Source organism: Sphingomonas sp. Leaf67, from assembly GCF_001421965.1.
Classification (GTDB): Bacteria; Pseudomonadota; Alphaproteobacteria; order Sphingomonadales; family Sphingomonadaceae; genus Sphingomonas.
In genome coordinates this window covers 173,015-228,982 of the sequence record NZ_LMLP01000023.1, presented here as the reverse complement: position 1 = coordinate 228,982, position 55,968 = coordinate 173,015, and the positions used below count along the sequence as shown (strand labels likewise).

Here is a 55,968-nt window from a genome sequence, read left to right as displayed (position 1 = left end):
GCCGTCGGTCGTTTTTTGATCGGCCTTGCGCGTGACTTCCATGGTGGATCTCCTGTCCTGGGCCTGAGCAGAGTGCGAAATGGTCATGGTCATGATTGCCAGCATTACGCCGCGGATGGTCGTCGAATCGATGGTCTTCATTGCGTCATCGCCCTTGCGAAAATTGTTGCTGTGGAAGGGTGCTCGGTCGGTGTGCATCAGAACGTTGCCGTGGATGACCGGTCGGTGGTCCTGCTTCCGGCGTGGCCGAGCAAAGCCGAGCCAAGCAGAACCAGCGCCGCGGCAAGGAAGGTGGCGCTTGGTCCGAAAGCATCGAACAGCAAGCCACCCCCGGCGGCCCCCAGCGTGATCGCGAGCTGCACCACGGCCACCATCAGCCCGCCCGCCGCTTCCGCATCCTCGGGCAGCGTGCGGCTCAGCCATGTCCACCAGGCCACCGGCAGCGCGGTGCCGACGAAGCCCCACGCGCCCAGCAGCAGAGCGACGGCGACGGGGATAGAACCAAGCGCGATCAGGGCGAATGCGATCCCCGCCATGATGACCGGAGCCGCGACCAACGTAACCGACAGGTTCCAGGCGACGAAGCGGCCGATCAGCCAGGTGCCCGCAAGGCCTGCCGCGCCCATGCCGAGCAGCATGGCCGAGAGGAGCGAGACGCTGACGCCCGTGACCTGCTCGACGAACGGACGAAGATAAGTGAACAGCGCGAACTGCCCCATGAACAGCAGGCCGACCGCCCCCATGCCGATCCGCGCTTCGGGCCGACGCAGCACACCGAGCGAACCGGTCGCACCGGATGCGCGATTGGGCGCCATCGACGGCAGCGTCGCCCATTGCCACGCGAACGTCGCGACGGCGAGCGGAACGACGATGAAGAATGCGCCGCGCCAGCCGATATACTGGCCCAGGAAGCTGCCGAGCGGGGCGGCGATCGTCGTAGCCAGCGCATTGCCGCCGTTCAGCAAGGCCAGTCCCTTGGGAACTTGTTCGGTCGGCACTAGGCGCATGACCGTCGCCGTCGACATCGACCAGAACCCGCCGATGGCGATGCCCAGCAGCGCGCGACCCGCGACCAGTACGAGGTAGGTCGGCGCGAATGCCACCGTCAGTCCGGAGACCAGCATCAACAGGGTCAGACCGAGCAGCAGATGGCGCCGGTCGATACCCGCTGCCAGTGACGCGATCGTCAGGCTGGTCACGACCGCGAAGATCCCGGACACTGAAATCGCCTGTCCGGCCGCCCCTTCGGTGACGCGCAGGTCGGCCGCGATCGGCGTCAGGATGCTTACCGGCATGAACTCGGACGCGATCAGCGTCGACACGCATAAGGTGAGCGCCAGGACCGCACCCCAGCGCGCCGTTGATGCCGCCGGCGGGAGATGCCGGGCGTCGGTGTTTGCCATACTGGTCATGCCTGTGTCCCTCTGGTCCTGTCGGGCCTTCGAGACACGATTATGGGGGCGGGAGCGGCACAGGGTTAGCGGGTGTCTGATCCATGCCACGATGAGCAAGGCTCATCATTGCGACCGGTCATGACCCGAGCGGATGGATTTCCCTGATGAGCTCGATGAGCAGGCGAAGCCCCGTCGGCACCTGTCGCCGGCCCGAATAATAGATATGAAAACCCTGACCGGTCGACACCCAGTCCTCAAGGACGGCGTGCAACTCGCCGCTGTTCACGAGTGATGCGACCGTGGGTTCGGGAAGATACGCTAACCCGACGCCGCGCCGGACGAGGCTTAGCCCGAACTGGGTTTCATCGAAAGTGATCGGCCCCGGAACATCCAGCTCGAACGTCTCGCCTTCCTTGTCGAACTCCCAATGATAGATGCTGCCGTCGCCCAGGCGGATCCGTAGGCAGCGATGGTCCTTCAGGTGAAGCGGATGCGTGGGGACACCGTGCCTCGCCAGATAGGCTGGCGAGCCGACGACGACCCAATGGATATCAGGCGACAGTCTTTGAGCGATCATGTCCTCGGGGACGGTGCCGCCATAACGAATGCCGGCATCAGCCCCTTCCGAGATGACATCGACCAGATGGTTGGTGACGGCCACGTCGATCTGGATCTCGGGATACCGCTCCACGAAGATCGGCAGGACCGGACCCAGCAGCAGCGTGGCGGCATGTTCGAGGATGTTCAGGCGGATGCGACCGGAGGGCTCGTCACGGTAGCGGTTGAGGGCCTCCGCGGCGGATCCGATTGCCTCGAACGGCTCGACGATCTTGCCCAGAAGCTCCTCTCCCGCGGCCGTCAGCGTGACGCTTCGGTTGGTCCGGTTCAGCAGCCTGACGCCCAGCCGGGTTTCGAGGCCCTTGAGCGAATGGCTTAGCGCCGACGCGCTGACACCAAGATCAAGCCCGGCACGCCGAAAGCTGCGATGGTTGGCGATCGCGAGGAAATAGCTGAAATCGGCGAGGTCGGTGCGGCTGATCTTCATGGCCGCATTCTGCTCGCTATGCCCATTGGTGGCAATTTCGTCCGGCGATCGGCGGGAATCGTCCTGCGAAAACCGCCGTCGCGTCAGCATATCCTAGCCGCAGCCCCTACATTCGCCCGGCCCGGCGATCCACGAGGCCTTCATCTTCGGCCGTCCCTCGGGACGCAAATTCTCCAATGATCTGAGTGCCCAGTTTTGTCTCCTGTGGGGCACCACCCTCTCGATAACAATTTCCGACACTCGCTGCAGAGCGTGCGTTCTAATGGCACATTTTTGGGGTCCCGCCTGGGGCGGCTTCGCATAGAAAGTGGGTGGCGACTCTTCGCCTAATTCGTATCGCTGCGATCGTTGTGGCCCTGAACTAACGCAAGTTCGGCTCGTGCGTGATCGGCGAGCCCCAGCCTGTAGTTGCCATCGACACAGGGAAATTACCTGCTCCCCAATCAGACACGGCCCGGCTTTCACCGGGGCGCTTCCTGTCCAACAAACCGGCAGGGTCCTGCCCCGCCGACCCGCAATCAGTACATGTGCTGGCCGCCGTTGATGCTGAGCGTCGAGCCGGTGACGAACCCGCCCTCTTCCGAACACAGAAAAGCGACGCCGCGCGCGATTTCGCTCGCCTGACCCAGCCGGCCGACCGGGATCTTGGCCACGATCTTTTCCAGAACATCAGCCGGCACTGCCGCGACCATGTCGGTGTCGATATAGCCCGGAGCGATCGCGTTGACGGTCACGCCGAACCGTGCGCCTTCCTGCGCCAGCGCCTTGGTGAAGCCGTGAATACCCGACTTGGCGGCGGCATAGTTGACCTGACCATATTGGCCGGCCTGCCCGTTGATCGAACCGATGTTGACGATACGGCCCCATTTGCGGTCGCGCATGCCGGGGAAGGTCGCCTTGGCTAGGTTGAAGCAACCGCCAAGGTTCGTGCGGATCACGTCGTCCCACATGTCGTAGGTCATCTTGAGCAAGGTACCGTCGCGAGTGATGCCCGCATTGTTGACGACAATGTCGACCGGACCGACCGCTTCCTCGATCGCCTTCACGCCCGCCTGCGTCGCATCGAAATCGCCCACGTCGAACTTGAACGCAGCGATGCCGGTACGGTCGCTGAATGCCTTCGCCTTTTCGTCGTTGCCGGCATAGTTTGCCGCGACGGTGACTCCCATGTCCTTCAGCGCGAGGCTGATCGCCTCGCCGATGCCGCGCGTGCCGCCGGTGACGATCGCTACCCGTGCCATGCATTCTCTCCTACGACTGTTTCGTCCCTGCTAGGCGGGGTCGATCCAGCCCGCAAGTTCGCGCGCGATAATGTTGCGCAACATTTTATTGCCTGTGGGCTCGGCGTTCAGACAAGGAAGATAGGCAAAATCGGTGCCGCCCGCTGCTTCGAAGCTTTCGCGACCACGGATCGCCAGTTCCTCCAACGTCTCCAGACAGTCCGCCGAAAAGCCGGGCGCAAAGATCGCAACGCGGCGCTTGCCGGCCTTCGCCAGTTCGACCAACGTTTCGTCGGTGGCCGGGCCAAGCCATTTCGCCGGGCCGAAGCGCGACTGAAACGCGATGGTCAGCGGCCGGCCGAGTGCTTCGGACACCAACCGCGCCGTCTTCTGGCAGTGACAGTGATATGGGTCGCCGAGTGCCAGCGTGCGCTTGGGCATGCCATGGAAGCTGGCGACGATCGCATCGGGTTCGAAGGCGAGCTTGGCCAGATCCTCGCGCAGGGTCGTCACCAGTGCGTCGATATACAACGGATCGTCGTAATAGGGCGGCAGGGTGCGGATCGCCGGTTGCCAGCGCAAGGTCGCGAGATGGGCAAACGCCTTGTCGTTGGCGGTGGCGGTCGTTGCTGCGCAATATTGCGGGTAGAGCGGTGCCAGCAGGATACGGTCGCAACCCTGTTGCCGCATCGTTTCGATCCGGGTGGCGATGGAGGGGTTGCCGTAGCGCATGGCCCAGTCAATGATGACTTCTTCACCGAACGCGCCTTGCATCGCATCCGATTGTGCGCGGGTGATAGCGGCGAGCGGCGACCCCCGTTCGCTCCACACCTGTTGATAGGCATGGGCCGACTTCTTCGGCCGGGTGTTGAGGATGATGCCGCGCAGGATCGGCTGCCACGCGATCGCCGGCAGTTCGACCACGCGCCGGTCGGACAGGAATTCGGCGAGATAGCGCTTCACCGATCGCGGCGAGGGATCGTCGGGCGTGCCGAGGTTCATCAGCAATACGCCGACACGGCGCTTCGGAATGGCGGGATGATTGAGCGGCAGGTCCATGGGGCCACGTAACGCGCGACCGGCCCCAAGGTGGCAAGCCCTTTCGTCAGAGCAACGGCAGCGTCCGATACCGCCGCCCCGTCGCGGCGTGCAGCGCGTTGGCGATGGCGGGCGCGACGACCGGCACGGCCAGTTCGCTGACGCCGCCGGGATCGCCGTCCGATTCGATCAGTTCGACCATGATGTCCGGCACATCGGCCAGCCGGGGCAGGTGCAACCCGCCAAAGCCGCGCACATCAGGCAGGTTCGCGTCGAACCCGGTTGAGGCACCGGTCGCCTGCGCCATCCCGAAGATCAGACCACCCTCGATCTGCTGGCGCACGAGATCGGGGTTCACGACCCGGCCGCAATCGACCGCGACGACCAGCCGGTCGACCTTCACCCGCTGATCATCGCCGATATGCGCCTCCGCCATGCAGGCGATCGCCGATCCGCGCATCCGGTGACAGGCGATGCCCTGCGCGCTGCCCGGCACCCCGCCCTGCCAGCCGCCCATGGTCGCGACCGTCGACAGGCAGCGGGCCAGCGCCACGTCGCCGCCGAGCATCGCGATGCGGAACGAATGCGCCTCCATCCCGGCGAACCCGGCCAGTTCGTCGAGGAAGCATTCGGTGAAGAAGGCGGTGTAGCTATGCGCGCCCGAACGCCACCAGCCGGCGGGCAGGCCGAGATCGGCGGGATGATGATCGACCGCGACGTTGGCGACGCCGTAGGCCGGCACCGCGCCCTCGGTCGCCAGCGCATCGCCGCGGTCGCCGGGCAATGCCATGCCGAGCGAGGCGGCGACATCGCCGCCCAGCAGCAATCGCGCCAGATCGCGGCCGGTGCGCGGCGCGGCGATCTGCGCGCGCCAGCCGAGGATGCGACCGCCCCGCCCCAGTCGCGCGGTCATCCGCGCGGCGGCAGGCGTGCGATAGCGATCGGCCAGACAATCCTCGCCCCGCGACCACGTCAGTTGCACCGGCCGTTCCAGCCGACGCGCCAGCACCGCCACCTGTTCGGCGGCGCGGTGGTCGAGATTGGCCCCGAACGACCCACCGGCGATGGTCGGGTGCAGGACGACGCGGTCCTCGCCGATACCGATCGCGCGCGCGGCGGCGGCGCGGGCCAGCGTCGGCGCTTGCGTAGGCATCCACAGCGTCAGCGTGCCGTCATTCCATTCGGCGGTCGCGCAGATCGGTTCGATCGCGGCATGGAGCGCGGCGCGCACGCGATAAGTCGCGGTCTGGGTCCGCCCGCCGGTGAACGCCGCGTCGATATCGCCCGCCTCCTGCACCCGCGCCCCCTCGCCCGCGAGCGCGGCGTCGAGCGCGGCAGCGATCGAGCGGTCGTCGATCAGCCCATGGGTTTCGAAGCGCGGCGCCATCGCATCGACCGCGCGATTGGCCGCCCACCATGTCGTCGCGGCGGCGGCGACCCAACGATCGGTTTCGATCACGCTGACCACGCCCGGCACCGCCTCCGCCGCCGGTTTGTCGGCGCCCAGCAGCTTCGCGTCGCCGATCGGTCCCTGCCGGATCGAGGCGAAGACCATGCCGGGCCTGCGCACGTCGCCGGCGAACGTCGCGCTGCCGTCGACCTTGGCGGGGGCGTCGAGCCGGGGGGCGGGTGTGCCGGTCAGCCGTTTGTCGTCGCCAGTCCGCAAGGGAAGTTCGCCCCCCGGCAGGCTCTCGCGCGCCGCGCGTTCGGCCAGCACGCCGAAGCGTTCGCGGCGGTCGCCCATCACGACGAAGCCATCGGCGGTGCCGCAGCTGCGCCAGTCGCCGTCCCAGCCCCGCGCCGCCGCCTTGCACAGCAACACCCGCGCCGCCGCCCCCGCCGCGCGCAGCGGCGCTTCGAACCGGCGGACCGAGGTCGAGCCGGCGGTCAGCATCAGGGCGGTCCGCTCGGCATGGGTCGCGCGCGTCGCTTCGGGAAGCAGCGCCAGCGCGTCGCCGAACAGGATGCCGGCAGCCAGCGGATTGGCGTAGAGTGGGTTGATCGGTGCCGCCTCGACCGCGACCGTTCGCCAGTCGGCCCCTAGTTCGTCGGCCACGATCTGCGGCAATGCGGTGTAGACGCCCTGCCCATGCTCGGTCTGCGGCACCGCGACGGTCACCTGTCCGTCGCTGCCGATCTTCAGATAGGCGCCGAACACCGTCTCGCCCGCCGCCGCGGCAAGGTTGACGCCGTAGCGACGCGGCCACAGCCCCCATGCGACGATCAGTCCGACCCCGGTACCACCGCCGATCAGCAGGTTGCGGCGGGTGATGCGGGGCGTGGAGGGTCCGACCATGCGGGTGCCGTAGCAAATCCTCCCCGGCACGGGGAGGGGGACGTAGCGGCGATCAGCAACTTGCCGGGGGCAAGTCGCAGCCGCGAAGTCGGCTCGCAAGGCGAGCCGTGGGCGCAGCGGATAGTGGAGGGGGATCGCCGCATATGGAACCGTAGCGTCTGGGGAAGCCCCCTCCACCATGCTGCGCATGGTCCCCCTCCCCATGCCGGGGAGGATCGGGTGTTCCCCTGCACGCGCTTCCCCGATATTACCCGCCGCCACACAGCCGGAGCGTTCCCTTGATCCTTTCCACCCTCGCCGCTGCGACCGGCGATATCGGTATGGCCGCCGGCCATATCCGCTACAGCGATCTGGGGCTGGACCCGGTCGCGCTGAACCTCGGCTTCTTTCAGCTCAAATGGTATTCGCTGGCCTATATCACCGGCATCCTCGCCGGCTGGTGGTATATGCTCAGGCTCCTCGACCAGCCCGGCGCGCCGATGGCGCGGCGGCACGCCGACGACCTCGTCTTTTATGCGACGCTTGGCATCATCCTCGGCGGGCGGATCGGCTACGTCCTGTTCTATGCGCCGGAAATGATTACCGACCCGATCAAGATCCTGCGCCTGTGGGATGGCGGTATGTCGTTCCATGGCGGGATGGTCGGCCTGATTCTCGGCATCTGGTGGCTGTCGCGCAAACACGGCCTGCGCGCGCTCCGGGTCACCGACTATGTCACCTGCGTCGCGCCGATCGGCCAGTTTCTCGGCCGGCTCGCGAATTTCGTGAATGGCGAACTGTGGGGCAAGCCCAGCGACGCACCATGGGCGATCGTGTTCCCGCGCACCGTGGCCGGCGGTCTCGATCCGGCGCGTCACCCGAGCCAGCTTTATGAGGCGATGGGCGAAGGGCTGATCCTGTTCCTGATCCTCGCCTTCCTCTTCTGGCGGACCGATGCGCGGTACAAGCCGGGCTTCCTGCTCGGCACCGGCATGGCCGGGTTCGGCGTGGCGCGGTTCGTCATCGAATTCTGGCGCGAACCCGATGCCCAGCTGGTCGAATTCGCACAGGCGACCGGGCTGCATATGGGCCAGTGGCTGACCCTGCCGATGATCGCGGTCGGCGCGTATCTGATGGCGACCGCCAAGAAGCGCCGCGTCCGCGTGGAGCCGATTGCGGGCACGGAGAGCGTGGCATGAAGCTCCTCCCCGGCACGGGGAGGGGGACCATGCGCAGCATGGTGGAGGGGGTTCGCCTGCTCCACCACGGCTGCGTCTGCGGATACCCCCCTCCACCGTCTTGCGGACGGTCCCCCTCCCCGCGCAGCGGGGAGGATTTCGGATGACCGACGCCGCCCTGCCCGAACGCCTCGCCCGCGCGATCACGCTGGCCGGGCCGATCAGCCTCGCCCAGTTCATGGGGGCGGCCAACGCGCACTATTACGCCACGCGCGACCCGCTCGGCGCGAAGGGCGACTTCACCACCGCGCCGGAGATCAGCCAGATGTTCGGCGAGCTGATCGGCCTGTCGCTGGCCGACGGGTGGGATCGCGCCGGGCGACCTGCGGCGCGCTATGTCGAATTCGGTCCGGGTCGCGGCACCCTCGCCGCCGATGCGCTCCGCGCCATGGAATCGGCGGGCTGCACCCCCGGTGTCCATTTCGTCGAAACGTCGCCGACGCTGCGGGCCGAACAGGCGAAGCACGTGCCGCAGGCCGAATGGGCGATGGACGGTGTCGGCCTGCCCGACGACGGCCCGCTGCTGGTCGTGGCCAACGAATTTTTCGACGCGCTGCCGATCCGGCAACTCGTGAAGACGGCGGAGGGCTGGCGCGAACGGCTGGTCGCGTGTCAGGATACGCTGTTCCTGCCGATCGTCGGCACGCGTGGTTTCGACCCGATCATCCCCCCGCATCTGCAGGGGGCGCCGCTCGGCTCGGTCCTCGAAACCGCCCCGGCCGCCGTCGCCATCCTGCGCCAGCTGGCCAAGCGGATCGTCGCGCAGGGCGGCTGCGCGCTCATCATCGACTATGGCTATAGCGGCCCGGCGATCGGCGACACGTTGCAGGCGGTGCGCGGGCACGGCTTCGTCAACCCGTATGAAAACCCGGGCGAGCAGGACCTGACCGCGCATGTCGACTTCGCGACGCTCGCCGAAGCCGCGCGGGCCGAGGACGCTATGGCCTATGGCCCGGTCGAACAGGGCGCGCTGCTGAAGGCGCTTGGCATCGATGCGCGGGTACAGGCATTGTCGGCGCGGTCGCCCGACCGCGGTGCCGGGTTGCGCGCCGATCGCGACCGGTTGGTGGAGGACGAGCAGATGGGCAGCCTGTTCAAGGCGATCGCGATCACCAGCCCCGGCTGGCCGGTTCCGGCGGGGTTCGCATGACCCCGGTGCTGCGCGCGGCGACGGCCGCCGATGCCGCGCTGCTGGCACGGATCGGGGCGGAAACCTTTACCGAAACGTTCGGCACGCTCTACGACCCGGCCGATCTCGCCGCATTCCTGACCAACCACACGCCCGACAAGTGGACCGGGGAACTGACCGATCCGCGCTTCCATGTCGTACTGGCGATGGCTGGCGACGACGAGGCCGGGTACGCCAAGCTCGGGCCGCCGTCGCTGCCGTTCGAACCGCGCGGACGGCCGATCGAACTGCGCCAATTCTATGTGCGAACCGCATGGCAGGGCAGCGGGCTCGCCGCGCGGATGATGGAGCATATGCTGGCGACGGCGCGCGCGACCGGTGCCGACGAACTCTATCTGTCGGTGTTCGTCGACAATCACCGCGCCCGGCGGTTTTACGAACGTTGTGGCTTCGAACGGGTCGGCCGCTACGACTTCATGGTCGGCAATCATCGGGATGTGGATGACGTGATGCGGGTGGCCCTGTGACGGACGTCCATGATGTCGAGGTGATCCGCGCCGCTGCGCTGGACGGCGTGGCGCACGGCTTTCTCGGGCGGCGCGGCGGCGTGTCGAGCGGGGTCGTCGCGGGCCTGAATGTCGGCCTCGGATCGGCCGACGATCCGGCGGCGGTGGCGGAAAATCGCGCGCGTGCCGTGGCGGCGGTGCTGCCCGGCGCGGCGTTGTGCGGGCTGTACCAGACGCATTCGGCCTCGGTCGTGCGGGTGCTGACCGCCTTTCCCGATGCCGACCGGCCGCAGGGCGACGCGATGGTCACCGAACGGCCCGACATCCTGCTCGGCATCGTCACCGCCGATTGCGCGCCGGTGCTGCTCGCCGATCCGGAGGCCGGCGTGGTCGGTGCGGCCCATGCCGGGTGGAAAGGCGCGCTGGCGGGCATTACCGACGCGACGATCGCGCAGATGGAAAAGCTCGGGGCGCGCAGCGGCCGGATCGCCGCCGCGATCGGCCCGTGCATCGCGCGGGCAAGCTATGAGGTCGATATGGGCTTCGTCGAACGCTTCTGTTCGACCGATCCGGCCAATGAGCGGTTCTTCGCCGAAAACCGACCCGGCCATGCCCGGTTCGATCTCGAAGCCTATGTGGTGCACCGGCTGGCGGCGGCGGGCGTGCGGCGGATCGAGGCACTCGGCCTCGACACCTATGCGCAGGAAGACCGCTTCTTCAGCTTCCGCCGCGCGACGCATCGCGGCGAGGCGGATTATGGCCGGCAGCTGTCGCTGATCGGTCTGGCGGGATAGTCCTTTCCGTACCCCCGCGCAGGCGGGGGTCCAGAGTCCCAGACGCGACCGTTATGCTGTGCGACCTTGGGCCCCCGCCTGCGCGGGGGTACGACATGCGTCGTAATTTGGTTTCTCCCGTAACTATCGCTACGCTCTCCCGAAAAAGCAGGAGAGACTCACGATGTCCGACGAAACCGAAGCCGACCTGACCGGCGTTCCGCCGCGCCGTCGCCCCAAGCCTTCGGTCGACACCGTCGGCGGTCGCCGGCTGAAGCCCGCGACGCTGATGATGGGCCATGGCTATGATCCGGTCCTGTCCGAAGGATCGCTGAAACCGCCGATCTTCGCGACCTCGACCTACGTCTTTCCCAACGCAGCGGCAGGCAAGCGCCATTTCGAGGGCGTGACCGGCAAGCGGCCGGGCGGTGCGGAGGGGCTGGTCTATTCGCGCTTCAACGGCCCCAATCAGGAAATCCTCGAAGACCGGCTGGGCGTCTGGGAAGCAGCGGAGGATGCGCTGGTCTTTTCCAGCGGGATGTCGGCGATCGCGACGCTGTTTCTGGCGATGGTCCAGCCCGGCGACACGGTCATCCATTCGGGACCGCTCTATGCGGCGACCGAAACGCTGATCGGTCGCGTGCTCGGCCGCTTCGGGGTGAAGTATCTCGACTTCCCGGCCGGCGCGACCCGCGACGAGATCGAGGGCGTGCTGCGACAGGCCGACGGTCCGGTACCGCTGATCTATCTCGAAAGTCCCGCCAACCCGACCAACGCGCTGGTCGATATCGAAGCGGTCGCGGCCGCCCGCGACGCGGTGTTCGGCGACGGGGCGGAAAAACCGCCGATTGCGATCGACAACACGTTTCTGGGGCCGCTTTGGCAGCAACCGCTGCAACACGGTGCCGATCTGGTCGTCTACTCGCTGACCAAATATGCGGGCGGGCACAGTGACCTGGTGGCCGGCGGCGTGCTGGGATCGAAGGCACACATCAACACAATCCGCTCCATGCGCAACACCATCGGCACGATCTGCGACCCGAACACCGCATGGATGCTGCTCCGCAGTCTCGAAACGCTCGAACTACGTATGAGCCGGGCGGGCGAGAATGCCGAGAAGGTCTGCGCGTTCCTGCGCGATCATCCGAAGGTCGAGCGCGTCGGCTATCTCGGTTTCCTGAAAGATGCCGAAGGCATGGCGCGGCAGGCCGACATCTATGCGCGCCATTGCACCGGCGGGGGATCGACCTTTTCGCTGTACCTGAAAGGTGGCGAGCGCGAGGCGTTCGCGTTCCTCGACGCACTGGTCATCGCAAAACTGGCGGTCAGCCTTGGCGGAACCGAGACGCTGGCCAGCCATCCCGCGGGCATGACGCATCTGTCTGTGCCCGATGCGCGCAAGGCGGCGCTGGGGATTACCGACAATCTGGTGCGGATTTCGATCGGGGTTGAGGATGCGGACGACCTGATCGCCGATTTCGAGCAGGCACTGGCGGCGATCTGACCCAAAGTCCTCCCCGGCACGGGGAGGGGGACGTAGCGGCGATCAGAGACTTGCCGGGAGCAAGTCGCAGCAGCAAAGCCGGCTCGCAAGGCGAGCCGTGGGCGCAGCATGGTGGAGGGGGCTGGCCGCGAACCCCAGCGTTGCGAGTGTGAACACCCCCCTTCACTAGTCTGGGGCCGATCCCCCTCCCCGTGCCGGGGAGGATTTACGCCCCGCCGATGCCTTCGATCACCTTGCCGGTGCCGCCGCAATTGGTGCATTCGTCACCGTCGATCGTGCCCTTGCCGCCGCAGCGCGGGCAGAGATCTTCACCCGTACCGGGGGTACCGGGTGCGGCATCGTCGCCGGGGTTGAGCGGTTCGGGCATGTCGTCTCTCCGATGTGAAGCCGCGACAACGGTCGACAGCGCGGGTAAGGTCCGGCATGACGCGACCCCTTATGCCGCCCCGTTTCGCCTTCACCGTCACCGCCACCTCCGGCCGCGCCCGCGCCGGCACGATCGCCATGCAGCGTGGCGAGATCCGCACCCCCGCCTTCATGCCGGTCGGCACCGCCGCCACGGTCAAGGCGGTCAAGCCGCAGGACGTGCGCGCCGCCGGTGCCGACATCCTGCTCGGCAATACCTATCACCTGATGCTGCGGCCGAGCGCCGAACGTGTCGCGCGACTGGGTGGGTTGCACGCCTTCATGGGCTGGGACCGGCCGATCCTGACCGACAGCGGCGGCTATCAGGTGATGAGCCTGTCCGAACTGACCAAGCGGTCGGAGGATGGCGTCGAATTCAAGAGCCATCTGGACGGCACCCGTCACCTGATGAGTCCCGAGCGATCGATGGAGATCCAGCGGTTGCTGGGCAGCGATATCGTCATGGCGTTCGACGAACTGGTGCCGACGACGTCGACCCCCGACGTGCAGGCCCGCGCGATGGAGCGGTCGATGCGCTGGGCGCGCCGCAGCCGGGCCGGGTTCGATTCGGGCGAGGAACATGCCTCGCGCGCCGCCTTGTTCGGTATCCAGCAGGGTGCGCTCGACGAAAAACTGCGCGAGTCGTCCGCCGACGCGCTGATCGATATCGGCTTCGATGGCTATGCGGTCGGCGGCCTCGCGGTTGGCGAGGGGCAGGAGGCGATGTTCGGCGTGCTCGACTATGCGCCGGGGCAACTGCCGATCGACAAACCCCGCTATTTGATGGGGGTCGGCAAGCCCGACGACATCGTCGGGGCGGTCGAACGCGGCATCGACATGTTCGACTGCGTGCTGCCGACCCGATCGGGTCGCACCGGACAGGCGTTTACCCGCGGCGGCCCGATCAACATCCGCAATGCCAAATTCGCCGAGGATCTGGGCCCCGCCGACCCGGAATGCGCCTGTCCGACCTGCCGCAATTTCAGCCGCGCCTATCTCCACCATCTGGTCCGTGCCGGGGAGATTCTCGGCGCGATGCTGATGACCGAACATAATCTCTATTTCTATCAGGCGTTGATGGCCGATCTGCGGGCCGCCATCGCCAGCGACACGCTGCACATTTTCGCCGACGATTTCCGGGCACGCTACACGGCCGGCAAGCGTTGAGCATAAAAGAGGGAGAGGATCATGACCGAAAAAACCGCACTGAACGAGGTCGCCGCCGCGGCAAAGGAAGCCAAGCGCCTCGCCGACGCCGCGGCCGATACCCGGCAGCCGTCGAAGGGACAGGCATGGCCGCTGGTGCCGATCGGCGTCGGTATCGGCATCGGATCGGCCGCGCTTGCCGCTGCGCTGCTCTACGCCAATGCCGGCCGTAAAAAGGGCTGATCGGCCGGCGGGAGCGTCACGGGGGCTGATCCGGCGTGACGCCCGTAGCCGATGATACATTGACACTCGCCGCCCGCGCGGCCCACATCTCCGGCATTCTTCCTGCCGGAGTTTCCCAATGCGTCTCGGCCTTGCGTTGCTGATTTCGACCGCCCTGTTCGCCCCCGCCTATGCGCAGCCGCGTGCCGTGCCCGCGGCGGCGCAGGCGACGGTCCCGCCGATCGCCTATACCGAACGCACCCTGCCCAACGGCCTGCGTGTCTATGCCATTCGCGACACGTCGAGCGCGAACGTGTCGGTGCAGGTGTGGTACGATGTCGGGTCAAAGGACGATCCCGCCGGGCGGTCCGGCTTTGCGCACATGTTCGAACATTTAATGTTCAAGGCGACGCGCAATCTGGTGCCCGAACAGCTCGACCGGCTGACCGAGGATGTCGGCGGGTACAACAACGCGTCGACTGCCGACGACTACACCAATTATTTCGAGGTGGTGCCGGCCAACCATCTGCAACGGCTGTTGTTCGCCGAGGCCGACCGGATGGCGACGCTGGTCGTCGATCCCAAGACCTTCGCGTCGGAACGCGAGGTCGTGAAGGAGGAATTGCGCAGCCGCATCCTCGCGCAACCATACGGCAAGCTGTTCGGCCTGTATGCGCCGATGGTGTCGTATAGCCGCCATCCCTATGCCCGGCCCGGCATCGGATCGATCGCCGATCTCGACGCGGCGACGATCGACGATATCCGCGCCTTCCACGCGACCTATTACCGGCCCGACAATGCCGTGCTGGTGGTCGCCGGCAATTTCGATCCCGCGCAACTGAACCGCTGGGTCGACCAGTATTTCGGCCCAATCGCCAAGCCCGCCCGCCCGATCCCGCGCGTGACGATCGACGAACCCGTTCGCCAGCAACCGGTGACGAAGACGGTGTACGAGGCGAACACGCCATTGCCCGCCGTCCTGATCAGCTATCCCCTGCCGCCCGCCAATCATCCCGATCAGGCGGCGCTGAAGGTGCTCGACGCGATCCTGTCGGGCGGCGACAATTCGCGGCTGCACCAGTCACTCGTCTATCGCGACCAGATCGCGCAGGACGTCGGCGTCCAGCTCGACGCCAAACAGGGGCCAGGCACGCTGTCGCTCTACGCGATTCTTGCCGGCGGCAAATCGGCGGCGGATGGCGAAGCGGCGCTCAAGCGCGAGGTCGCCCGCCTGATCGCGGCCCCGCCGACCGCCGCCGAACTGGCCGAGGCGAAGAACGAGATCACCACCGCCGAACTGCTGTCGCGCGAAACGGCGGAAGGGAAAGCGTCGGCGCTGGCGCAGGGCGTCATTGTCGAGCGTGACCCGCAGGCGGCGGACAAGGGCCTTGCCGCGATCGGCCGCGTCACCGCCGCCGATGTGCAGCGCGTCGCCAGGACCTGGCTGGCCGCCAACCGCGCGGCGACCGTCCGCTATCTGCCCGACACCGCCAAGCCGGCGAACGCGACCAGCGACACGATCGCCGTCGCCAGCAGCGTCGTCACGACGCCGCTGGCGGTGCCGCCCGGCATCGCGGTGTTCACCCCCGCCCCCGAAAGCCAGCGCATCCTGCCCCCCGCCCCGGCCGCACCGGTGCAGGTCGCGATCCCCATCCCCGTCGAACGTCGCCTGCCGAACGGCATGCGCGTCGTTGTGGTCGAGAAGCGCGGCCTGCCGGTCGTCACCGCCGCGTTGGTCGGTGGCGGCGGGGCGGTCGCCGATCCCGAGGGCCGTGCCGGCGTCGGCGAACTGACCGCCGGGCTGCTGACGCAGGGCACGAAGACCCGTTCGGCGACCGAGATCGCCCGCGCGGTTGAATCGCTGGGCGGCAGCATCGGCAGCGGCGCGGGCTGGGATTCGCAGAGCGTGACGCTGACCGTCGGATCGGCACAGGCCGCGCCCGCGCTCGCCATCCTTGCCGATGTCGCGCGCAACCCGGCCTTTGCTCAGGACGAGATTGAGCGGCTGCGGACACGGACCATCGACGGCGTGTCGGTGGCGCTGACCGATCCGGGGCAGCTGGCGGGCCTAGTCGCCGATCGTGTCGTGTTCGGCGCATCGCCCTATGGCCATCCGGCAACGGGCACGCCGACATCGCTGAAGGCGATCACGCGCGACGATGTCGTCACCGCCTATCGTCGGGCGTGGCAGCCGGCGGAGGCGACGCTGGTGCTGGTCGGCGATCTGACGGCGGACGCCGGGATGGCGCTGGCCACGCGATTGTTCGGCGACTGGACGGCGCAACCCGGGTCTGCCGCCGCGCCCGCGCCGGTATATGCGGCGCCGGAACCCCGCGTGATCGTGGTCGACATGCCCGGTGCCGGACAGGCGGGTGTGGTCGTCGCCCGCCCCGGCATCGCGCGGGACGACAAGGATTATTTCCCCGCCGCCGTTGCCAACGCGACGCTCGGTGTCGGTTTCTCCTCGCGGCTCAACCAGGAAATCCGTATCAAGCGCGGCCTCGCCTATGGTGCGCGATCCGAACTGGACGCCCGGCGCTGGGGCGGTGCCATCGGCGCGTCGACCCAGACCAAGAACCCGTCGGCACCCGAGGTGGTCAAGATCATTACCGACGAGTTGCGCCGACTGGGCATCGAACCGGCACCCGAGGCCGAGCTGGCGACGCGCAAGGCGGTGCTGACCGGCAATTTCGGGCGAACGATCGAACGGACCAGCGGTATTGCCGGCACCATCGCCACCTATGTCGCCGACGGCGTGCCGCTGGCGCGCATCGCGACCTTCCTCCCCTCGGTCGAGGCGGTCGGGCCGGCGGCGGTCCAGTCGGTTGCGGCGCGGGTCATGGACCCGAAGGCGGCGAGCATCGTCGTGGTCGGCGACGCCAAGCAGTTCCTCGAACCGCTGCGGGCGGCCTATCCGCGGCTGGTGGTGATACCGGCGGCGTCGGTCGATCTGGGAAGCGCGAACTTGCGTTGAAAAGCTCCTCCCTGCTCGCGGGCAGGGGGACCGCCGTGTAGCGGTGGTGGGGCATTCGCAGGCGGACCGCTTGTGGACACCTCCCTCCACCAGCTGCGCTGATCCCCCTCCCCGTGCCGGGGAGGATTTCGTTTACGGCGCGGGCAGCGTTTTCGGGTAGAGCGCGACGGAATGGCTGCGTTCGTGACCCTTTCCAGGAACCGGTGGATCGTCATCGGCGGCTCGGCTTTCCTGTCCGCCGGGATCGCGCTCGCCGTCTTCGCATCGCGCGAACCACAACCCGCACCCCCGCCGGTCCGGTTCGGGTACGAAGCCGACGACCATTTCCCCGGTGCGGCGCTGTTGCTGCTCGACGCACCGGTCCGGCAGGGGGCGACGGGCACGACCGCCCTGCCCGCACTGCCGGTCCCCGCCGACATCGCCGATACCTCGATCCGTGCGGCACGGCCGTTCATCCTACGCGGCAGCCAGATCGACCGTGCCCGCGCGTTGCAGTGTTTGACGAGCGCGATCTATTACGAGGCCGGCAACGAACCCGATGCCGGGCAGCGTGCGGTGGCGCAGGTCGTCCTGAACCGCGTGCGGCATCCCGCTTTCCCGGCAACGGTCTGTGGCGTGGTGTTTCAGGGTTCGGATCACCCGCGCTGCCAGTTCAGCTTTGCCTGCGACGGGGCGATGGCACGGACGCCGGCTCCGGCAGTCTGGCTGCGCGCGCGGCGGGTCGCGGCGCGGGCGCTGGCAGGCGAGGTGTTCGCGCCGGTCGGGCTGGCGACGCATTACCATACCTATGCCGTCACCCCGTCGTGGAACCGGACGCTGGTGATGACCGGCGTGTTCGGCGCGCATTTCTTCCATCGGTGGAAGGGCGGATGGGGCACGCCCGCCGCCTTTCGCGACCGCTATATCGGTGGCGAGCCGCTGCCGGGGCCGCTACAGGCCGTGCCGCTGCCCGTAACGACGGTACCGACGGTGACGATACCACCCCCACCCAAGATCGCGGCGCTGCCGCTGCCCGTGCCGGTTGCAACGGCGACACCTGCGCCGGTCACGCTACCGGCGGATTCGCAGATCCTCGACCGGTGGAAGGATTCGGGTCGGCCGCTGCGCTGACGTGACATTCGCGTGTCCCGCGCCTACCTGCACCGCGAACCATCGGAGAGTTTTCCATGTCGCTGACCGTCGCCGTCCAGATGGACCCCATATCGGGCATCAACATCGCGGGCGATTCCACCTTCGCGCTGATGCTGTCGGCGCAGGCGCGCGGGCATCGGTTGTTCCATTATGCCGCCGAAGACCTGAACCAATCGGGCGATCGGGTATGGGCGCGGGCACAGCCGGTGACGGTGCAGCGGGTGGTCGGCGATCACTTCACGCTCGGCGATCCGGTTTCGCTCGATCTTGGCGAGCAGGCCGATGTCGTGCTGATGCGGCAGGACCCGCCGTTCGATCTCGGCTACATCACCGCGACGCACCTGCTGGAACGGATCAGCGACCGGACACTGGTGGTCAATGATCCGGCATCGGTCCGCAATGCGCCGGAAAAGCTGTTCGTCCTCGACTATCAGCGGTTCATGCCGCCGACGCTGATCACCCGGTCGGTCGACGAAGCGCGCGCGTTCCTCGCCGACCATGGTTCGGTCGTGGTGAAGCCGCTGCACGGCAATGGCGGCAAGGCGATCTTCAAGATCGACAGCGATGCGCAGAACCTGTCGTCGCTGATCGAGGTGTTCAACACCGCGTACCGCGAACCGCATATGGTGCAGGCGTTCCTGCCGGCGGTGGCGCAGGGCGACAAACGGATCGTGCTGGTCAATGGCGAGGTCGCGGGCGCGGTCAATCGCCTGCCGGGCGCAGGTGAGATCCGGTCGAACCTCGCGGTCGGCGGCACCGCTGCCAAGACCGAACTGACGCAGCGCGAACGTGAAATCTGCGCGGCTCTGGGGCCGGAATTGAAGCGGCGCGGGCTGATCTTCGTCGGGATCGATGTGATCGGCGGCGAATGGCTGACCGAAATCAACGTCACCTCCCCCACCGGCATCGTCGCGATCGAGAAATTCGACGGCACCGACGTCGCGGGCATGATCTGGGACGCGATCGAGGCACGGGTGGCGGCGCGGTAACGGCACGAAACCCGGTTCCGCACGTTCCCAGACCTCATGACGACCTTCATTCTCGATGCCATCGCGCGCGGCGGCTATATCGGCATCTTCCTGTTGATGGCGCTGGAAAATGTCGTGCCGCCGATCCCGTCGGAGGTCATCATGGGCCTTGGCGGGATGGCGGTCGCGCGCGGCGACATGACGATGGTGCCGTTGCTGCTATGGGGCACCGCCGGGACCACGGCCGGCAATTACTTCTGGTACGCGATCGGACGGCGGTTCGGCTATCACGGGCTCAAGCCGTTCGTCGATCGCTGGGGCCGGTGGTTGACCGTCGAATGGGAAGATGTCGAGAAGCTGCACCGCTTTTTCCGCAAACACGGTGGTAAAACCGTGTTCGTGTTCCGGTTCATGCCGACCTTCCGCACGTTGATTTCGCTGCCCGCCGGTATGGCGTGCATGCCGCGCTGGCGCTTTTTCCTCGCGACATTCACCGGCAGCATCGTGTGGAATGCGGTGCTTGCCTATGCCGGACTGTGGCTAGGATCGAATTTCGAACAGCTCGACCATTATGTCGGCCCGGTCGCGATCGGCATGTCGGTCGCGATCGTGATCTTCTACGTGTACCGCGTCGTCACGTGGAAGCCACGGGCGCAACGCTGACGTCGATCGCGTACGGTACCGCGTAGCAGCGATGCCGGGTCCTTCGACTGCCATCCTGCGACGTAGCCTATGCGAACCGGTACCGCCGACATGAAAAAAGCCCCGGTGTGACCCGGGGCGATTTCGTTCTCGTGCCGTACGTGCCCGATCAGGCGACGGGTGGGGCGGCCTCTTCTTCCGTGCGCACGCGGCGGCGGCGGCGCGGACGGTCGGCAGCATCGTCGCTCGTCGACAGCGCCGGCGGCAGACGATCGGCTTCGATCGACGGTGCCGCTTCCTCAACTGGGGCGGGCGCGGCTTCGGCGCGGGCGCGCGGCGTGCGGCGACGGACCGGCTTCGCTTCGGTCGCTTCGGCAGCAACCGGAACGGGTGCCGGTTCGGCTACCGGAGCCACGTCGATCTGCTGCTCGGCCTGCTGCGTGCCGACTTCGCCCTCGACACCGCGCGGTTCGCCCGGATCGGCGGCAGGCTGCTGCATCCGGCCACCGTCGCGACGCAGACGCTCGCGCGGCTGACGTTCTTCCCGCAGGGCGCGGTCGTCACGCGACTGACGCTCTTCGCGTGGCTGACGGTCCTCGCGGGGGGCGCGGTCGTCGCGAGCCTGACGTTCTTCACGCGGCTGGCGATCCTCGCGGGGAGCGCGGTCGTCACGCACCTGACGCTCTTCGCGCTGGCCACGATCGTCGCGCTGGCCGCGGTCGTCGCGCGGCTGGCGATCGTCCCGGGCGTAGCGATCGTCGCGCTGGGCGCGGGGCTGGCGGTCGTCGCGATTGCCACGATCTTCGCGCGGGCGGTCGTCGCGCTGGTTGCCACGATCGTTGCCGGCCTCGTTCTCGTCGAGGTCGAAATCCTCATCATCGGCACCGTCGAAATCGTCGCGGGCGCGACGCTGTTCCTCGACGCGCGAGCGACCGGCTTCGAGCACGCGGAAATAATGGTCGGCGAACTGGAGGTAGTACTCAGTGTTCACCCGATCGCCGGCGCGTTGGGCGTCGGCAGCGAGGTTCTTATACTTTTCCAGCAACTGCGCCGCATTGCCACGCGCGCGATTGTCGATGCGATTGCCGTTGTCGCGCGAATTGCCGCCGCCGGTTCCCGGCTGACGCTGAGTACCGCGACCGCGACGGCGGCCGGCCTGACGATTGTTCATCAAGGGTTGGTTGTCCTGTCCTTACCTGTCCGTCGATCTACCGATCGCGGATGCGAGCAAATCCGCAAGGCGATGCACGGGCACCGTCCGCCTGCCATGACCACCGGACGACAGTGGCGCACATGACGATGGAAGGAGCCACGCCCCGCAATCAACGACCTGGTCGATGGTGCCTGCCCCAAGCCGGTCTTAGCGGCTGCGCACGGCTTCTCCAAGAAAAATATGGCTTCGAAGTGCTGGATTTCAACCGGCAACGATACAGCGCGGCCGGTCGCCGAGGTCGCGTACCAGTCGCGCGGGCAAGCCAGCGGCACGGACCATCGCGAGGACGGCATCGCCCTGTTCATGCCCGATCTCGATCGCGGCGATCCCACCGGGCGCGAGCAGGCGCGGCAGGTCGGGGACAATACGGCGATACTCGTCGAGGCCATCCGCCCCGGCGAACAATGCCGCCGCGGGTTCGTGACCGGCCACTTCGTGCGGCAACGTTTCCGCCGTCCCGATATAGGGCGGATTGGCGAGGATCAGGTCGAAGCGTTCGTCGATCCCGGCGGTCCAGTCGCCCGGCCGCAGGACGGCACGATCCGCCATTCCCAGCACCGCGGCGTTGCGGCGGGCATAATCGAGGGCCGTTTCCGACGCGTCGATGCCCAGCCCGCTCGCCTGCGGCCATTCGGCCAGCGCCGCCAGCAGCAGCGTGCCGGGTCCGGTGCCGAGGTCGAGGATGCGAACGGGAGGGCGTGCCGCGAAATGATCGACCGCCGCCTCGATCAGCGTCTCGCTATCGGCGCGGGGCACCAGCACGCCGGGACCGACCGCGAGATCGATCGTCCAGAAGGCACGGCTGCCGGTGATATAGGCGACCGGTTCGTGCGCGAACCTTCGGTCGACCAGTTCGGCGAAGGTCGCGGGAACCGGGTCGTCAAGCCTCGCCAGCAGCATCGCTTCGCGGGTGCAGCCAAGGGCATGGGCGGCGAGGAGTTCTGCGTCGAGGCGGGGGGATGGCGAGACGTTGGCAATGCGGGCCGTTGCTTCGGTCAGCGCCCGGCGCAGCGTGGTCATGGGTTCACGCGAAGGCGCGAAGGCGCAAAGAAGGTTCGATTTCGCGCAGAGGCGCGGAGGCGCGGAGGGGTTGCGTTCCGGGTGAAGTTCCGCGCGTTCAGGTGCCTTCCAACTTCGTTGTAATGGCGGTCGAGAAAGATCGCTGCGCGATCGGCGTTCGCTCCTTCTCCGCGCCGCTGCGCCTTTGCGCGAAAACTGCCTGCTTCCCTTCGCGTCTTCGCGCCTTCGCGTGTATCACCCATCCAGCGTCGCCAGCCGCTCCGCTTCGTCCTGCGCGATCAATGCGCCGATCAATTCTTCCATCTCACCTTCGAGGATCTCCGGCAGACGATGCAGCGTCAGGTTGATGCGGTGATCGGTCACCCGCCCCTGCGGAAAGTTGTAGGTGCGGATGCGTTCGGACCGGTCGCCCGATCCGACCATCGACCGGCGCGTGCCGGCACGCTCATCGGCAAGGCGCGCGCGTTCGGCCTCGTACAGCCGTGTGCGCAGGACCTTCAGCGCCTTGGCCTTGTTCTTGTGCTGCGACTTTTCGTCCTGCTGGATCACGACCAGCCCGGTCGGCAAGTGGGTGATGCGCACCGCCGAATCGGTGGTGTTGACCGACTGCCCTCCCGGCCCCGACGAGCGATAGACGTCGATGCGCAGATCCTTGTCGTCGATCTGGACGTCGACTTCCTCGGCCTCGGGCAAGACGGCGACGGTCGCGGCGCTGGTGTGGATGCGTCCGCCGCTCTCGGTCGCGGGCACCCGCTGCACGCGGTGGACGCCGCTTTCGAATTTCAGCCGGGCGAACACGCCTGCGCCGGTCACGCTGGCGACGACTTCCTTGTAGCCGCCCGCGTCCGATACCGATGCCGAGATCAGTTCGACCCGCCAGCCGCGATTGTCGGCGTAGCGTTGGTACATGCGGAACAGGTCGCCCGCGAACAGCGCCGCTTCGTCGCCGCCGGTGCCGGCACGGATTTCGAGCATCGCTGCGCGTTCGTCGGCGGCGTCGCGCGGCAGCAGCGCCAGCGCCAGCGCGCGTTCGGCCGCGTCGAGTTGCTGGCGGTTGGCGTGCAGTTCCTCGAGCGCCATCGCGCGCAGGTCGTCATCGGCGTCCTGCGTCATATAGGCGAGACTCTCGCTTTCCGCGCGGAGCCGCCGCACCTCGCCCGCCGCCGCCGCAACGGGTTCGAGTTCGGCATATTCCTTCGACACCGCGACAAAACGGTCGCCGGGCAGGTCGCCGGTCGCCATCTGCGCTGCCAGTTCGTCGCGCCGCGCCTCGATCTGGGCGATGCGTTCGGGCGCGATGGTCATGCGAACTCGATCGGCGCAAGAGCTTCACGCATCTGCTCATCTTCCGTCGGGGATAGACTGAAGTTTCGGAAGCCCGTGGCGACCATGCCGTCACGACGACTGAACGAAAGGATCGCTGAAGGCCCGGTTTTTGCTGCTCGATCATAGCGCTTCTTGGGACTGCCGCTAACAATGGCTTCCGCTGCCCAACCTGCCCGACGCAAACGGGATACATAATCGAGTGCCTGCGAAATAAATTCGTCTGACTCGGCCACGACTGCTACTTTCCGAGGCACAACGGGCACGTCCTCCAACAACATCGCCAGCCGCTCGATCCCCGCCGCCCAGCCGACGCCCGGCGTCGCGGGACCACCGAGGCTTTCGACCAGCCCGTCATAGCGCCCGCCGGCCAGCACGGTGCCTTGCGCGCCCAGTCGGTCGGTGACGAATTCGAATGCGGTGTGGCGGTAATAGTCCAGCCCGCGCACCAGCCGGTCGTTGCGGGTCCACTTGACCCCCGCCGCATCCAGCCCGCCGGTCACCGCCGCGAAGAAATCGGCCGCCTCCGCCGTCAGATACCCGTCGATACCCGGTGCCGAATCGGCGATCGGGCGGTCGCGCGGGTCCTTCGAATCGAGAATGCGCATCGGATTCTTGTCGAGCCGCTTGAGGCTGTCCTCCGACAGGTCGCCGCGATGGCCCATGAAATGATCGACCAGCGCGGCGCGCCATGCGTCGCGCGTCGCGGCATCGCCCAGCGTATTGAGCTGCAACGTCACGCCATCGGCGATGCCGAGTTCGTGGAGCAGCTGATCGGCCATCGCCAGCAATTCGACATCGGCCATTGGCTCGGCCGCGCCGATCACCTCGGCGTCGATTTGATGGAACTGGCGATAGCGACCCTTTTGCGGGCGTTCGTAGCGGAACACGGGCCCATGCGTCGCGAGCTTGAGCGGCGCGTACTGCTGCCAGCCTTCGGTCAGGTACGCGCGGGCGATGCCGGCGGTGAATTCGGGACGCAGCGTCAGCGAATCACCGCCGCGATCCTCGAACGAATACATTTCCTTCGACACGACGTCGGTCGTCTCGCCCAGCGAGCGGGCGAACACCGCGGTCGATTCGAACACCGGCACCTCGACCCGCGCGAAGCAGTACAGGCGGCGGACGCGTTCGAACGTTTCGGCGACATGGGTAAAGCGCCGTTCGAAATCGCCGAATATGTCCTGGGTGCCCCGGACGGGGCGGGGGGTGGTGATCTTGGCCATTGGGCGGCGGTATTTATGATCTTCGCCGTCCGAACGCCAGCGATTAGCGCGGGGGTACGGCGTTCGCCCTCGCCCGGTCAGGCGGCAACGTCGCGAATGCTCACCATTGACCATGTCGGTCCGACTGTGGCAGTGGCATCGCCTCCACGCCGCAGCGTGCGGGCGGGTATAGTACAATGGTAGTACAGCAGCCTTCCAAGCTGAATACACGGGTTCGATTCCCGTTACCCGCTCCAATCCCTTCCTATCGCGGACCGAACAGGATCACCGCGCAGCCGGCGACACACAGCGCGGCCCCGGTCAGGTCGAACCGGTCGGGCACCAGCCCTTCGACCGCCCAGCCCCACAGCACCGCGCTCAGGATATAGACGCCGCCATAGGCCGCATAGGCGCGCCCTGCCCCGGCGGTATCGCTTTGTGCCAGCACCCATGCGAATGCCGCGAGCGCGGCGACACCCGGCAGCAGCCACCATGGCGAACGGTCGAGCCGCCACCATGCCCAGAAGGCGAAACATCCGCCGATTTCGAGCAGTGCGGCGATAGCGAAGAGGATCGGGGTCGGGATGGGCTTTTCCCGGAAAACACCGCCGCGCCGAAGCGCGGGCGGTGGTGGACAGGGCTGGATTCGAACCAGCGTACGGGAAACCCGGGCAGATTTACAGTCTGCTGCCTTTAACCACTCGGCCACCTGTCCAGCCGCCACCTGAACGGGCGGGCCGTTCAAGCGAGCGCGCCCATTGCCGGTCCGCAGCGGCGCTGTCAACGCCTTGCGCCACTTTGTCGGGCAACTTAGCGTCGTCGACACGTATTTTTGACGCGAGGAACCCGAATTGCGCGCAATCCTGCTGGCCACCTCCCTGATCGCCGCACCGCTGGCGGCACAAAGCGTCGATCGCGACGCCGTGAACCGGATCATCGACGAAGGCACCAGCCATACGCAGGTGATGCCGATCGCCCAGCATCTGACCGACCGGATCGGCCCGCGCCTGCCCAATTCGCCGGCGATGCGCGAGGCGGAACGCTGGACCGAGGCCAAGTTCCGCGAATGGGGATTGAGCGTAGCCAAGGAAGGATTCGAGTTCGGGCGCGGCTGGACGATCGAACGCTCCAGCGTCCGCATGGTCACGCCGCGGCCGGTACAGCTGACCGCGATTCCGATCGCATGGACGCCCGGCACCAACGGTCGCATCACCGCGCCGGTGATCGTCGCGCCGATCGCGGAGGAAAAGGACTTTGCCGACTGGCGCGGCAAGCTGTCGGGTAAGGTCGTGATGGTGACGCGGCCGGGCGAAGGGTCGGAACCGGGCGAGGCGCCGTTCCGCCGCCTGACCGGCGAGGACCTGGCCAAGGCCGATAGCTGGCGCGAGCCGGTGTTCGACCCCGCCGATACCGATCGCCGTGCCAGGCGGCTCGACTTCGCGCGCAAGCTCGATGCGTTCCTGAAGAGCGAAGGCGCGGTGGCGATGGCGACGATGTCGTCGCGCGACGGCAAGCTGCTGCACGGGTCGGGCTATCTGTTCACCCGCGACGTCGCGCCCGCCGTTCCGGCGATCGAGATCGCGGCGGAGGATTATCGCCGGCTCGCGCGCCTGTCGGTCGGCGACGCGGCACCGACGATCGAGATCGACAGCCAGGTCCGCTTCGACGATAGCGACGCCACCGCCTACAACATCATCGCCGACCTGCCCGGCACCGATCCCAAGGCGGGCTATGTCATGGCCGGCGCGCATTTCGACAGCTGGGTCGCAGGCGACGGGGCTGCCGACAATGCCGCGGGCACCGCAGTGGTGATGGAGGCGGCGCGCATCCTGTCGACGCTGAAGGTCCGGCCGAAGCGGACCATCCGTTTCGCGCTGTGGAATGCCGAGGAACAGGGGCTGCTCGGCAGCCTCGCCTATGTCGAACAGCATATCGCGGCGCGGCCCGAACCGGCGGGCGGCAGGGACGGTGGCCTTGCGCGCTTCTATGGCTGGACCAACCGGTTTCCGATCACGAAGAAGCCCGGCTATGACGCGATGACCGCGTATTTCAACATCGACAACGGGTCGGGCAGGATTCGCGGGATCAATGCCGAGAACAATGTCGCCGCGGTGCCGACCCTGCGCGAATGGCTCAGCCCCTTCGCATCGATGGGCGCGACCACCGTCGCCAATAGGCGGACCGGATCGACCGATCACTATTTCTTCCAGTCGGTGGGGCTGCAGGGCTATCAGTTCATTCAGGACCCGCTCGACTATGGCAGCCGCTTGCACCATACGAGCGTCGATACCTACGATCACCTCAAAGGCCCCGATATGCGGCAGAACGCGATCATCCTCGCGTCGATCCTGCTGAGCGCGGCCAATGCCGAACGGCCGCTGCCGCGTCCGCCCCTGCCCACCCAGCCGGTCGCCACCGACCCCTACGCTATCCCCGAGAAAGACTGACATGGCCCGCAAAGGACACCGCCCCAGCAAGGCTTCACCGCAGCGTCCGCGCTTCTGGGGCCGGCATGCTGCCTTCGCCGCGCTCGACAATCCCGAGCGGGTGATCCGCAAGATCTGGTGCACCCACGAAATGGGCGCGCAGCTGGTGCTGCCCGAGGGCGTGCCGGTGGTCTATGCCGAGGTCGCCGATCTGGCGCGGCTGGTCCCGGCCGATGCGCCGCACCAGGGCATCGTGATCGAGGCCGATCCGCTGGAGGATATCTGGCTGGCCGACCTGATCGAACAGGGGCGCGACGACGACCGGCCGATCCTGCTGCTCGATCAGGTGACCGACCCGCATAATGTCGGCGCGATCCTGCGGTCGGCGGCGGCGTTCGACGCGCTGGGCATCGTCACGCAGGACCGCCACGCCCCGCCCGAATCGGGCACGGTCGCGCGGTCGGCATCGGGCGCGCTGGAAAGCGTGCCGTGGGTGCGGGTGGTGAACCTGTCGCGGGCGCTGGTCGAACTGGGCGAGGCCGGATACTGGCGCGTCGGGCTGACCGGCAAGACCGACACGACGCTGGCGCAGGCGCTGGGGCCGAAGCGGGTCGCGCTGGTGCTGGGTGCCGAGGGCGAGGGCATGCGGCAGAATACCGAGGCGCATTGCGACATCCTCGCCAAGCTGCCGATTTCGGACCGGGTCGAGAGTCTGAACGTGTCGAACGCCGCGGCGATTGCGTTGTATGCAGTCGCGATGGCGAAGGGAGACTGACGAAGCAGCGAAGCTGGTTCGCAGCCCTCCCAAGCCCGGCCGGCGGGGCGCAGCCCCGACCGACGACATGGGCTTTGCCCATGGCGGGTTGTGGTTGGGGCGACGGGTTCTCGACGGACGCTTCTCGACTTCGCTCGAAGCTGCTCGAACCGAACGGTTGGAATGTTGCTCCCCTACCCCCAACCCACCCCGTTTGGTTCGAGTAGGGATCGAGCGTAGTCGAGAGCCCGTATCGAGAACGGGTTCCGCATACGCAGCCCGACATGGGCGAAGCCCATGTCGTCGGTCGGGGCACTGCCCCGCCGGCCGCGCTTGGATCGCTGCGAACCAGCTTCGCTGCTTCGTCTGCGATCCGGCGCGTTAGTCTTCGTCTGCAATCTCCACCCGCATGCCATCCAGCCCCGCCTCGAACCGTACCTGACACGACAGCCGCGACGTATCCCGCCGATCGTCGACCGCATCGAGCAGATCGTCCTCGTCCTCGCCCATCGGCGGCAGGCGGTCGATAAACGCCGGGTCGACATAGACATGGCAGGTCGCGCACGAACAGCCGCCGCCGCACAGCGCCAGCAGTTCGTCGAAGCCGTTCATCTTCAACACTTCCATGACCGACAGCCCGGCTTCGCCGTCCACGGTTCGTTCTTCCCCGGCGCGGGTGACGACGGTAAGCTTGGGCATCGTTCGTTCTCCTGTCGCCGCCCCATGCCGGGACGGCCCATGCTTTTCAAGGACCGGTCATGGGGCTTTCCGCCGAACAATTGCGCAGCTCGCTCGACGCGCTGGCACGGATCGAGCCGGCGTTCGCGGCGGCGCTGGCCCATGCCGGCTATCCCGAGCCGCGCATCCGCGACCGGGGCTATGCAACGCTGCTGCGGACCATCGTCGGGCAGCAGGTCAGCTACAAGGCTGCCGATGCGGTGTGGGCGAAGCTGGAGGCGGCGCTGATCGAGGCGACCGATCCGGCGCGGATCGCCGCGACCAGCGACGAAGACCTGCGCGCCGCCGGGCTGTCGCGGCAGAAGACCGGCTATGCCCGCAGCTTGGCCGAAGAGGTGCTGAGCGGGCGGCTCGACCTCGCCAACCTGCCCGCCGACGATGAGGAAGCGATCGCGCAACTGGTGCGGATCAAGGGGATCGGGCGGTGGTCGGCCGAAATCTACCTGCTGTTCGCCGAGGGGCGGACCGATGTCTGGCCGGCGGGCGATCTGGCGGTGCAGGTCGAGATCGGGCGGATCTTGGGCCTGCCCGAACGACCGAGTGAAAAGACGATCCGCGAACTGGCGGAGAAATGGCGACCGCACCGCAGCGCCGCGACGGTGTTCGCGTGGCACCATTATATGTTCGATCCGGCCACGCAGTCGGCGAAGAACAGCGCGATTTAGGGCGCGCCGGGCAAGGTGCAGCAAGCTGCACCGCGCCGCACGAAGCGCGCCCGGCCGGCGGCGCGAGCAGCGCCGTCCGACGACACGGGCTTTGCCCGTGGCGGGGCCTGGAAAACCCCGGAAATCCGCCAAAGGTCACAAAAGTCACACTCGCCACGCTTTGCAAATCGATCGTGACGGTCCGCGATGGAACGACGGATGCGGTTGTCGAAGCGCCGACCGGGCATGACAGGTCGGGCAGCTGTAGGACAGCGCCCCGCGCCGGTCACGGCATCGCGACGACCATCACGGTCAGCGCCGGCGGTTCGCTGCCGGCGATCTGCAGCAGGTGGCGTCCGGGTTGCAGGTCGAAATCGACCATCTTGCGGATCGTCGAACAGGCCGGGCCATGGCCGTGCGCCGCCGATGTCAGCGCCGTCGTCCCGCGCAGCACATCGACCCATGCCGCCGCGCCGAGGGCGACGCGATAGCGCCCCGCCTTGGCCACGGTGAAGGCGAGGACGCCGCCATGGCTGTCGGGTTTTGCGGCCTTGGTCGGCGGTACCGCGTAGGAGAGCCGCGACACCGGGAGCAGCGTCGCGGTAACCGCCGTCCCGATCGTCAGCGCCGTCGGCCGGGTCGCATCGGCACCGGCCGTGACGGGTACCGGACGCCGCCAGCCTTCCATACCGGCCGGCAGCGCCGCTGGCATTGCCGGGCAGTCCGGTGCAGATGCTGCCTGTGGAGCGGCGAGCAGGAGAAGGGTGGCAAGCAGCATGGTCGTCCCCCGAACGAACGCGTTTTCCGCCGGATAGTGACTTTGGCCCGATCACCGTTCCGCTCCGACCAGCCTATATCGGTCGTGCTGCCCGGTCCACCATTGGCCTGCGACCGCTGATCCGGCACCTGTTGGCGATCAAATGCGGCCGGAAACGTCGATGGGCAGGACGCTGTTTTGTGACTAGTCTTGTCCGTCTGTCAGGGGAATGATCGTGCGCCGGATGCTTCTGCTTGCCATCGTCCTGACCGCGCCGCTGGCGGCGGTCGAGCCGGCCAACCCGTTGGCCGGGCGCTGGGTGGTCGATCTGACGACCGATCCGGCCAAACCCTATCTGAAGTCGATGGAGTTGCGGCTGGCGGCCGATGGATCGGTCGCGGGCAGCTTCTATGACAGCACGATCGAAGGCGGGCAGTGGAAGACCGACCGAGGGCGGACCTGTGTCAGCTTTCGCACCAGCGACGGGGTCGGGCCCTATCATAGCAGCGCCTGCCTGCGTGGCGGTGTGATCGAAGGGCAGACCTGGGCCGAGCATCGCACGTTCCTGTTCAACTGGAATGCGACGCGCGGGTAGGTCGGGTGACCTGCTGTGGCGCTTCGATCATCCGCTACGGTCCGCCAATGCCATTGCCACCCCAACTCGACCTTGGCCTCTACTAAGGTCGCGCGCTCAACGACAGCTTTACCGTACTTTCGCGCAGGCGGGGGTACGGCAGACGGCAGGGAACCGGCGCTTTCACAGACGTCTCGACTTGATCCGGGGTGACGCGCGGGTTGATATTGGCTTGCCAACGTCGCCGGCCGATAGGGGTTGAACCTTTCGCGGCGTTTGTCGAACGCTGCAGCAGGAAATTCCGGTCAGACGACAAATCTACCGCCCCGCCAACCACCCGGCATAGGGCGTGTTCTCCACCTTCCGCCGGTTATAGTCGGGTGCGCCGTCGTCCCACCACACCGGGCCACGCTCGCCCAACGCCACCTTGGCCGCATCGACCGCCTTGCGCGCCTTTGCCACCGCTGCATCGTCGCCGGCGCGCTTGCCCGCCGCGCGTCCATCAGGTCGTGGACCAGTCGGTCGCGTTCGACCTCCGACAGGTCCAGGCGGGTCGCGCGCCACACCACGCCGTCGACCACGATATAGCGGCCATCGGGCGTGCGGGGCGGGTCGGTCATGCCGGTTCGATCAGTCGCCGGGCCTGTGCGCGGGCTTCGTCGGTGATTTCCGCGCCCGAGAGCATCCGCGCGATTTCCTCGCGGCGTTCGTCGCTCGACAGCGGGCGGACGCCGGTGCGGGTGACGATGCCGTCATGCGCCTTGGCGATCAGCAGATGGCGGTCGCCGCGCGCCGCGACCTGCGGGCTATGGGTCACGACCAGCAACTGGGTGGCGCGCGACAGGCGGGCAAGCCGGTCGCCGATCGCCGAAGCGACCGCGCCGCCGACGCCGCGATCGATTTCGTCGAAGATCATCGTCGCCGCCCCGCCCTCTTCCGCCAGCGCGACCTTCAGCGCGAGGATGAAGCGCGACAATTCGCCGCCGCTCGCGATCTTGGCGAGCGGGGCGAAGGGCGCGCCGGGGTTGGTCGAGATTTCGAATTCCACCCGGTCGCGACCCGCGGACGACCATTGTCCTTCGTCGAGATCGGCGACGACGGTGCGGAAGCGCGCGGCGTCGAGTTTCAGCGGGGCGAGTTCGCCCGCCACCGCCGCGTCGAGTCGCGTCGCCGCTTCGGCGCGGGCGGCATGGACCCGATCGGCCTGTGCCAGATACGCCGTGCGCGCAGCCGCGACCTTCGCCTCCAGCGCGCCGATCCCGGCCTCCCCCGATTCAAGCAGCGCCAGCCGCGCGGCGAGGTCGTCGGTCAGCGTGGCAAGATCGTCGGGCTGGACCCGGTGCTTGCGCGCCATTGCCCGCAGCGCGAACAGCCGCGCCTCGTCGTCCTCCAGCGCGCCGGCATCGAAGGCCAGCGCGTCGGCGGCATCGCGCAGTGCGGTTTCGGCGGCTTCGGCCTCGACCAGCGCGCGGTCGACGGCGGCGAGCGATTCGGTCAGTGCCGGATGCGCTTCGGATATGCGTTCGAGCGCGCGTCCCGCCTGTCGCAGTGCCGACAGCGCGCCATTGGGGCCGTCGAGCCGTTCCTCGACCTGGGCCAGATCGCCGGCGACCTTTTCGGCGCGCTGCATCGAGCGGCGGCGTTCGGCGAGCGCCTCCTCCTCACCCGCTTCGGGGGCGAGCGCGGTCAGTTCGCCGACGGCATGTTCGAGCCAGTCGCGGTCGCGCTGCGCCACCTCGATCTCGGCCAGCGCCACGCCGCGCGCCGCCTCCGCATCGCGCCAGTCGCGATAGGTGCGGGTCAGCGGCGCGGTATCGATCCGGCCGAACCCGTCGAGCAGCGCGCGGTGGCCGCGCGGATTGAGCAGGCCGCGATCGTCGTGCTGGCCGTGGATCTCGACCAGATGCGGGGCGAGGTCGCGCAGCAAGCCAGCGGATGCCGGCTGATCGTTGACGAAGCCGCGACTACCGCCATCAGCCTTGACGATACGGCGGATGATGAGCGGTTCGCCGGGTTCGAGGTCGAGCCCATTATCGTCGAAGAGCCGCGCGACCGGGCCGTCCTGTGCCGGCGCGGCGAAGATCGCGGTCACCGCCGCCTGCTTGGCACCGTGCCGGACCAGCGCAGTATCGCCGCGCGCGCCGAGCGCGAGGCCGAGCGCGTCGAGCAGGATCGATTTGCCCGCGCCGGTTTCCCCGGTCAGCACGCCGAGGCCGGCGACGAAGTCGAGGTCGAGTGCCTCGATCAACACCACGTCACGAATGGAAAGCGCCGTCAGCATCGCGCCCTCCTTACCCGCGGAACAGCCGGAGAACAAACCCCTTCGTGCGGGTCGGTGCGGGTTTTGGGGTCCGCGACGTGGGGCCGCCGAGGCTATCTCGTCATCCCGGACGTGATCGAGACCCTCGCGAACGTCTCGAACCCCTCCCCCTACCGTACCCCCGCGCAGGCGGGGTTCCAGGGTTCCAAGCGCGAGCCGTCGTTCTGCTTGGCTCTGGACCCCCGCTTGCGCGGGGGTCCGGCAGGGGCCGATCGACATTCAGCAATAACCACGGAGGTTCGTCATTCCCGCGCAGGCGGGAATCCATAGACGCCGACGTTCTGGCTGGATTCACGACGCTGGCGTATATGGACTCCCGCCTGCGCGGGAGTGACGAACGGGTGTCGAACGCTATTCCTGCGCCCAGCGAACCGAATGTCGATCCCGCCTAGTTTGCAGCTATGATTACGACGTTCGCAGAGGTCTCGACTTGATCCGGCGTCCTGCTTTTCCAGCAGTCGAAGAAGCAGCGGGACCCCGGGTCAAGCCCGGGGGTGACGATAGCGTGCGGCTTCCCGAATGCGGCGAACCGCCCGGTCAGTTGCGCGGCGTGCCGCCCGGTCCGCCGGGGCTGCCGCCCGATGCGCCGGTGGTCGGGCCGGTCAGCGACCCGGTGACCGGCGGCGGGGTGGTCGCGGGCGGGGCCGGCCGGGTCGACGGGTTGATCTTCGCGTCGGGCGTATCCTCGGCCGGCTCGACCGTCACGGTGCCGACCGGCGGCGGGGCCGGGTCGGCATATTTGACCGGGATCGGCTTGGGCGGTGGCGGCGTCTTGTCGTTGATCAGGTCGTAGGCGCGCTTGTACCAGTCGGTGCCCGGATAGTTGGCACCGAGCACGGCGGCCGACTTCTTGGCTTCGCCGGGAACGCCCAGCGCCAGATAGGTTTCGGTCAGGCGCATCAGCGCCTCGGGCGCGTGGGTCGTCGTCTGATACTGATCGATGACCGAGCGGAAGCGCATCGACGCGCCGAGCCACTGGCCGCGCTGCTGATAGAAGCGACCAATCTCCATCTCCTTGCCCGCGAGGTGATCGCGGACGAGATCGAGTTTCAGCCGGGCATCGGCGGCATAGGCGGTGTTGGGGTAGCGGCGCGACAATTCGCCCAGCGCGTCCATCGCCTGCATCGTGATCTTCTGATCGCGGGTCACGTCACTGATCTGTTCGTAATAGGACAGCGCGATCAGATAATAGGCATAGGGCGCATCGCGGTTGCCGGGGTGGACCGACAGGAAGCGCTGCGCGCCAGCGATCGACTTCGTATAGTCGCCTTCGAGATAATAGCTGAACGCCCCCATCAGCTGCGCGCGGCGCGCCCAGACCGAATAGGGGTGCTGGCGCTCCACCTCATCGAACAGGGCCGCCGCCACCTTGTACTGCTGGCGGTCGAGGCGGCCCTTCGCAGCGGTGTACAGCGTGCCCACGTCGCGGGCGACATAGGGCAGGTCGCGGCCGGCACCAGCGCCACCACGGGCACAGGCGGAGAGGCCGACGCCGGCGAAAGCGACGAGGATGAGCGCGGATGCGCGGGACGATACGGTACGCATGGGCGACGCTTCTACTGCGCAAGGGGTAGCGCGAACAGTCCCTTTCGCGCGTTGGCCGGGGGTGGCGTAACCCCGGCGTTTCGCGCATGGGGTGCGCGACCTGTTCAACGCCGATCCGGAGCGCGTTTATGCCCGTTACCAAGCTCGAAATGCACCGCGTCGAAAAGCCGTGGGGCCGCCACCACCTCGGCTTCGGTTTCGCAGACCAGCCGGCGGACCGCGATCCCGTCGGCGAAATCTGGTACAAGACGCCGGGTGACGACACCCCCGACCTGCTGGTCAAATATCTGTTTACGTCGGAAAAACTGTCGGTGCAGGTCCATCCCGACGACAAGCAGGCACAGGCCCGCGGGCTGCCGCGCGGCAAGGACGAATGCTGGACGCTGCTGGCCGCCGAAACCGATTCGACGATCGCGCTGGGCACGCTCGAACCGATGACCGCTGAACAGCTGCGCGATGCGGCGCTGGACGGGTCGATCGAGCAGAAGCTGGACTGGAAACCGGTGAAGGCCGGCGATTTCTTTTATGCGAAGTCGGGCACGGTCCATGCGATCGGCGCGGGCATCACGCTGATCGAGATTCAGCAGAATTCGGAAACGACCTATCGGCTGTACGATTATGGCCGGCCGCGCGAACTGCATCTGGAAGACGGTGTCGCGGTGTCCGACGCGCGGCCGTTCGTCGCGCCGGACGCGCCGGGCAAGATCGCCGAGAATCGCAGCATCCTGGTCGACGGGCCGAAATTCGTGCTGGAACGCTGGACCGGCGGTGCGCGCACGGTGACCGTGCCGGCAGGGGTCAAGGGCTGGTTCGTGCCGGTCACGGGCAAGGGCAGCACCGACGGCGTCGCATGGGCGGCGGGCGACTGCCTGACGTTCGAGGGACAAGTTACCGTCACCGCCGACGAAGATTCCGACCTGCTCTTCGCCTATCCGGGTGAACAGTATAGCTGACCCAAAAGTGAACGGAACGTAGTTTTACGTTCACGCAACTTGGACACGGGGTACGCCGTTCTGTTTTCCGTCCTCACGGAGTGGAGAAACATGATGCGTACCCCGATCCTTGCCGCGCTGGTCGCGGCGATTGCTCTGCCGACGATCGCCGCCGCACCGGCCATGGCGCAGACCCCGCGTCAGGAATATCGCGACGACATTCGCGACGCGCGACGCGATTACCGCCGCGAAGTCCGCCGGGCCGACGACCGTCGCGACGTGCGCCGGGCCGACAACGAATATCGCCGCGACGTGCGCGAGGCGCGCCGCGACCTGCGCCAGAACCAGCGCGACTGGCGCGGCTATCGCAACTATGACTACAACCGGTTCGAACCGGGCCGGAACCGCTATTTCGCCGACCGCTATTATCGCGACGGGCAATATTACCGGACCCGCGCGCTGAGCCGCAACGACCGCGTCTATCGCGGGCAGGACAACCGCTATTACTGCCGGCGCAGCGACGGCACGACCGGCCTGATCATCGGTGGTCTGGGCGGCGGCGTGCTCGGCAACGTCATCGCGGGCGGTGATTCGCGGCTGCTCGGCACGCTGATCGGTGGCGGCGCGGGTGCGCTGCTCGGCCGGTCGGTCGATCGCGGGCAGGTGGTCTGCCGCTGATCCGCTGATTGCCTAGCGGGTGGCCGGGGCGGTGGATTGCCGCCCCGGCTGACGCCCGCCGACGACATAGACGGCGAGCCCGGCCCAGATCAGGCCGAAACAGGCGAGGCGCGTCGGGGTCAATGTCTCGCCGAACACGGCGATCGCCAGCAGGAATTGCAGCGACGGCGCGATGAACTGCAACATGCCCATCGTCGCCAGCCGCAGGCGGCGCGCGGCTGCGGCGAACAGTAGCAGCGGTGCGGTGGTGACCGCGCCGGCCAGCACCAGCTTCGCCGCCATGCCCGCCCCCTGTTCGAACGCCATCGGCTGCTGGCTGCCGAGCCACAGCAGATAGCCGAGCGCGACCGGGGCCAGCAGCGTGGTTTCGACCATCAATCCTTCGAGCGCGCCGACCGACACCGTCTTGCGGATCAGGCCGTACAGCGCGAAGCTGATCGCGAGGCTGAGGCTGATGCCGAGCGCGATCCACGACGATCCGAACGCGAACAGCGCCACCCCCGCCCCGGCCAGCGCGACCGCGACCGCCTGCGTTCGGTTCATCCGTTCGCCCAGCAGGACGACGCCGATCAGGACGCTGAGCAACGGGTTGAGGAAATAGGCGAGGCTGGCAGCGAGCACCTGTCCGTGCAGGACCGCCCAGACATAGACCAGCCAGTTGATCGCGATGAACGCCGCGCTGGCGATCAGGTAGGCGAGTGCCTTGCGATCGGCAAATGCCGCGCGCAACCGCGGTCCGCGACGCACGGCAATGACGATGCCCGCGACCAGCAGCGCCGACCACAGCACGCGCTGTGCGACGATCTCGCCCGCGTCGATCGGCCCCAGCAACCGGAAATACAGGGGCAGCAACCCCCATAGCACATAGGCGCCGACGCCGAACGTCAGCCCCTGCCGGTCCGCCCCGTCGTTCACCGGATCAGATCAGCCCGCCGGTAAGGAAGAGGCGCAGGCCGCTGACGATCAGGATGATGAGGTTCAGGTTGCGGCCCGAGGTCTTGGACGACAACAGCCCGACGACGAAGCCGACCAGCGCGATCGGGAACACGATCCAGTTCATCAGCGAGATGAAGGGGATCAGCGCCGGGATCGCCAGCACGAGCGCGACGAGGCCGATCAGGATCGAGAACAGGTTCAGCATGGCACAGGACATGGCCCACCACCCGGCGCGGAGCAATGGCAGCAATGGTTTTTTACAGTAGGATGGATTCTTAACGCGCGACCCCCACGGTCGCGGCCGACTGTCCCCGTGGAGCCACCCGTCGATGATTCGCGCCCTGCCCTTCACGTTGCTGTTGCTGCTGGGCGGATGCGGCGGTGCGGACGCGCCGGGCAACGATCTCGACACGCTGGATGCGCAACTGGCGCAGGCGAATGCGACCGATCCGGCGGTGACGGCGGCGTTGCAGGATCAGATCATGGTCGATCCGACGCTGACGTCGCAAGCCAATGGCGATGCGGTGCGCCCGCCCGACCGGCCGTACAGCGCCGCGGCCCCCGCGCCGACCGTCGCTGCGGGCAGCGCCGCGCCGGAGGAAACGTTGCAATCCGCGCCGGCACCGGGGGCGTGTCCGTCGTGCAAGGGCGGGCGCGAGGCGTTGACGCTGGACGAACTGGCCAGCGTCCAGCGCGGCGGCAACCGGCAATGCGCGAGCAAGGTCGGCTATTCGGCCGGCTGGGCCAACCGCCTGCCCGCTGCCTTCGCGCTGCACCCCGATGCCCGCGTCACCGAAGCGGCGGGAACCGATGCCGATGGCTGCCGCCTGCGGGTGGTCAGCTTCACGATCGCGCAGCCGGTCGGACGGATGGTCGACTGGTATTATACGCGCGCGACGAAGGGCGGATATTCGGCGCAGCATCAGGCCGATGGCGACCAGCATGTGCTGGGCGGCACGCGTGGCAAAGCCGCCTTTGCGGTGTTCCTGTCGCCCGAGGGACAGGGCACGTCGGTCGACCTGATCGTCGACGGCGGCTGATCTTTACGGGCGGTGGCCGGCTCCCTATTTCGTTGCGGAGGGGAAACATATGTTGATCGTCAGCGCCGTCCTGATCGCCTGTATCGCCATCCTGCGGCTATGGCCCGACCTGCCGCTGGCGCAGGCGCTGGCGGCGATGCTGGTCGTGCCGGTGGCGCGGCGGATGGCAAGGCTGACGCCGGGGCATTGGCTGTTGTTCGCGATCGTGTCGGCGGCGGCGGGCACGGTGCTGTGGATGGGCGGCGACATGATCGTCGTGTCGGCGCTCGGCGCGCCGGAGATGGCGGGCGTGCTGGCGATGATCGATGTCGCGGCGTATCTCGACGCGATGCTGGCGGCGTTCGCGGTGGCGGGTACGGTGCGCGGCACGGCGGTGCGGCTGTCGGTCGGGCGGTTGCTGCCACGCAGCCGTAGCCGGCGAACGCGGCGGGTGCGCTTGGCGCGCAAGGCGGCGAATGACGATGAGCCGGCGGGGGGCTGGCTGGCGGTGGCCTGAACAGATGGTTGCCCCGTACCTCTGCGAACGTCGTAATCGTAGCCGCAAACTGGCCGTACCCCCGCGTAGGCGGGGGTCCAGAGCCAAGCAGAACAACGGCTTGCGCTTGGAACCCTGGACCCCTGCCTGCGCGAGGGTACGGTAGGGGAAGCGGTTCGGGACTCTCGCAGAGGTCCCGAATCGATCCGGGTTCCTACGAACGTGCCGGTTCCCTGCCTTCCGCCGTACCCCCGCGCAGGCGGGGGTTCGGGGCGATACAACGCAGCCTATCGATTGTGGCTCTGGACCCCCGCCTGCGCGGGGGCACGGTTGGTGGCTGGGGCGACGGTATCCGCCACCGGCACCGGCCCGTTCGCGCCGGCCTCCAGCAGCGAATCGCCGCCCAGCGTCCGGTACAGCGTCACCCGGTTGGTCGCCGCGACGAGCTGCGTCGCGACCAGCCGGCGCTGTGCGGTGTAATAGGATCGCTGCGCGTCGAGGCTGGTCAGGAAGGTGTCGATGCCGCCGCGATAGCGCGCCTCGGTCAGGCGGAACGTGTCCTGCGCCGCGAGCAGGTTGGCGCGGTCGGCGCGGGTCTGTTCGGCGATCGTCCCCTGTCGGGCGAGCGCGTCGGATACGTCGCGGAACGCCGACTGGATGGTGCGTTCATAGGTGGCGAGCAGCGCATCGCGCTGGGCCTGGCTGAATTCGACGCCGGCGCGACCGGCCCCGGCACGGAAGATCGGATAGCTGAGCGACGGCGCGACCGAATAGTTGAACGCACCACCGGTGAAGAGCGTGCGCAGCGCATCGCTGGCGAAACCGACCAGCCCGGTCAGCGACAGGCGCGGGAACAGCGCCGCGCGCGCCGCACCGATATCGGCATTGGCGGCGAGCAGTTCATATTCCGCCTGCACCACGTCGGGCCGGCGCAGCAATATTCCCGAATCGATCCCCGCCGGCAGGTCGGCGATGGTCGGCAGCACGATGTCGATCGATGCGGGCAGCAACGCCGGATCGACCGGGGCACCGACCAGCAATTGCAGCGCGTTGACGTCCTGCGCCACTTGCGTGCGCTGTTCGGCAAGGTCGCTTTGCGCGGTGGCGAGGATCTGTTCGGCCTGCCGCAGGTCGGTGCGCGGGGCGATGCCGCCCTGTAGCCGCGCACGGGTCAGGGCGACGCTGCGTCGGGCGCTGGCTGCCGTCGCTTCCGATACGGCCATCAGGCTGCGGTCGGCACCATAGGCGGCCCATGCCTCGGCAATGTCGCCGACCAGCGTCAGGCGGGTGGCGCGCGCGCCGGCTTCGGTCGCGAAATAGCGATTCTGTTCGGCCTCGGTCAGCGACCGGATGCGGCCGAACAGATCGATTTCGAACGCGGTCGCGCCGAGATCGAGCGAGAAGCTGCTAGGCGAACGGTTGCTGGTGACGATCGTCCCGCCGGTGCCACCCGTGCCGGTGCCGCCGGTGCCGGTGCCCGTCCCGGTGCCGCCGGTCCCGGGAATGGTCGTCGTGGTCGCGCCGTCGCCGGTGCCGCGATAGCTGTAGCGGGCGGAGCCATCGAGCTGCGGGAACAGATCGGCGCGCTGGATGCGATATTGGGCGCGCGCCGCCCGGATATTGGCGGCGGCGATGCGCAGGTCGCGGTTGTTGACCAGCGCCTGCCCGACCAGCGTGCGCAGGCGTGGATCGGTGAACACCTGTTCGAAGGTCAGCGCGGGCAGCGTCGCCTCGCGCTGCTTCAGATAGGCGTCGCCGATCGGCCACGACGGCGGCACCACCGCCTGTGGCCGTTCATAGGCCGGGGTCATCGAACAGCCCGCCAGCAACAGCGCGGGCAGCGCGCGCGTCAGCCGCTTCATGCCGGCACCTCCTTGCGGCCGCGCAGCTTGGCGAGGCCGTCGCGCACCCCGCGCCGGACCAGCACGAAGAACAGCGGGATGTAGAAGATCGCCAGCACCGTCGCAGTGAACATGCCGCCGATCACCGCCGTGCCGATGGCGATGCGGCTGTTCGCCCCCGCCCCGGTCGAGATGGCCAGCGGCAACACACCGAAGATGAAGGCGAGCGAGGTCATCAGGATCGGACGCAGGCGGATGCGCGCCGCCTCCAGCGCGGCATCGATGACCCGCGCGCCCTTCTTTTCCGCCTGTTCGGCGAATTCGATCATCAGGATCGCGTTCTTGGCGGCAAGGCCCATCGTCGTCAGCAATCCGATCTGGAGATAGACGTCGTTCTCCAGCCCACGCAGCGTCACGAACGCGATCGCGCCGATCAGGCCGAGCGGGATAACCAGCAGCACCGCGATCGGGATCGACCAGCTTTCGTACAGCGCGGCAAGGCACAGGAACACGACGAGAATCGACAGGCCGTAGAGGATCGGTGCCTGTCCCGACGACAGCCGTTCCTGAAACGACAGCCCGGCCCATGCGACGCTGGTGCCCGGTATCTGTCCGGCGAGTTCGGCGATGCGGTCCATCGCTTCGCCCGAGCTGACGCCCGACGCCGCCTGCCCCTGAAATTCGAACGAGGGCAGGCCCTGAAAGCGCGACAGCGTGGTCGGCGCGACGGTCCAGCCGGTCCGCGAGAAGGAGGAGAAGGGCACCATCTGCCCGTTGCTGCCCCGCACGAACCACTGCGACAGGTCGCCGGGTTCGCTGCGATAGGGGGCGTCCCCCTGCACGAACACGCGCTTCACCCGGCCGCGATCGATGAAGTCGTTGACGTAGCGACCGCCCCATGCGGTCGACAGCGTGTTGTTGACGTCGCCCTGCGTCAGCCCCAGCGTCGACAGCCGCTGCTGATCGAGATCGACGTTCAGCGTGGCGATATCGGGCAGTTCGGACAGGCGCACGCCGGTCAGCATCGGATCGGCGCTGGCGGCGGCGAGCAGCTTGTCGCGCGCGGCGGCGAAGTCGGCGGCGCTCATCCCGCTCGCGTTCTGCAATTCCATGGTGAAGCCGTTCGCCTGCCCCAGCCCGCGCACGGCAGGCGGCAGCAGCGCGAAGACCTGCGCATCGCGGAAATTGCGGAACGCGGACGAGGCGCGGTCGATGATCGCATCGGCGCCGTTGTCCTTGCCCGGACGGTCCGCCCAGTCGGTGAAGTTGATGAACCCCTGTCCGGTATTCTGCCCCGCAGCCCCGCCACCGCCGCCACCCGCGACGGTCAGCAGCGTGCGGACATTGTCCTTTTCATAGGTCATCAGATATTTTTCGACCGCGCGCTGCACCTCTTCGGTGCGGCCGCGCGTCGATCCGGCGGGCAGCTGGAAGCGAATCGTCGCCGCGCCCTGATCTTCGGTCGGCAGGAAGCTGGTCGGCAGCCGGACGAACAGCAGCGCGAGGATCGCCAGCACCGCAGCATAGAGCAGCAGATACAGCCATTTGCGGTCGATGACATGGATGACGCCGCGTTCGTATTTCGCGACGCCCCGGTCGAACCGGCTGTTGAACCCATTGCGCAGCCGTTCGCCGACATGCGCGACGCGCGGGAATTTACGCTCCAGCCAGCCGCCTTCGAGGCTGCCGTCCTCGCCGCGCTTCTTCTGCTTGAGCAGCGTCGCGGTGAGCGCGGGCGAGAGGATGAGGGCGACCAGCACCGACAAGATCATCGCCGCGACGATCGTCACCGAAAACTGGCGATAGATGACGCCGGTCGACCCGCCGAAGAACGCCATCGGCAGGAACACCGCCGACAGGACGATGCCGATCGCGATCAGCGCGACCTGAATCTCCTCCATCGACTGGATCGTCGCGTCGCGGGGCGAAAGGTCGGGATTTTCCTCCATCAACCGTTCGACATTCTCGACGACGACGATCGCGTCGTCGACCAACAGGCCGATGGCAAGGACGAGGCCGAACAGCGTCAACGTGTTGATCGAGAAGCCGAAGAGATAGAAAACGCCGAACGTGCCGAGCAGCACCACCGGCACCGCGATCGTCGGGATCAGCGTCGCGCGCCAGCTTTGCAGGAACACGAACATGACGATGACGACGAGGATGACCGCCTCGATCAGCGTCTTGACCACTTCCTCGATCGACAGCTTGATGAAGGCGGTGGTGTCGTTGGCATAGGCATAGGTCAGGCCGGCGGGGAATTTGGCCGATTGCCGCTCGACCTCCGCCTTCACCAGCTCGGCGGTTTCCAGCGCGTCGGCACCGGGCGCGAGGCTGATGGCGAGGCCAGCACCCGGATGGGCGTTGACCCGGCTCAACGCCGAATAATTTTCCTGCCCCAGCTCGATGCGCGCGACATCGGACAGCCGGACGGTCGACCCTTCGGGCAGCGTCTTCAGGATGATCGCCTTGAACTGCGGCGGGGTCTGCAGCCGCGACTGCGCGGTGACGGTCGCGTTCAGCTGCTGTTCGGGGCCGGACGGCTGCCCGCCCAGCTCGCCGGCGGCGACTTCGGTATTCTGGTTCTGGATCGCGGTGATGACGTCGCCGGGCATCAGCGAGAAGGAGGCGAGCCGCGCCGGATCGAGCCAGATGCGCATCGCATATTGCGACCCGAACACGTTGGTTTCGCCGACGCCGTTGATCCGCGCCAGCGGCTCGACGAGGTTCGCCTCCATGTAATCCGACACGTCGCCATTGGTGCGCTGGTCGGTTTCGTCGAAGATGCCGACGATCATCAGGAAGTCGGGGTTCGATTTGGTGACGCGGATGCCCTGTTGCTGAACCTGTTGCGGCAGGCGCGACAGGGCCTGCTGCACCTGATTCTGGACCTGCACCTGCGCGATGTCGGGGTCGACGCCCTTGTCGAAGGTCGCGCTGATCGTCACCTGCCCGCGCGACGAGCTTTGCGAGCTGAAATAGAGCAGGCCGTCGATGCCGGTCAGCTGCTGTTCGATGATCTGCGTCACCGAATTCTGGATCGTCTCGGCATTCGCACCGGGATAGGTCGCGCGGATATTGACCTGTGGCGGCGCGACATCGGGATATTGCGCGATCGGCAGCGACAGGATTGCGCCGAGGCCCGCCAGCATGGTGATGATCGCGATCACCCATGCAAAGATCGGGCGATCTATGAAGATACGGGACATGCGTCAGGCGATCCCGGCCGGGGCGATGAAAATGCGGGACATGCCTTATCCCGCCTTTGCGGGCGCGGAAGCCCCATCGCCGGCCGGTTTGGGGGCGATGTTCTGCGGCGCGTTCGCCGGCATCGGCTTGATCTTCGCGTTCGGGCGCAGGTTCGCGGTGCCCTGCGTAATGACCTTGTCGCCGGGGTTCAGGCCGCCGGTCACGACCCAGAACTGGCCCTGGGTGCGATCGGCCTGCACCGTCTTTTGCACGGCGGTGTCGTTCGGCCCGACCACGAACACCGTCGCCAGCCCCTTGGGATCGCGCTTGACCGCCTGTTGCGGCACGAGGATCGCCCGCGTGTCGATCGCCTGCGCGAATTTGGCGCGGACGAACATGCCGGGCAGCAACACGCCCTGCGGATTGGGGAAGCGGGCGCGCAGCGTCACCGTGCCGGTTTGCGCGTTCACCATCACCTCGGCGAACTGGACGCTGCCGGTCCGGCCGTAATCGCTGCCGTCCTCCAGCGTCAGGCGCACCGCCGCCGACGCCGGCACCGCCCCGCCGCTCGCCAGCTGCCGGCGAAGCGCCAGCAGGTCGGCGCTCGATTGCTGGATATCGACGAAGATCGGGTCGAGCCGCTGGATCACCGCCAGCGGATCGGTCTGGTTGCTGGTGACCAGCGCGCCTTCGGTGAAATAGCTGCGCCCGATCCGCCCGGTGATCGGCGCGGGTACGGTGGTGAACGACAGGTTCACGCGCGCCGTCTCCAGCTGCGCGCGGCTCTGCGCAACGGCGGCGGCGGCCTGCCGCGCCTGGGCGGCGGCATCGGTATAGTCCTGACGGCTGACCGCCTCGATCTCGGCCAAGGGGCGGTAGCGTTCGGCGCGGACGCGCGTCGCCTCGGCATTGGCCTGCGCGCTGTTCAGGTTCGCGACCGCTTCGTTGGTCTGCGCCCGGTACAGGCGGGGGTCGATCTCGTAGAGCGTCTGTCCGGCGCGGACCAGCGCGCCTTCGGTAAAGAAGCGGCGGCGGATGAGTCCGGCGACCTGCGGGCGGACTTCGGATTGCTGGAAGGCGACGACGCGCGCGGCGAGGTCGGCGGTCTGGGCGACGCTGGTCGGCTGGACGACGACGAAGCCGACCACTGCCGGTCCCTGATTGCCGCGACCGTTCTTGCCCTTTTCCTTCGCATCGCCACCGCTGCCGCAACTCGACAGGAGCAGGACGGACGACAGCAGCAACAGGCACGGGCGAACGCGCGACGACGCGGATCGGATCAAGGCGGCAACCTTTGCGACGGAATACGGCGCGGATGCGCCGGCCGCATAACCGGCCGGACACCCGAAAGTTTCGTGAACCGTTTTCATACGCCTGACGTCGAGCGACGCAATGCGCGAGTTGTCGCAATTTGTCGCGGCAATGTCGCCTAACTGGGATTCCAGCGATGCGCGTCGCGCGATTCGGGTTTCATCTCGATCGAATAGCCCGGACGGGTCGGCGCGCGATAGGCACCCCGCTCGACGACGCACGGGTCGACGAAATGCTCGTGCAGGTGATCGACGAACTCGGCCGCGCGGTCGTGCTTCACGCCCGAAAAGCACAGATAGTCGATCATCGACAGGTGCTGGACATATTCGCACAGCCCGACGCCGCCGGCGTGCGGCCAGACGGCAAGGTCGTATTTCGCGGCCATCAGCAGCACCGCCAGCACCTCGTTCACGCCGCCCAGCCGGCAGGCATCGATCTGCACCACGTCGAGCGCGTGGCGCATGATGAACTGTTTGAAGACGATGCGGTTCTGGCACATCTCGCCGGTGGCGACCTGCACCGGCTTCACCCCCTCGCGGATCGCGCGATGCCCCTCGACATCGTCGGGCGAGGTCGGTTCCTCGATGAAGCGCAGTTTGGCGAAGGCGAGGTCGTTGACGCGCGCGATGGCGTCGGACACTTCCCACACCTGATTGGCGTCGATCATCAGGTCGATGTCCGGCCCGACCGTGTCCCGCGCCAGCGCCACGCGACGGCGATCGTTCGCGGGATCGCCGCCTACCTTCAGCTTGATATGGGTGAAGCCGTCGGCCACCGCCTCGCGGCACAGCCGGACCAGCTTCTCGTCCGAATAGCCGAGCCAGCCGGGTGAGGTCGTATAGGCCGGATAGCCCTCCGCCAGCAGCGTCTGCCGCCGCTCCGCCTTGCCGATCGCGCGTTCCTCGAGCAGTGCCACGGCCTCGTCGGGGGTGATGCAGTCGGTCATGTAGCGGAAGTCGATCAGGCCGACGATTTCGGCCGCCGACATCGAGGCGATATAGTCCCACAGCGGCAGGCCCGCCGCCTTTGCGAGCAGATCCCACACCGCATTGACGACCGCGCCGGTCGCAAGGTGGATGATCCCCTTTTCCGGGCCGACCCAGCGCAGCTGGCTGTCGCCGGTCATCCGCCGCCAGAAGCCCGCGCCATCGCTGCGGATATCGTCGAGCGACAATCCCTCGACCAGCGGGGCCAGCGTCCGGATCGCCGCGCAGCACAGGTCGTTGCCGCGCCCGATGGTGAAGGTCAGGCCATGCCCCTCCAGCCCCGGCGTATCGGTTTCGAGGATGCAATAGGCCGCCGAATAATCCGGCTCCGGGTTCATCGCGTCCGATCCGTCAAGGAACGCCGAGGTCGGAAACCGGATGTCGTGCACCGATAGCCGGGTGATGATCGTCATGTGCAGCCCCCATGGGGCATCGCCGGTGATGATCGATCCGCCCCGTTCCGGTCACCGCGATATGGGTGCCGAACCGTTTTCATATGTGAACGAATTTTCGCTTGCAACCGGAAAGCGGGGCCGGGAACCGACGAACGTGATTCACGGTCTTTCGTGGCCCTTGGCCGAGCCGGGATTGTTGCCAAATCGTCGGTCCGTACCACGGCGAAGGTCGGGCCCGGTTGGGGCACGTCGGCAACTGACGAAGAAGCCTTCAGCCTGCGGCTATCACAGGCCCTTGGACTTCTAGCGGCAAGCGCAGGAAGCCTCGTGTCCAGAGACAAGGGGCAGCGCAGGCACCCGGCCGCTTGCCCCCTTCTCCAGGCGGGATCAACCTTCAGTTCGCCGGGCGCAGGAATAGCGTTCGATCCCCGTTCGTCACTCCCGCGCAGGCGGGAGCCCATCTACGCCAGCGTCGCGAATCCAGCCGGGCCGTCGGCGTCTATGGATTCCCGCCTGCGCGGCAAGGACGAAATTCCGTTGCTATCGCTGAATATGGATCGGTCCTGGTTCGGTACTCGACAAGCTCGCAGCCACCGGATGGCGGATGAGGGGAGATCGGATAGAGGCGCAGGTTCGGGCCCCCCCCTCAACTCCGCCGGATCAACGCCCGCGCCAGTTTCCGATCCTCCAGCGAATAATACAGCCAGATCGCCCCTTCCACGACGACCACCGACGCCGCGAACGCGATGTCCGTCGCGCTCCGGTCATCCACCGGTGGCGGGGTGATCAGCGGCTCGATTCCCCGCGCCACCACGCCGCGAAACTCGGCGTCGAACGCCACCCAGCCGATCCGCCAGCGCGCATCGCGCGTCGCCCCGTTGTAGAACATCACCGGCATCGCCGGATCGTCGATCAACAGCGGACCCGTGGACAGATGCCAGTCGTCCCAGCTGTCGGTGCGCGGCATGAACGGGGTCGGCTGTTCGTCCCATGGTCCCGCCACGTCCGCGCCGATCGCCATGCCGATCCGCGACGCTTCGTCGGCGGCATATTCGTAGAACAGCCGCCAGCGCCCGTCGGCAGTGCGGTCGATCGTTGCTTCCTTGGTATTGCCCTCCGACTTGGACGACGCCAGCACGACGCCGCTCTTGGTCAACCGGTCGAGCGACGGACCGGTGGCATAGGACAGTTCGCCATGGGCGTGATCGCCCAGCACGCCCGAATAATAGACGACATAGCCGTCGTCGCGGCGCACCACCGTCGGGTCCTCGACACCGCCCGCATCCTCTTCGCCCGGCCCCGGCACGATCGATGGTTCGGGCAGCATCGCGAAGTGCCGCCCGTCGTCGCTCCATCCGGCCCAGATCACGCCGGTATCGGTCATCGGCTCGCCCGGCCGCGTCACCGCGCGGACCATCATGCCGAACCGGCCGTCCGCCTCCTGCCAGACATAGGGGCTCATCAGGTCGCGCGTCATCAGCGCGGGCGGACCGTCCAGCGTCACCTCCTCGATCCGGCGGACGTTGAAATCCAGTTCGATCTCGCAATCGGCGACGACGTCCTTGCGATGCGGATCGCCGATGTTGGCACCCCCGCTCATGCGCCGACCGCCTGCATCAGCGACAGTCCGCCATCGATCACGATCCGCGCCCCGGTGATGTAGCGCGCCCGGTCGCTCGCGAGGAACACCGCCAGATCGGCGACCTCCTCGGGCTGCCCCGCGCGTTGCATCGGGATATTCTGCTCCAGCGCCTGGCGATAGGCGGCATCGCTCTGGGCGCGGGCGTTCATCGGCGTCAGGATCATGCCCGGCTCGATCGCGTTGACGCGGATGCCCCGCGCCGCCTCTTCGATCGCCAGCGTTTCCATCAGGTTGGTCAGCCCGCCCTTCGCCGCGCAATAATCCGCCCCGCCCGCGCGCACCGCATAGGCATGGATCGACGAGATGTGCAGGATCGTCGCGTCGCCGCTCTTGTCGCCGCGTCCGGTCAGGAACCGGCGCGACGTCAGGAACGCTCCCGTCAGGTCGGTGTCGATCAGCCGCCGCCACTGGTCCAGCGCCATGTCGCGGACCTTGACCCCCGTCATGTTCAGCCCGGCCGAATTGACCAGCACGTCCGCCGGCCCCCATGCCGCCTCGACCCGTGCGAAGGCGGCGTCGACCGACGCCTCGCCGTCAACATCGGCCTGGATGGTGACCGCTTCGCCACCCGCGTCGCGGACCGTCTGCGCGCTGTTTTCCGCTCCGTCCCGGTCCGAATGATACAGGATCGCCACCCGGTCGCCCTCGCGTCCGAATGCCGCCGCACAGGCCGCGCCGATCCCGGATTCCGCGCCCGTTACCACTATTGTTCGTCCGCCCACGCCGACCTCCGATTTCGTTCGGGCAGGGAAACGATCGGCGCGGCGCTTGGCTTCATGAACTTTCCTACACCTTTGGATGACGTCATACTGGCGAGCCGCAGGCGCTTTTCGCGATCCGGGGGAGACGCTCCGCGACGTCGACCACGTGTCACCTTCACCAACTTCGCCCCCCGCCCTATAGCCGCTGCAACTTCCCCCTTTCGGACAATGCCATGCTCCCCGGTTTCGACCTCCCCGCCTTCGTCGCCGCCACCCTGTCCGAGGATATGGGAGAGGCGGGCGACATCACCGCCGCCGCCGTCATCCCCGCCGACGCGGTCTTCACCGGCGTGATGGACAGCCGCGACGCGATCACCGTCGCCGGACTCGACCTCGCCGCCGCCTTCTTCCGCCATCTCGACCCACATGTCGTTCTGGAACCGCTGGTGAGTGACGGCGACCGCGTCGCCGCCGGCACCGCGCTGCTCCGCCTGCGCGGCAATGCCCGTGCGCTGCTGACCGCCGAACGCTCGGCGCTGAACACCGTCCAGCACCTGTCGGGCATCGCCACCCTCACCGCCCGCTATGTCGCCGAAATCGCCGGCACCGGCGCGACGCTGCTCGACACGCGCAAGACGATCCCCGGCCTGCGCATCCTCGAAAAATACGCGACCCGCATGGGCGGCGCGATGAATCACCGCATGGGCCTGTGGGACGCGGCGATGATCAAGGACAATCACGTCGCCGTCGCCGGATCGGTCGGCGAAGCCACCGCCCGCGCGAAGGCGGCCGGCATCGAGCGGATCATCGTCGAGATCGATTCGCTCGACCAGATCGAACCCGCGCTGACCGCCGGCGCGACGCACCTGCTGCTCGACAACATGACCCCGCCGACCCTGCGCGAAGCGGTGGCGATGATCGCCGGTTGCGTCCCCGCCGAGGCGTCGGGCGGCGTGAATCTCGACACGATCCGCGCCATCGCCGAAACCGGCGTGACCTTTATCAGCGTCGGCCGCCTTACCCAGTCGGCGCCCGCCGCCGATATCGGGCTGGATTTCACCCTCGACGCCGCATAACCACCGGACAGCGCTCCACAGAGGGAACTCCATGCGTCCAAGCTCGATCGTCCGGTTCGACCGGCTCTACCTCGCCTCGATCGTCGCCGGCCTGATCGGCAATGTCATCGAATGGCCGGTGACGATGGCCCGCCTGACCGAAAACCCGCAAACGGCGGCGCTCGGCTCGGGAGCGGCGGTAGCCGCCGGCGGCATGATCGCGACCGGCGTGCTGATCGCGCTGCTGCTGTGGTTCCTCGCGGCAAAGCGCGCCAGCAACGTCGCGCGCTGGATTGTGGCGGTCTTCACCGCCTTCTCGGTCGGCAGCCTGCTCCTTGGGCTCGGCGGTGGTGCGGTCATTCTCGACGCCGGCGGGATCATTCGCCTCGTCGCGGTCGCGTTGCAGGCGGCAGCGACCTTCTTCCTGTTCCGCCCCGACGCCGCCGCATGGTTCACGCCGTTCGAACCCGTGGAGGACGACGCATGAAGCGAATCGCCCTCACCCTCGCCGCCCTGCTGCTACCCGCCGCCGGTCAGGCACAAACGCTGCAATGCTCGGTCCCGTCACAGATCGAACGCCCGCGCCCCGACCTGCCCAGCCCGTCGCAGCCGCGCCGAGTGCTTCCGATCGGCAGCTATACGCTGGCGATCACATGGAGCCCCGAATTTTGCCGGACGCGCGCCGACGACCCGCGCAACGCATTCCAGTGCGGCGGCAGCAACCGCTTCGGCTTCACGCTGCACGGCCTGTGGCCCGATGGCGAGGGCAAGGACTGGCCGCAATATTGCACCTCGACGCCGATCCTGCCGCCGGCGGTGATCGCCAGGAACCTCTGCGTCACCCCTTCGGCGCAATTGCTCCAGCACGAATATGCCAAGCATGGCACCTGCATGGGCGTGTCGCCAGCGGCCTATTTCGACGAATCGCGCACCCTGTTCCGGAAACTGCGCTTTCCGGACATGATGGCGCTGTCGCGTCGCCCCAGTCTGACCGCCGGCCAGCTCGCAGCCGCCATCGCCCGCGTCAATCCGGGCATCACCCCGCAATCGATGCGGATCACCACCAATAAACGCGGCTGGCTGGACGAAGTCTGGCTCTGTCTCGACCAGCGTCGTCGTTACACCGCCTGCCCCGCGCGGCAGGGTGGCGTGACGCCCGGCACCCGGATCAAGATCTGGCGCGGCGGACGTCAGGCGGCGTAATCAGAGCTCGACCGTCGCCGTCGCGGGATGGTGGCGGTCGAGATGCTTGCGGATGATCCGCAGGTTGCGGGTGTTCGACCGGAAGAAGAAATCGGGCACCGCCCCGACGATCGGGATCAGACCCAGCGCCCAATCGGTGCCGACATTGCCCGCCATACGCGCCATCTGCCACCGCGACATGCCAAGGTTGCGCGCTTCCCACAGCATATAGCTGCCCATTGCCGCGCCGATGAAGCTGCCGACGACGGGGATGAAGTTCAGCAGGAAATCGAGGCCCACCGGACGGTTGATGCCGGGAATGGTCATCGACCGTTCCATCAGTCGCTCGATCGCCACCACGCGACGGCGCACGGCGGCAGGATCACGGTCGAGATGTCCGGCGATCTGCTCGAACAGTTCGGGGGAGATGCGGGTCGGCTTTGCCATGCCCCCTATTTGGTATCGCCACGCAGGTGGTTCAACGGATGGACCGCGCGCGGATTGATCTGGAACCCGCGCAGGCGCGGCGCGACCAGCGACCAGCGCCACGGCCGCGCAACGGACACGAACGCGACATCGGCCGCCAGCGCCGCATCCGCCGCCGCCAGCCGCTGCGCCCGTTCGGGCAATGACGTCGCATCACGTGCCGCCGCGATCAGCGTCATCGCATCCATCGCGCAACCCCGGCACGCCGTCGCCAGATACCAGCGCGCACTGTCATAGGGGGCGACCCGGTCGATCAGCATCAGGTCGGCGGGCGCATCGATCGCGACCCGCTGCCCGCGTATCCCGATCCGCGCCAGTGCCGCGGCCATCCGTCCCCACAACAACGTCGCGCCGGGACCATCGGGCAGCGCGACCCGCACCGTCACCGGTCGGCCCCACGCCGCGACCTGCGCCCGCGCGGTCTGCCAGCGCTGGTCCTCGGTCAGCTTGCGCCACGGCGGCAGCGCCGGGTCGCTGGCCGAATCGAACGCTTCGGGCAGGATGGTGTCGATGCTGGCCCAGCCGCCATCGATCGCGGCGGGCAGATTGCCGGTCTGGATCGCCATGGCCACCGCCGCCCGGTTCAGCGGCGCGGCAAGAAACCCATCGCGCCCGACAAAGGCGAAACCGAACAGCCCGCGCGCCGGATCGACGCGAATGTCCGTCGTCCGCAGCCCGGCCGCGGCGACGATCGGCCAGTCGGCCAGCATGCCCCCCAGCACGAGATCGCTGCGCTTCGCCCCGAACCGCGCCACGGCCAGTGCCGCGCGCGCACCGTTCAGCCGCACCTCGTCGGCGGGAACCGGTGCCGGTGCGTCCGAATCCATCGGCGCGCGCAGCCGCACGCCCTCCCCCAGCAGCCGCCGCATCGGCCCGCTGCCCTGCGCACCATGCCGCACCGCCAGTTCGGGTTGCGCCAGCAGGGTCAGCAGCTCGGTATTCGGTCGTTTCAGCCGGATCTCGATGACCTGCGGCGTCATCGCCACGATCTCGTCGATCGAGCGCAGGAACGGGGTCAGCCGGTGCCCGGCCTCGATCCGCACCGCGCGACGCAGTGCGGTGACGACCTGATCGGCGGTGACCGGTCGCCCGTCGCTCCACGTCGCCGTACCCAGTCGAAAGATATAGCTGCGCCCGTCATCGACCATGTTCCAGCGTTCGGCGATCGCCGGTTCGACCTGCCCGGCCGCGTCGAACCGTACCAGCCCCTGTGCCAGCGCACTGCGCAGCAGGACGCGTTCGGTATTGCCGTTGCCGTCCCGCTCGATCGCATCGACCTCCACCGGCCGCTCGTCCGCCCCCCGGTCGCATGCGGCCAGCGTCAGCAACAGGGGGCCAAGAAACAGCAAGCGGGTCATGCGTCGCTCCATGCCATGAAAGGCGTGGCGGCGGCCAGCCCGTGGTACGGACGGCGGGACTTGAACCCGCACTCCCGATGGGAAGCGGATTTTAAGTCCGCTGCGTCTACCGATTTCGCCACGTCCGCGTGGAGGAGGCTGCGTTCCAAGCGGATCGGCGCGCGCCCGTCAAGCCGCTGCTACCGCAGCGTCTGGATGATGCCGGAGAAATCGGTCGCGGCATGGCCATCCTCGACGAAGCGCGCGTAAAGCTCGGCGGCGCGCGCGCCCATCGGCGTGTCGGCTCCTGCCCCGGCCGCTGCCTGCATGGCGAGGCGCAGGTCCTTCAGCATCAGCGCGGCGGCGAACCCACCCTGAAATCCCCGATCGGCGGGCGTTTCGGGGCCGACGCCCGCCACCGGGCAATAGCTGGTCATCGACCAGCACTGGCCCGAACTGACCGAGGAAATATCGTAGAAGGTCTGCGCATCCAGCCCCAGTTTCTCGGCCAGCGCGAACGCTTCGCACGTCGCGATCATCGACGCGCCGAGAAGCATGTTGTTGCACATCTTCGCTGCCTGTCCCGCGCCGTTCGCGCCGGCATGGATTACCGCCTTGCCCATGTCCTTCAGGAACGGCGCGGCCCTGGCGAATGCCGCCGGGCTGCCGCCGACCATGAAGGTCAGCGCGCCCGCATTCGCCGCGGCGATGCCGCCCGATACCGGCGCGTCGACCGCCTGCAAGCCCTTCGCGCGGGCCGCCTCGGCGACCTGACGGGCGGTGTCGACGTCGATCGTCGAACAATCGATCAGCACCGCACCGGTATCGACCGCATCGAACAGCGCGTCGGCATAGATCTGCGCGACATGGGCACCGGCGGGCAGCATCGTCACCACCGCCTGCGCCCCTTCCGCCGCCTCGGCAGCATCGGCAACGGGCAGGCAGCCCGTGGCCTTCGCCCGGGCCAGCGCATCGCCCGACAGGTCGAAGGCACGGACATCATGCCCCGCCTTCGCCAGATTGGCCGCCATGCCGCCGCCCATATTGCCGAGGCCGATGAATCCGATCCGTGCCATGCTGGTTTCTCCTACCGCCCCGTCCAGTTGCCGGGACGCTTCTCGACGAAGGCGGTCATGCCTTCCTTCTGGTCGGCCGTCCCGAACAGGCCGTGGAACAGCCGGCGTTCAAACTGGACCCCCTGCGTCAACGTCATGTCGAACGCGGCGTTGACCATTTCCTTGTTCGCCTTGACCGCCAGTGGCGCCATGGCGGCGATGGCCTGTGCGGTCTTCACCGCGTCCTCAACGAGGTCGTCGGCGGGCACGATCCGCGCGACCAGACCGCAGCGCTCCGCTTCCTCCGCGCCGATCATCCGGCCGGTCAGGCACATCTCCATCGCCTTGGCCTTCCCCACCGCGCGCGCCAGCCGCTGCGACCCGCCCATGCCGGGGGTGACGCCCAACTTGATCTCGGGCTGGCCGAATTTCGCGGTATCGGCGGCAAGGATGAAGTCGCACATCATCGCCAGCTCGCACCCGCCACCCAGCGCGAAGCCGGCGACGGCGGCGATGATCGGCTTGCGGGTGCGGGTGAACGCGTCCCAGCCGCTGAAATGGTCGCCGCCATACATGGCCGCGAAATCCATTTCCTGCATCTCCTTGATATCCGCCCCGGCGGCGAACGCCTTGGCCGATCCGGTGATGACCGCGCAGCCTTGGGACGGGTCCGCGTCGAACGCCCGCATCGCATCGAGCAGTTCGGTCAGGATCTGCGCATTGAGCGCGTTCAGCGCCTGCGGCCGGTTGAGCGTGACCAGCGTCACCGCGTCGCGGCGCTCGACGATAATGGTTTCATACGTAGACATGGAAACTCCAGCGTAATTCGTCATTCCGGCGCAAGCCGGAATCCATGGACACGAAACGTCGGCGATAGAGCCGACGCCCCCCGACACAGTGGATTCCGGCCTTCGCCGGAATGACGGGAAAGGTCATCGCGGCTGCCATTCGTCGGCTGCACCCAGCGGCGCGAAGATGCGGTCGATCATATGGTCGCTGACCGCCTCGGCCGTCGCCGGGTCCCATTTCGGCGCGTGATCCTTGTCGACAATCACCGCCCGGACACCCTCGACGATGTCCGGCCGCTGGACGATGCGGGTGACGACCGCATATTCCTGCCGCATCTCGTCCTCAAAGGTCGGCATGGTCGCCCCGTCGAGCAGCAGCTTCAGCGACACCTTGCACGACAGCGGCGAACGCTGGCGCAGCGTCGTCAGTTGCGCCTGTGCCCAGTCGGAGCCGTCGGCCTCCAGCGCGGACAGGATCTCCTCGAAATCGTCGCTGGCGAACAGGCGGTCGATCGCCTCACGCTGTGTCAGGATCGCCGCTTCGCCGGGCGGGACGGCATGACCGGACAGGATCGCGTCGATCGCCAGCGGGTCGGCCGCGATCGTTGCCTTGATCGTGTCGAGCGCCGCCGCCGGCACCAGATGCGTCGCCAGCCCCAGCGCCAGCATCTCGCTCCCGTCCAGTCGCGCTCCGGTCAGCGCCAGATACTGACCGATCCGCCCGGGCAGGCGCGACAGATACCAGCCGCCCCCGACATCGGGGAACAGGCCGATCGCGGTCTCCGGCATGGCGAAGCGCGTATTCCCGGTCGCGATGCGGATATCGCACGGTTGCGAAATGCCGACGCCACCCCCCATCGTCACCCCGTCCATCACCGCGATGGTCGGTTTGGCATACGTGAACAGCCGGTGGTTGAGCCGATATTCGGTAGCGAAGAAGGCACGCGCGGCAACACCGTCGTTCGCGCTGCTGTCGGCGATCATGCGAATGTCGCCGCCCGCGCAAAAACCACGCCCCTCGGCATGGTCGATCAGGATGGCGTGGACCGCCGGATCGTCGCGCCACTGTTCGAGCGCGGCAAGCATCGCCTCGCACATGGCGTGGTCCAGCGCGTGCAGCGCCCTGGGCCGGTTCAACCGGATGCGGCCGAGATGGCCGTCGACAGCGGTGAGGATCATCATCGCACCAACTCCCGCCCGATAATCATCCGCATCACCTGATTCGTCCCTTCGAGGATCGAATGTACGCGCAGATCGCGCCAGAAGCGTTCGATCGGATAGTCCATCAGATAGCCATAGCCGCCATGCAGCTGCAGCGCCTGATCGACCACCTTCGATCCGGTGTCGGTGGCGAAGCGTTTCGCCATCGCGGCGAAGCGCGTCTTGTCGGGCGCATTCGCGGTCACCTTGGCAGCGGCGGTGTAGAGCAGCGCGCGTGCCGCCTCCAGCTCGGTCGCCATGTCGGCCAGCGTGAACTGCGTGTTCTGAAAGTCCGCGACGGGCTTGCCGAACTGCTGCCGCGCCTTGGTATAGGCGATGGCTTCGTCGAGACAGCGGTGCGCCCCACCCAGCGAACACGCCCCGATATTGAGCCGCCCGCCGTCGAGCCCCTGCATCGCGATCGAAAAACCCTGCCCCTCGACCCCGACCAGATTGGCGGCCGGCACCCGCACCTGATCCAGAATGACCGCCCGCGTCGGCTGCGAATGCCAGCCGAGCTTGCGTTCGTTCGCGCCGAACGACACGCCGGGCATATCCTTCTCGACCAGCAGGCACGAAATCCCCTTCGGCCCTTCGCCACCGGTGCGGACCA

At 67.5% G+C, this 55,968-nt stretch carries 53 protein-coding genes and 3 tRNA genes (2 of these 56 only partly in view); 23 read left to right on the top strand and 33 right to left on the bottom strand.

Translation table 11 applies throughout. The features are described 5' to 3' along the window. From ASE90_RS16970 to ASE90_RS16945, 6 genes are all read right to left on the bottom strand, one after another. On the bottom strand, positions 1-141 hold the 5' end (the start) of the coding sequence (locus ASE90_RS16970; RefSeq protein WP_321163615.1) for a cupin domain-containing protein. The gene continues 381 nt to the left of window position 1, outside the view; 141 of the gene's 522 nt are visible here — the first part of the coding sequence; its start codon is at positions 139-141; its stop codon lies off the left edge, out of view. 56 nt (positions 142-197) lie between these two features. After that, positions 198-1,412 carry an MFS transporter gene (locus tag ASE90_RS16965; RefSeq protein ID WP_056003579.1) on the bottom strand — a complete coding sequence of 405 codons (1,215 nt, stop codon included), beginning with the start codon at positions 1,410-1,412 and terminating at the stop codon, positions 198-200. Between the two features lie 118 nt (positions 1,413-1,530). Continuing rightward, positions 1,531-2,529: a LysR family transcriptional regulator gene (locus tag ASE90_RS16960; RefSeq protein ID WP_235531911.1), complete on the bottom strand. Its 999-nt coding sequence runs from the start codon at positions 2,527-2,529 to the stop codon at positions 1,531-1,533. Between the two features lie 428 nt (positions 2,530-2,957). Beyond that, the gene (gene phbB, locus ASE90_RS16955) at positions 2,958-3,680 is read right to left on the bottom strand and encodes an acetoacetyl-CoA reductase (RefSeq protein ID WP_056003576.1); all 723 of its coding nucleotides are present in this window, start codon (positions 3,678-3,680) and stop codon (positions 2,958-2,960) included. A 30-nt stretch (positions 3,681-3,710) separates the two neighbouring features. After that, on the bottom strand, positions 3,711-4,718 hold the full coding sequence (gene hemH / locus ASE90_RS16950; RefSeq protein WP_056003573.1) for a ferrochelatase: 1,008 nt from the start codon (positions 4,716-4,718) through the stop codon (positions 3,711-3,713). A 46-nt stretch (positions 4,719-4,764) separates the two neighbouring features. Then, on the bottom strand, positions 4,765-6,993 hold the full coding sequence (locus tag ASE90_RS16945) for a xanthine dehydrogenase family protein molybdopterin-binding subunit (protein ID WP_056003570.1): 2,229 nt from the start codon (positions 6,991-6,993) through the stop codon (positions 4,765-4,767). 278 nt (positions 6,994-7,271) lie between these two features. Here ASE90_RS16945 and lgt point away from each other — a divergent pair, with 278 nt between their 5' ends. The 5 genes from lgt (at position 7,272) to ASE90_RS16920 (ending at position 12,122) form a co-directional block, all read left to right on the top strand. Further along, positions 7,272-8,171, top strand: a complete 900-nt coding sequence (gene lgt / locus ASE90_RS16940; protein ID WP_056003567.1) for a prolipoprotein diacylglyceryl transferase — start codon at positions 7,272-7,274, stop codon at positions 8,169-8,171. 142 nt (positions 8,172-8,313) lie between these two features. Beyond that, positions 8,314-9,360, top strand: coding sequence for a class I SAM-dependent methyltransferase (locus ASE90_RS16935; RefSeq protein WP_056003564.1), 1,047 nt, complete (start codon positions 8,314-8,316; stop codon positions 9,358-9,360). Beyond that, positions 9,357-9,866, top strand: coding sequence for a GNAT family N-acetyltransferase (locus tag ASE90_RS16930; RefSeq protein WP_056003561.1), 510 nt, complete (start codon positions 9,357-9,359; stop codon positions 9,864-9,866). The genes ASE90_RS16935 and ASE90_RS16930 overlap by 4 nt, the downstream gene beginning before the upstream one ends. Then, entirely contained in the window at positions 9,863-10,639 is a 777-nt protein-coding gene (gene pgeF, locus ASE90_RS16925) for a peptidoglycan editing factor PgeF (RefSeq protein ID WP_056003558.1), read from the top strand. Before ASE90_RS16930 ends, pgeF begins: the two co-directional genes overlap by 4 nt. A 163-nt stretch (positions 10,640-10,802) precedes the next feature. Beyond that, on the top strand, positions 10,803-12,122 hold the full coding sequence (locus tag ASE90_RS16920) for a cystathionine gamma-synthase family protein (RefSeq protein ID WP_056003555.1): 1,320 nt from the start codon (positions 10,803-10,805) through the stop codon (positions 12,120-12,122). Positions 12,123-12,327: 205 nt separating this feature from the next. On the opposite strand, the gene ASE90_RS20385 is transcribed toward ASE90_RS16920, so the two are convergent. Continuing rightward, the gene (locus ASE90_RS20385) at positions 12,328-12,489 is read right to left on the bottom strand and encodes a hypothetical protein (RefSeq protein ID WP_200910930.1); all 162 of its coding nucleotides are present in this window, start codon (positions 12,487-12,489) and stop codon (positions 12,328-12,330) included. 71 nt (positions 12,490-12,560) lie between these two features. Here ASE90_RS20385 and tgt point away from each other — a divergent pair, with 71 nt between their 5' ends. The 6 genes from tgt to ASE90_RS16890 all read left to right on the top strand — a co-directional run bounded on the left by tgt (position 12,561) and on the right by ASE90_RS16890 (position 19,631). Then, positions 12,561-13,694: a tRNA guanosine(34) transglycosylase Tgt gene (gene tgt / locus ASE90_RS16915; protein ID WP_056003552.1), complete on the top strand. Its 1,134-nt coding sequence runs from the start codon at positions 12,561-12,563 to the stop codon at positions 13,692-13,694. Between the two features lie 21 nt (positions 13,695-13,715). Next, a complete protein-coding gene (locus ASE90_RS16910; RefSeq protein ID WP_056003549.1) occupies positions 13,716-13,916 on the top strand; it encodes a hypothetical protein in 201 nt (66 codons plus the stop codon). A 118-nt stretch (positions 13,917-14,034) separates the two neighbouring features. Beyond that, positions 14,035-16,869 carry a M16 family metallopeptidase gene (locus ASE90_RS16905; protein WP_056003545.1) on the top strand — a complete coding sequence of 945 codons (2,835 nt, stop codon included), beginning with the start codon at positions 14,035-14,037 and terminating at the stop codon, positions 16,867-16,869. A gap of 183 nt (positions 16,870-17,052) precedes the next feature. Next, entirely contained in the window at positions 17,053-17,979 is a 927-nt protein-coding gene (locus tag ASE90_RS16900) for a cell wall hydrolase (protein ID WP_235531905.1), read from the top strand. A gap of 56 nt (positions 17,980-18,035) precedes the next feature. Next, the gene (gshB, locus tag ASE90_RS16895) at positions 18,036-18,989 is read left to right on the top strand and encodes a glutathione synthase (protein ID WP_056003537.1); all 954 of its coding nucleotides are present in this window, start codon (positions 18,036-18,038) and stop codon (positions 18,987-18,989) included. A gap of 36 nt (positions 18,990-19,025) precedes the next feature. After that, positions 19,026-19,631, top strand: a complete 606-nt coding sequence (locus tag ASE90_RS16890; RefSeq protein ID WP_056003534.1) for a DedA family protein — start codon at positions 19,026-19,028, stop codon at positions 19,629-19,631. Between the two features lie 148 nt (positions 19,632-19,779). Here ASE90_RS16890 and ASE90_RS16885 read toward each other — a convergent pair whose 3' ends face one another. The 4 genes from ASE90_RS16885 to hisS form a co-directional block, all read right to left on the bottom strand. Beyond that, positions 19,780-20,781 carry a DUF4167 domain-containing protein gene (locus tag ASE90_RS16885; protein ID WP_321163795.1) on the bottom strand — a complete coding sequence of 334 codons (1,002 nt, stop codon included), beginning with the start codon at positions 20,779-20,781 and terminating at the stop codon, positions 19,780-19,782. A 243-nt stretch (positions 20,782-21,024) separates the two neighbouring features. After that, positions 21,025-21,843 (bottom strand): peptide chain release factor N(5)-glutamine methyltransferase, encoded by an 819-nt coding sequence (gene prmC / locus ASE90_RS16880; RefSeq protein ID WP_056003528.1) that lies wholly within the window; start codon positions 21,841-21,843, stop codon positions 21,025-21,027. 234 nt (positions 21,844-22,077) lie between these two features. Next, on the bottom strand, positions 22,078-23,148 hold the full coding sequence (gene prfA / locus ASE90_RS16875) for a peptide chain release factor 1 (RefSeq protein ID WP_056003525.1): 1,071 nt from the start codon (positions 23,146-23,148) through the stop codon (positions 22,078-22,080). After that, entirely contained in the window at positions 23,145-24,392 is a 1,248-nt protein-coding gene (gene hisS, locus ASE90_RS16870; protein ID WP_056003522.1) for a histidine--tRNA ligase, read from the bottom strand. The genes prfA and hisS overlap by 4 nt, the downstream gene beginning before the upstream one ends. 162 nt (positions 24,393-24,554) lie before the next feature. Between hisS and ASE90_RS16865 the strand changes: the two genes are divergently transcribed. Further along, positions 24,555-24,628: transfer RNA gene (locus ASE90_RS16865), tRNA-Gly, on the top strand. An 8-nt stretch (positions 24,629-24,636) separates the two neighbouring features. Here ASE90_RS16865 and ASE90_RS19385 read toward each other — a convergent pair. Together ASE90_RS19385 and ASE90_RS16860 are read right to left on the bottom strand one after the other, a co-directional pair. After that, entirely contained in the window at positions 24,637-24,945 is a 309-nt protein-coding gene (locus ASE90_RS19385; RefSeq protein ID WP_268795027.1) for a YnfA family protein, read from the bottom strand. Positions 24,946-24,999: 54 nt separating this feature from the next. Then, positions 25,000-25,086 (bottom strand) — tRNA-Tyr (locus ASE90_RS16860). Positions 25,087-25,222: 136 nt separating this feature from the next. On the opposite strand from ASE90_RS16860, the gene ASE90_RS16855 reads away from it, so the two are divergent. Together ASE90_RS16855 and rlmB are read left to right on the top strand one after the other, a co-directional pair. Continuing rightward, entirely contained in the window at positions 25,223-26,818 is a 1,596-nt protein-coding gene (locus tag ASE90_RS16855) for a M20/M25/M40 family metallo-hydrolase (protein WP_056003519.1), read from the top strand. Position 26,819: 1 nt separating this feature from the next. Continuing rightward, positions 26,820-27,572 (top strand): 23S rRNA (guanosine(2251)-2'-O)-methyltransferase RlmB, encoded by a 753-nt coding sequence (rlmB, locus tag ASE90_RS16850; protein WP_056003516.1) that lies wholly within the window; start codon positions 26,820-26,822, stop codon positions 27,570-27,572. 360 nt (positions 27,573-27,932) lie between these two features. On the opposite strand, the gene ASE90_RS16845 is transcribed toward rlmB, so the two are convergent. Then, complete coding sequence (locus tag ASE90_RS16845; protein WP_056003513.1) at positions 27,933-28,250, bottom strand: 2Fe-2S iron-sulfur cluster-binding protein; 318 nt, start codon at positions 28,248-28,250, stop codon at positions 27,933-27,935. A gap of 59 nt (positions 28,251-28,309) precedes the next feature. Here ASE90_RS16845 and ASE90_RS16840 point away from each other — a divergent pair, with 59 nt between their 5' ends. After that, positions 28,310-28,954 (top strand): DNA-3-methyladenine glycosylase family protein, encoded by a 645-nt coding sequence (locus tag ASE90_RS16840; protein WP_056003510.1) that lies wholly within the window; start codon positions 28,310-28,312, stop codon positions 28,952-28,954. Positions 28,955-29,219: 265 nt separating this feature from the next. On the opposite strand, the gene ASE90_RS16835 is transcribed toward ASE90_RS16840, so the two are convergent. Then, positions 29,220-29,711, bottom strand: coding sequence for a hypothetical protein (locus ASE90_RS16835; RefSeq protein ID WP_056003507.1), 492 nt, complete (start codon positions 29,709-29,711; stop codon positions 29,220-29,222). A gap of 223 nt (positions 29,712-29,934) precedes the next feature. On the opposite strand from ASE90_RS16835, the gene ASE90_RS16830 reads away from it, so the two are divergent. After that, positions 29,935-30,285 (top strand): hypothetical protein, encoded by a 351-nt coding sequence (locus ASE90_RS16830; RefSeq protein WP_056003662.1) that lies wholly within the window; start codon positions 29,935-29,937, stop codon positions 30,283-30,285. 297 nt (positions 30,286-30,582) lie between these two features. Here ASE90_RS16830 and ASE90_RS20775 read toward each other — a convergent pair whose 3' ends face one another. From ASE90_RS20775 to ASE90_RS16815, 3 genes are all read right to left on the bottom strand, one after another. Further along, positions 30,583-30,726 carry a hypothetical protein gene (locus ASE90_RS20775; protein WP_235531902.1) on the bottom strand — a complete coding sequence of 48 codons (144 nt, stop codon included), beginning with the start codon at positions 30,724-30,726 and terminating at the stop codon, positions 30,583-30,585. 154 nt (positions 30,727-30,880) lie between these two features. Further along, entirely contained in the window at positions 30,881-32,545 is a 1,665-nt protein-coding gene (recN, locus tag ASE90_RS16820; RefSeq protein WP_056003504.1) for a DNA repair protein RecN, read from the bottom strand. Between the two features lie 576 nt (positions 32,546-33,121). Further along, entirely contained in the window at positions 33,122-34,129 is a 1,008-nt protein-coding gene (locus ASE90_RS16815; protein ID WP_082449898.1) for an outer membrane protein assembly factor BamD, read from the bottom strand. A gap of 128 nt (positions 34,130-34,257) precedes the next feature. Here ASE90_RS16815 and ASE90_RS16810 point away from each other — a divergent pair, with 128 nt between their 5' ends. Beyond that, positions 34,258-35,082, top strand: a complete 825-nt coding sequence (locus tag ASE90_RS16810) for a class I mannose-6-phosphate isomerase (protein ID WP_056003501.1) — start codon at positions 34,258-34,260, stop codon at positions 35,080-35,082. 93 nt (positions 35,083-35,175) lie between these two features. Then, complete coding sequence (locus tag ASE90_RS16805; RefSeq protein WP_056003659.1) at positions 35,176-35,739, top strand: glycine zipper 2TM domain-containing protein; 564 nt, start codon at positions 35,176-35,178, stop codon at positions 35,737-35,739. Between the two features lie 12 nt (positions 35,740-35,751). Here the strand turns inward: ASE90_RS16805 and rarD are convergent, their stop codons facing one another. Together rarD and ASE90_RS16795 are read right to left on the bottom strand one after the other, a co-directional pair. After that, positions 35,752-36,654 (bottom strand): EamA family transporter RarD, encoded by a 903-nt coding sequence (rarD, locus tag ASE90_RS16800; RefSeq protein ID WP_056003498.1) that lies wholly within the window; start codon positions 36,652-36,654, stop codon positions 35,752-35,754. Between the two features lie 4 nt (positions 36,655-36,658). Then, a complete protein-coding gene (locus ASE90_RS16795; RefSeq protein WP_056003495.1) occupies positions 36,659-36,880 on the bottom strand; it encodes a hypothetical protein in 222 nt (73 codons plus the stop codon). Positions 36,881-37,004: 124 nt separating this feature from the next. Here ASE90_RS16795 and ASE90_RS16790 point away from each other — a divergent pair, with 124 nt between their 5' ends. Together ASE90_RS16790 and ASE90_RS16785 are read left to right on the top strand one after the other, a co-directional pair. Further along, positions 37,005-37,715 carry a hypothetical protein gene (locus ASE90_RS16790; RefSeq protein ID WP_056003492.1) on the top strand — a complete coding sequence of 237 codons (711 nt, stop codon included), beginning with the start codon at positions 37,005-37,007 and terminating at the stop codon, positions 37,713-37,715. 49 nt (positions 37,716-37,764) lie between these two features. Beyond that, positions 37,765-38,211 carry a hypothetical protein gene (locus ASE90_RS16785; protein ID WP_056003488.1) on the top strand — a complete coding sequence of 149 codons (447 nt, stop codon included), beginning with the start codon at positions 37,765-37,767 and terminating at the stop codon, positions 38,209-38,211. Between the two features lie 266 nt (positions 38,212-38,477). Here ASE90_RS16785 and ASE90_RS16780 read toward each other — a convergent pair whose 3' ends face one another. The 6 genes from ASE90_RS16780 to ASE90_RS16755 form a co-directional block, all read right to left on the bottom strand. Next, positions 38,478-40,052, bottom strand: coding sequence for an efflux transporter outer membrane subunit (locus ASE90_RS16780; RefSeq protein ID WP_056003486.1), 1,575 nt, complete (start codon positions 40,050-40,052; stop codon positions 38,478-38,480). Then, entirely contained in the window at positions 40,049-43,237 is a 3,189-nt protein-coding gene (locus ASE90_RS16775; RefSeq protein WP_056003483.1) for an efflux RND transporter permease subunit, read from the bottom strand. The genes ASE90_RS16780 and ASE90_RS16775 overlap by 4 nt, the downstream gene beginning before the upstream one ends. A gap of 45 nt (positions 43,238-43,282) precedes the next feature. Continuing rightward, positions 43,283-44,497 (bottom strand): efflux RND transporter periplasmic adaptor subunit, encoded by a 1,215-nt coding sequence (locus ASE90_RS16770; RefSeq protein WP_235531921.1) that lies wholly within the window; start codon positions 44,495-44,497, stop codon positions 43,283-43,285. Positions 44,498-44,646: 149 nt separating this feature from the next. Then, positions 44,647-45,927: an L-fuconate dehydratase gene (locus ASE90_RS16765; RefSeq protein WP_056003480.1), complete on the bottom strand. Its 1,281-nt coding sequence runs from the start codon at positions 45,925-45,927 to the stop codon at positions 44,647-44,649. Positions 45,928-46,555: 628 nt separating this feature from the next. Continuing rightward, positions 46,556-47,386 (bottom strand): glycosidase, encoded by an 831-nt coding sequence (locus ASE90_RS16760; protein WP_056003653.1) that lies wholly within the window; start codon positions 47,384-47,386, stop codon positions 46,556-46,558. Between the two features lie 119 nt (positions 47,387-47,505). Then, complete coding sequence (locus ASE90_RS16755; protein WP_056003477.1) at positions 47,506-48,255, bottom strand: SDR family oxidoreductase; 750 nt, start codon at positions 48,253-48,255, stop codon at positions 47,506-47,508. A gap of 230 nt (positions 48,256-48,485) precedes the next feature. Between ASE90_RS16755 and nadC the strand changes: the two genes are divergently transcribed. Genes nadC through ASE90_RS16740 form a run of 3 tightly spaced genes read left to right on the top strand, consistent with a single transcriptional unit; the run spans position 48,486 to position 50,510 of the window. Beyond that, a complete protein-coding gene (gene nadC / locus ASE90_RS16750) occupies positions 48,486-49,328 on the top strand; it encodes a carboxylating nicotinate-nucleotide diphosphorylase (RefSeq protein WP_056003475.1) in 843 nt (280 codons plus the stop codon). A gap of 31 nt (positions 49,329-49,359) precedes the next feature. Further along, the gene (locus ASE90_RS16745) at positions 49,360-49,794 is read left to right on the top strand and encodes a hypothetical protein (protein WP_056003472.1); all 435 of its coding nucleotides are present in this window, start codon (positions 49,360-49,362) and stop codon (positions 49,792-49,794) included. Then, entirely contained in the window at positions 49,791-50,510 is a 720-nt protein-coding gene (locus ASE90_RS16740) for a ribonuclease T2 family protein (protein WP_056003470.1), read from the top strand. Before ASE90_RS16745 ends, ASE90_RS16740 begins: the two co-directional genes overlap by 4 nt. Here ASE90_RS16740 and ASE90_RS16735 read toward each other — a convergent pair whose 3' ends face one another. The 7 genes from ASE90_RS16735 to ASE90_RS16705 form a co-directional block, all read right to left on the bottom strand. Then, positions 50,511-50,936: a DUF4112 domain-containing protein gene (locus ASE90_RS16735; protein WP_056003467.1), complete on the bottom strand. Its 426-nt coding sequence runs from the start codon at positions 50,934-50,936 to the stop codon at positions 50,511-50,513. Between the two features lie 5 nt (positions 50,937-50,941). Continuing rightward, positions 50,942-52,333, bottom strand: a complete 1,392-nt coding sequence (locus ASE90_RS16730) for an ABC transporter substrate-binding protein (protein WP_056003650.1) — start codon at positions 52,331-52,333, stop codon at positions 50,942-50,944. Positions 52,334-52,375: 42 nt separating this feature from the next. Beyond that, positions 52,376-52,461: transfer RNA gene (locus ASE90_RS16725), tRNA-Leu, on the bottom strand. A gap of 51 nt (positions 52,462-52,512) precedes the next feature. Beyond that, positions 52,513-53,388, bottom strand: a complete 876-nt coding sequence (mmsB, locus tag ASE90_RS16720; RefSeq protein ID WP_056003464.1) for a 3-hydroxyisobutyrate dehydrogenase — start codon at positions 53,386-53,388, stop codon at positions 52,513-52,515. Positions 53,389-53,399: 11 nt separating this feature from the next. Beyond that, positions 53,400-54,176: an enoyl-CoA hydratase gene (locus ASE90_RS16715; protein ID WP_056003460.1), complete on the bottom strand. Its 777-nt coding sequence runs from the start codon at positions 54,174-54,176 to the stop codon at positions 53,400-53,402. A gap of 123 nt (positions 54,177-54,299) precedes the next feature. Further along, complete coding sequence (locus ASE90_RS16710; RefSeq protein WP_056003457.1) at positions 54,300-55,337, bottom strand: enoyl-CoA hydratase/isomerase family protein; 1,038 nt, start codon at positions 55,335-55,337, stop codon at positions 54,300-54,302. Further along, positions 55,334-55,968, bottom strand: the 3' portion of a protein-coding gene (locus ASE90_RS16705; protein WP_056003454.1) for an acyl-CoA dehydrogenase family protein. The gene runs 505 nt beyond the window's last position; 635 of the gene's 1,140 nt are visible here — the last part of the coding sequence; its start codon lies beyond the right edge, outside the window — the gene reads right to left on this strand; its stop codon occupies positions 55,334-55,336. Before ASE90_RS16705 ends, ASE90_RS16710 begins: the two co-directional genes overlap by 4 nt.

Excerpts from the sequence above, each read along its gene's own strand:
- ASE90_RS16965 (WP_056003579.1), bottom strand. The coding sequence starts at position 1,412 with ATGACCAGTATGGCAAACACCGACGCCCGGCATCTCCCGCCGGCGGCA.
- ASE90_RS16960 (WP_235531911.1), bottom strand. The coding sequence starts at position 2,529 with ATGCTGACGCGACGGCGGTTTTCGCAGGACGATTCCCGCCGATCGCCG.
- phbB (WP_056003576.1), bottom strand. The coding sequence starts at position 3,680 with ATGGCACGGGTAGCGATCGTCACCGGCGGCACGCGCGGCATCGGCGAG.
- hemH (WP_056003573.1), bottom strand. The coding sequence starts at position 4,718 with ATGGACCTGCCGCTCAATCATCCCGCCATTCCGAAGCGCCGTGTCGGC.
- ASE90_RS16945 (WP_056003570.1), bottom strand. The coding sequence starts at position 6,993 with ATGGTCGGACCCTCCACGCCCCGCATCACCCGCCGCAACCTGCTGATC.
- ASE90_RS16935 (WP_056003564.1), top strand. The coding sequence starts at position 8,314 with ATGACCGACGCCGCCCTGCCCGAACGCCTCGCCCGCGCGATCACGCTG.
- ASE90_RS16930 (WP_056003561.1), top strand. The coding sequence starts at position 9,357 with ATGACCCCGGTGCTGCGCGCGGCGACGGCCGCCGATGCCGCGCTGCTG.
- ASE90_RS16920 (WP_056003555.1), top strand. The coding sequence starts at position 10,803 with ATGTCCGACGAAACCGAAGCCGACCTGACCGGCGTTCCGCCGCGCCGT.
- ASE90_RS20385 (WP_200910930.1), bottom strand. The coding sequence starts at position 12,489 with ATGCCCGAACCGCTCAACCCCGGCGACGATGCCGCACCCGGTACCCCC.
- tgt (WP_056003552.1), top strand. The coding sequence starts at position 12,561 with ATGCCGCCCCGTTTCGCCTTCACCGTCACCGCCACCTCCGGCCGCGCC.
- ASE90_RS16910 (WP_056003549.1), top strand. The coding sequence starts at position 13,716 with ATGACCGAAAAAACCGCACTGAACGAGGTCGCCGCCGCGGCAAAGGAA.
- ASE90_RS16905 (WP_056003545.1), top strand. The coding sequence starts at position 14,035 with ATGCGTCTCGGCCTTGCGTTGCTGATTTCGACCGCCCTGTTCGCCCCC.
- gshB (WP_056003537.1), top strand. The coding sequence starts at position 18,036 with ATGTCGCTGACCGTCGCCGTCCAGATGGACCCCATATCGGGCATCAAC.
- ASE90_RS16890 (WP_056003534.1), top strand. The coding sequence starts at position 19,026 with ATGACGACCTTCATTCTCGATGCCATCGCGCGCGGCGGCTATATCGGC.
- ASE90_RS16885 (WP_321163795.1), bottom strand. The coding sequence starts at position 20,781 with ATGAACAATCGTCAGGCCGGCCGCCGTCGCGGTCGCGGTACTCAGCGT.
- prmC (WP_056003528.1), bottom strand. The coding sequence starts at position 21,843 with ATGACCACGCTGCGCCGGGCGCTGACCGAAGCAACGGCCCGCATTGCC.
- prfA (WP_056003525.1), bottom strand. The coding sequence starts at position 23,148 with ATGACCATCGCGCCCGAACGCATCGCCCAGATCGAGGCGCGGCGCGAC.
- hisS (WP_056003522.1), bottom strand. The coding sequence starts at position 24,392 with ATGGCCAAGATCACCACCCCCCGCCCCGTCCGGGGCACCCAGGACATA.
- rlmB (WP_056003516.1), top strand. The coding sequence starts at position 26,820 with ATGGCCCGCAAAGGACACCGCCCCAGCAAGGCTTCACCGCAGCGTCCG.
- ASE90_RS16845 (WP_056003513.1), bottom strand. The coding sequence starts at position 28,250 with ATGCCCAAGCTTACCGTCGTCACCCGCGCCGGGGAAGAACGAACCGTG.
- ASE90_RS16840 (WP_056003510.1), top strand. The coding sequence starts at position 28,310 with ATGGGGCTTTCCGCCGAACAATTGCGCAGCTCGCTCGACGCGCTGGCA.
- ASE90_RS16835 (WP_056003507.1), bottom strand. The coding sequence starts at position 29,711 with ATGCTGCTTGCCACCCTTCTCCTGCTCGCCGCTCCACAGGCAGCATCT.
- ASE90_RS16830 (WP_056003662.1), top strand. The coding sequence starts at position 29,935 with ATGCTTCTGCTTGCCATCGTCCTGACCGCGCCGCTGGCGGCGGTCGAG.
- recN (WP_056003504.1), bottom strand. The coding sequence starts at position 32,545 with ATGCTGACGGCGCTTTCCATTCGTGACGTGGTGTTGATCGAGGCACTC.
- ASE90_RS16815 (WP_082449898.1), bottom strand. The coding sequence starts at position 34,129 with ATGCGTACCGTATCGTCCCGCGCATCCGCGCTCATCCTCGTCGCTTTC.
- ASE90_RS16810 (WP_056003501.1), top strand. The coding sequence starts at position 34,258 with ATGCCCGTTACCAAGCTCGAAATGCACCGCGTCGAAAAGCCGTGGGGC.
- ASE90_RS16805 (WP_056003659.1), top strand. The coding sequence starts at position 35,176 with ATGCGTACCCCGATCCTTGCCGCGCTGGTCGCGGCGATTGCTCTGCCG.
- ASE90_RS16795 (WP_056003495.1), bottom strand. The coding sequence starts at position 36,880 with ATGCTGAACCTGTTCTCGATCCTGATCGGCCTCGTCGCGCTCGTGCTG.
- ASE90_RS16790 (WP_056003492.1), top strand. The coding sequence starts at position 37,005 with ATGATTCGCGCCCTGCCCTTCACGTTGCTGTTGCTGCTGGGCGGATGC.
- ASE90_RS16785 (WP_056003488.1), top strand. The coding sequence starts at position 37,765 with ATGTTGATCGTCAGCGCCGTCCTGATCGCCTGTATCGCCATCCTGCGG.
- ASE90_RS16780 (WP_056003486.1), bottom strand. The coding sequence starts at position 40,052 with ATGAAGCGGCTGACGCGCGCGCTGCCCGCGCTGTTGCTGGCGGGCTGT.
- ASE90_RS16775 (WP_056003483.1), bottom strand. The coding sequence starts at position 43,237 with ATGTCCCGTATCTTCATAGATCGCCCGATCTTTGCATGGGTGATCGCG.
- ASE90_RS16765 (WP_056003480.1), bottom strand. The coding sequence starts at position 45,927 with ATGACGATCATCACCCGGCTATCGGTGCACGACATCCGGTTTCCGACC.
- ASE90_RS16760 (WP_056003653.1), bottom strand. The coding sequence starts at position 47,386 with ATGACGCGCGACCTGATGAGCCCCTATGTCTGGCAGGAGGCGGACGGC.
- nadC (WP_056003475.1), top strand. The coding sequence starts at position 48,486 with ATGCTCCCCGGTTTCGACCTCCCCGCCTTCGTCGCCGCCACCCTGTCC.
- ASE90_RS16745 (WP_056003472.1), top strand. The coding sequence starts at position 49,360 with ATGCGTCCAAGCTCGATCGTCCGGTTCGACCGGCTCTACCTCGCCTCG.
- ASE90_RS16740 (WP_056003470.1), top strand. The coding sequence starts at position 49,791 with ATGAAGCGAATCGCCCTCACCCTCGCCGCCCTGCTGCTACCCGCCGCC.
- ASE90_RS16735 (WP_056003467.1), bottom strand. The coding sequence starts at position 50,936 with ATGGCAAAGCCGACCCGCATCTCCCCCGAACTGTTCGAGCAGATCGCC.
- ASE90_RS16730 (WP_056003650.1), bottom strand. The coding sequence starts at position 52,333 with ATGACCCGCTTGCTGTTTCTTGGCCCCCTGTTGCTGACGCTGGCCGCA.
- mmsB (WP_056003464.1), bottom strand. The coding sequence starts at position 53,388 with ATGGCACGGATCGGATTCATCGGCCTCGGCAATATGGGCGGCGGCATG.
- ASE90_RS16715 (WP_056003460.1), bottom strand. The coding sequence starts at position 54,176 with ATGTCTACGTATGAAACCATTATCGTCGAGCGCCGCGACGCGGTGACG.
- ASE90_RS16710 (WP_056003457.1), bottom strand. The coding sequence starts at position 55,337 with ATGATGATCCTCACCGCTGTCGACGGCCATCTCGGCCGCATCCGGTTG.